Genomic DNA, 55,637 nt, shown 5'->3' with positions numbered 1-55,637 from the left:
ACCGGCATCTCCTGGGACGGGCGCATCGTGGTGGGCCACTCGTTGAAGGGATACATGAACCAGGCGGTCCGCTGGGTGGATGGCGACATCTTCTCGCTGGGCGGCCTTGGGGGAGCGAGCAGTTCCCTGTCCAAGGCCTACGGGATTTCCGGGAACGGCCATGTCATCGTGGGCGAGGTAAGCGGCAACGATAGCCGGACCAACGGTTTCCGCTGGAGCGAAGAAGAGGGAATGCTGACGGTCGAGGACTGGCTGCGGGCCAGCGGCGCGACCATCGAGTCCAATTTTCCGGGCCGCTCCGAAATCACCCTCACCGCCGAGGCCACCAATGAAGATGGTTCGGTGGTCGTCGGTCTGACGCGTGACGACAAGGTCTATATCGCGCGTGGCACCGGGACGGGCCCTTCAGGCAGCGGCACCGGCGGCGGTGATACAGGCGGGGGTGAGACTGGTGGAGGCGAGACCGGCGGAGGCGAGACCGGCGGAGGCGAGACCGGTGGAGGCGAGACTGGTGGAGGCGAGACCGGCGGCGGCGAGACTGGCGGCGGCGAGACCGGCGGCGGCGAGACCGGCGGAGGCAACACCGGTGGGGGCAACACCGGTGGGGGCAACACCGGTGGGGGCAACACCGGTGGGGGCAACACCGGCGGCGGAAATGGCGGCGGTAGCGGTCTCATCACCCTGGAAGATCTCGGAGCGAGCATCGGGACGTCCGGAGCGGCCAAGACCTCGGTCGTCAACAGCCTGGGCATCATCCTCAACGGCGCCGGCTCCCGGCCCCTCGATCATCGCGTGCCGGACGGCAAGTTCACGATGTGGGTCGGCGGCGACTGGGGCCGCGACGACCATGGCGGCCGCGACGGAGTGCTCGGCCTCGGCGAAGTCGGATTGGGGTATAATTTCGGTCCCCTTCAGCTGAACGGCGTCGCGGGCTACACCGGCCTCGACCAGGACACGATCCTGGGCGGGACCACGGAGGTCCGCGCCGGGTATGTCAAGCTCGAGGCGCTCGGCCAGATCACCGGGGATCAGAACAGTGGTCTTTGGGGCGTCGTGACGGCAACCGGCTTGTGGGGGAAGGCCGACATCACCCGCAACTACCTCGTCGGCGGCGGGCTGATCGACAGCTCTTCCGGACGGACGGACGTGGAGGGCTACGGCATCCGTGGACGCCTGCAGTGGGAAAATCTCCTCCCTTACGTCTCGCCCTACGGCGAACTCTCCTACGCCCACACCTGCATGGGAGGCTACACGGAGGCGGGCGGCGCCTTTGCGGCAGGCTTCAACAAGCTGTGCGACAGCAGCACCGAAGTCCGCTACGGCATCGACGCGAAGCTCCCCATCACGGAGCAGCTTCGCCTGATCGGAACTCTGGAAGGCGTCCATCGCTTCGAAAGCAGCGGATCGAACGTCACCGGTCAGGTGATCGGCCTCGGCGGCTTCGATCTCGGCGCCGCGGCTTATCAGCAAGACTGGTTGCGCGCCGGCGCGGGCTTCGAAGTCGACATATCGGGATCGACGCTTTCCGTGATGGGCAACGCCACCACGAAAGGCGAAGCCTCGAACGCATGGGTCGCCGCCAACTGGCGCGTGACGTTCTGACCATGGAACCCGCGGCCGGCATTTCCGCCGGTCCGCTGTTCCAGACCTCGTGGAATGGGGCACGACGAGGTCTTCGGTGCGGCCGGTAGCGGTGACGACCGCTATCGGCCGCACTCCTTTTCGCGTCTTGTGAGGCGCGGACGCTACAGGCGGACCTGCTTCGGCGTGACGCCATAGGCCCTTCGGAAGGCCGTCGTGAAGCTCGAGATGTTGTTGTACCCGGCCAGATGCGCGGCATGCGCGATGGGGATGCCGTCATCCGCCAGCGCCGAGCGCGCGGCCTCGAGGCGCTTCTGCCGGATGAAGTCGAACACGGTCATCCCGAAATGCGTCTTGAAATGCCGCTGCAGGGTGGAGGTGCCCCAGCCCACCTCCCGGGCGATCCGATCGATGGTCAGATCCTTGTCGAGATTTGCGGTGACGAAATCGCGCACCCGTTCGCAGAAGCGCAACGTCATCAGGCTCGGCGCGGGAAGGTGGTCCTTCTTGTCGGCCAGCATCGTCAGCAGCGACTGCCACATCATGTCCATTCCCTGCGCCCTCAGATACAGGGAGTTCAACTCGCCCTCGAGCGCGGGCGGCGGGCTGATGATCTTCTGGGCCGTCTGCACGATGTGCTGGCCCGGCTCGAAGGAATGTTGGGCGAGATGCTGCGAGAAGAACTTCCGCAGTACCGATTTCTGCGCCTCGTCCTGAACGTCGAACAGGCGCTGCAGCCATGGCAGCGGCGCCGATATCATCACCTTGCGCAACGGCGTCTGGCTATCGTTGAGGAAGCGTAACCGGCTGTCCTTCGCGACGTTCAGCATGAAGACGACAGGCGTGCTCTCCTCTTCGGGGCCTGCGTCGATCTCGAAATGCCTGTCGTCGATGACGAAGCGCTGCGTGCCCTGCAGCAGGACCATCAGCATGAATTTCGGCCAGATATGGAGCTCGCGCGTTTCGGGCGTGCAGTTCGGCACCCCCTGGATGGCACCGACGAAAAGCTCTTGTGAGGTGTACTGCATTCGATGACCCTGACGCCGGCCCGGCGGATTGAACGCCGGAAACGGCACGATGCCGTTTGCGCCTAAGAAATTGCGGTTCTGGCCAAACTCTTTCGGCTCGACTCCATCTTAGCGCCAAACATATACATGACCAATCTTCTCAAGATTAAACCGAGCCGCGGCGAGAAGCAAGTCGGCCGCCGCTGGCGGCTTGTGATCGCCTCCGGCGCAGGTCTTGGGACGACAGCAGGCAGGGGGCAGTCACAATGGGACGCGGAACGCGGCACGAAGGCATCGGCCGACGCTCTCCAGGCGTCGCGTTCCATTCCACATCCCCTCTGCAACGACGGACTTATGGCCGGAAAGCCGGGGCCAAGCGCTGGCCGGTCGGGGATTAACAGGAAAAGCACATGTCATTCACGCGGATACTGCCGCTCACCGGCGCCTCCCTGCTCGCAATCGCTTCGGCGTTGCAGGCGCAGGAAACCAGTCAGGGCACCACCGTGCTCGACACGATCACGGTCATCAGCGACGGCAAGGAGAACATCGAGGCGACCGGCGGAACCGTCGTCACGCAGGAGGATCTGGAGATTCTGCAGCCGAGCAATGTCTCCGAGCTGTTCGCCCACGAATCCTCGATCAGCGTCTCGGGCGGCGGCGGCCCCTCGAAGCGCATCCACGTCTTCGGCATGGAGCAGTCGAACCTGGCCGTCAGCGTGGACGGCGTCCCGCAGAACGCGACGAGCTGGCACCACACAGGCTCCAATGTCGTCGATCCCGTGTTCCTGAAGCGCGTCGAGGTCGAAGCCGGCGCGGCGGCGGCCGATTCCGGCTTTGGCGCAGCGGCCGGCGCCATCCGCTATGAAACCGTCGGCGCGCTCGACCTGCTCGAGGACGGCAAGAATCTCGGCGCCCGGTTCGGCCTCTCCTACGGCACGAACGGCCGCGGCTTCTCGGGCAGCGCCGCCGGTTACGGGCGGCATGAGGGCTTCGACTGGTTCGTGATGACCCACGGCGCGACAGGCAAGAACTACGAGAACGGCGACGGGATCGAGATCCGGGGTACGGAGCCTGCGGCACGCAACATCCTCGCCAAGCTCGGCTACGAGTTCGACGGCCATCGCCTCGAGTTCGGCTATGAACGCAGCCGCGACGAGGCCGACCGCCTGATCAAGATGAATCTGGGCCTCGCCAGCGACACCGTGCATCCGCTGGAGGTGGCGCGCGATGCGGTCAACCTGAAATACACCACCACGGCGCCCACCGACATGTGGGACCCGGAGGTGATCGTCTACTACAGCGAGAACGATTACTGGCGCCCCAACTACCAGAGCCGCACCAACGGCAACATGGCCCTCAAGGAGGACCTGTTCGGCGGAAAGGTGCAGAACCGCTTCACCTTCGACAACGGCAACATCACGGCAGGCGTCGATTTCGGCCGGCATGGCTATTTCACCGACAATTACGGGAACAACGACCGCCGCTACCGCGACTTCTCGACCTTCCAGATCGGCGCCTTCGCGCAGGGGCGTTTCGAGTTCGACAACGGCTTCAACCTGTCGACCGGCGTGCGGTATGACGGTCACCGCTTCACCGACTGGGACGACAACACGTTCTCCGACAGCGGCGCCAGCGCGAACGCGACCGTTTCCTACAAGTTCAACGACCATTTCGAGGTCTTCGCGGGCGCCTCGCGCACCTGGCTCGGCTATGTCATCGGGGACTACGGCTACGTCCATGCCCGCGACAACAGCTTCAGCACCGATCCCAATTTCAGCGCCGGCACCGCGCAGAACCTGAAGGTGGGCGCCAATCTCGGCGGCGAGAACTGGAATGCCGGCATCACCTTCTTCGACACGCGGATCGACGGGCTGCCCCTCTACGCCTGGGGTCCGGGCGCCATGCTGCAGAACCATCCGGACGAGTTCCGTTCGCGCGGCGTGACGCTGAATGCCGGCTATCGCTGGGAGAACACGAAGATCGGCGCCACCTTCACCAAGGCGAAGGTCACGGCGGGCGGCATCTCGGTGCTGCCGAACAGCGGAACCTTCATGCCGATCGGCGACATGGCGACGCTCTATATCGACCACGAGCTTCCCGACTACAATCTGAAGCTCGGCGCGTCGCTCGCCTGGGCCGGCAAGATCTCGGACGCGGTCGCGACCGCGGCAACGCACCGCGACCAACCCGCCTACACCGTGGTCAACACCTATGCGGAATGGACCCCGCCCGCATACGAAAACATGTCCATTCGCGTTGGCGTCGAGAACCTCTTCAACGAGACCTATTACGAGCGCACGGGCTTCGCGGCGCGGGGCAACGGCAATATCGAGCCGGTCTACGCCCCGGGGCGGACGTTCACCTTCCACACGGCGGTGAAATTCTGATCGCATCGGACCGCGGACTGACACCGCCATCTCCCCCGCCGCCGGCGGTGGAGGCTGCCGAACCGAGAAAGGCCGACCATGGCGACATGGTCGGCCTTTTTCGTCCGCCTGCTTGAGTCCCGACATTCTGACCGCAGCCGGTCCGATTGGCCACAGCCCTGTAAAAAACCTGTCGCATGCATTCGCTAGGAGTCGCGGACTGTGCCGCACCAGCCCGGCCCAGCCAGCCAAACAGCCAAAGGAATGCCGTCATGAAAAAGCAGGATATGATCCGCCTGTCCTGGGATGAATTCGATGAAATGCGCGATCCCCGTCCCGACGCGAATGCCTTCGACGCCGTCGTCGAACGCGCGATTTCGCGCCGCGGCTTCCTGGGCGGCGCGCTCGCCTTCGGTTCGGCCGCAGCCGTGATGGGAGCCGGGGTGCTCTCCTCGACGCGTCCGGTAAGCGCCGCAGGCGCGGCGTTCACCTTCGAACCGATCGGCATCGCCACCGACCAGGAAATTCACGTGCCGAACGGCTATGGCTGGAAGACGCTCGTGCGCTGGGGCGACCCGCTGTTCAAGGAAGCGGAAGGCGCCTATTCGCCCGAAACGGGCGTCCCCGTCGAGATGTCGGACAAGGTGTTCGGCGAGAACACGGACGGCATGGAGACCTTCACCGACGGCGAAAAGACCATCCTGGCCATCAACTCCGAATATGTGAACCCCGAGATCAACCTGCCGGCGGAAGCCGAGGGCATGCCCCGCGACGCCAGCGAGGTGCTGCTCCTGAAGAACATGCAGGGCGTGACCGTGATGGAGATCGCCGACAATGGCGAGGGCTACGCGGTGGTGCTCGACAGCCCCTATAACCGCCGCATCACGCACGAGACACAGATGACCATGGACGGTCCCGCCGCCGGTTCCGACCTGGTCAGGACGAATGCCGATCCGGAAGGACGCTCGCCGAAGGGCACGATGAACAATTGCGGCTCCGGCAAGACGCTCTGGGGCACCTATCTGACCTGCGAGGAGAACTTCAACGGCTATTTCGGCGCCACCGCCGAACGCGAGGCGACGGAGGGCGAGGTGCGCTACGGCGTCGGCGGCGAAGGCCGCTACGCCTACGAGAAGTTCGACGAGCGCTTCGACCTGGCGAAGGAGCCGAACGAGCCGAACCGCCATGGCTGGGTTACCGAGATCGACCCGCTCGACCCCGCCTCCACGCCGGTCAAGCACACGGCGCTCGGTCGCTTCAAGCATGAGAACGCCGAGATGGTGCAGGCCGCCGACGGGCGCATCGTGGTCTATATGGGCGACGACGAGCGCGGCGAGTTCATCTACCGGTACGTGTCCAAGGGTACCTGGGCCGAGGGCCAGCCGACGGAGGGGCTTCTCTCCGAGGGAACGCTGTATGTGGCCAGGTTCGACGACGACATGACCGGCAAGTGGCTGGCGCTCACGCCGGAAACGACGGGCATGCCGATCGAGGAGATTCTCGTCTTCTCGCGCATCGCCGGCTCGAAGGTCGGTGCCACGACGATGGACCGTCCGGAATGGGTCGCCGCCAATCCGCTGCGGGTCGAGGCCTATTGCGCCCTGACCAACAACAAGGACCGGGGCGTCAAGGCCAATGCCGGCGGCGACGAACAGCCGGTCAACGGCCCCAACCCGCGCGACACCAATAATTTCGGCCAGATCGTGCGCTGGCGTCCCGAGGGCGAGGACCATGGCGCGGAGACCTTCACCTGGGATCTCTATGTCATGGCCGGCAACCCGAAGGTCTACAACAACGTCTATGCCGGGTCGGACAACGTCACGGAAGGCAACATGTTCAACTCGCCGGATGGCATGGCCTTCTCCTCAGACGGCATGCTGTGGATCCAGACCGACGGCGAGGACAGCAATGAAGGCGAGTTCGAGGGACAGGGCAACAACCAGATGCTGGTCGGCAATCCCGAAACCGGCGAGATCGCCCGCTTCCTGACCGCGCCGAAGGGCGCGGAGGTGACCGGTCTTTGCTGGTCGCCGGACATGAAGGTGGCGTTCGTCGGCATCCAGCACCCGGGCGGTGCGTGGCCGGACGGGAACGGCAAGCCGCGCTCTTCGGTCATCGCCGTCTGGCGCGAGGATGGCAAGGCCATCGGCTGAGGCGCCTCCAAAGCCCGTGCAGCGCCCGGCGGGTCCAGAACGTCCCGCCGGGAGCGACCGGATGGTCCGCCGGGGCCGTGAATCACGAGGCAGGACGAACGCCGGGCGGCGTTGCCTGCCTCGATCTGCGACTCCGCATGGGCGCCCCGATCTGTTGCCGGGCGATTGGTCACCCAGCGGAGCCCAGGCGGGTTCGTCGCTTCATCGAAACGCTCCCCCGACCTGTCTCCCTGCATTTCCGCGATGCGGATGTCAGGCATTCCCGCCTGACGGCAGTGTCCGTCAGCGGACGACGAAGCCGAGACCGACCGGGTCGGTCTGGTCGACGAGCCACTTGGCATAGCCGATGACCTTCGCCGTCCCCTTGACCGTGGGGATGACAGCGCGCTGATCGCCGAGCTTCGTCTCGCCCAGCAGGCAGCCCTCGAAACGGCCGCAGCCGAGCAGGCCCTCGGACTTGATGGTCTGGCCGATCTTGATCTTCCCGCGCGCCTCGAACACCGCCATCATCATGCTGGTGCCGGTGCCGCCCGGCGAGCGGTCGAGCTTGCCATCGCTGAACACATGGACGTTGCGGTAAAGGCTGTCTGCGTGGTCCGGCTCCTGCCAGAAGGTGGTGAAGTTCAGGCCACGGATGTGCTTCTCGGTCGGGTGGCGCACATCCATCTTGGCGTTGATCTGGTCCTTCACGAGGACGCCCATGTCGGACAGGAGACGGCCGTTCTCGGGACCGATCGGACGTTCCTGATCCGGCCATTTCACGACCGCGAAGAAGTTGCCGCCGAAGGCGATGTCGGCGGTCAGCGCGCCGTAGCCCGGCAGTTCGATCGGCACGTCCTGCTCGAGCACAAAGGCCGGCACGTTCTGGAACCGGGTCCACTGGACCTGACCGTTCTCGGAGGCAACCTCGGAGATCACCATGCCCGCCGGCGTCTCGAAGCGGATCTTCGTGACCGGCTCGGCGACGTTGTGGACGAGGCCGTGCGACACCATCGCCATCGAAAGCGCGATGGTTCCGTGGCCGCACATCTCCATGAAATCGTCGCCGTCGGCCCACAGCATGCCGGCATCCGCATCGGGGCTGGAAGGCGGCGTCACGAACACGCCGACCATGTCGTTGTGGCCGCGCGGCTCGCGCAGCAGCGCGGTGCGGACATAATCGTAATTGTCGCGAATGAACTGGCGCTTGCCGACGATATCGAGCCCGTGCGGATAGGGAATGCCGCCATGGATGATGCAGGTGGGCTCACCATCGGTGTGCGTGTAGATCACATCGATGTACCTGTTCTTGTTCATCATTTCGATGAGTCCTTTTCTATGCGTAAGACGGTAGGAGGGTCAGAGGCCCAGCGCGCGCGGGACCCAGAGCACGATCAGCTCGGGAAAGAGGATCACCAGGCCCAGCACCGCCACCATGACGGCGATGAAGGGAAGATTGGCGAGCGTCAGGCTGAAGATGTTGACGCGGGCGATCACGCTGGTGATGAACAGCGCCGCGCCGACGGGCGGTGTCTGCTGGCCGATGCCCCAGCACAGGACGACGACCATGCCGAAATGCACCGGGTCGATGCCCAGGAGCTGGACCGCCGGGAAGAAGAGCGGCACCACGATGAAGATCATGGCGATGCCGTCCAGGAAGGTGCCGGCGATGATCAGCACCACGCTGAGCACGATCAGGAAGGTGACCGGCGACATCTCCATCTGCGCGATCGGCCCGAGCAGGCTGTCGGCAAGCTGTTCGAAGGTGAAGGCGTAGCCCATCACATGGGCCGTCGCGGTGACGAACATCACCGCCCCGCTCAGCACCGCCGCCTCGCAGAAGGTCTCGTAGAGGGCGCGGAGGGTGAGCGTGCGATAGTAGCCGACGCCGACCAGGATGCCGTAGACGACCGCCACGGCGGAGGCTTCGGTGGGGGTGAAGATGCCGCCCAGAATGCCACCCAGGATGATGACGGGCATGGTCAGCGCCGGCGTCGCCCGCAGCAGCGCGCGCAGCATTACCCGGAAGCTGAACTTGTCCTCCACCGGGTATCCGCGCCGCACCGAGATGCCCCAGGCGACGGCGATCAGCGCCAGGCCGAGCAGGAGCCCCGAGACGATGCCCGCCGCGAACAGCGCGCCGGTCGAGATGCCGAGATAGGCGCCGAGGATGACCATCGGCACGCTCGGCGGGATGATGATGCCGATGGTGGAGGAGGATGCGGTGACGGCGGCGGTGAAGGCCCGGCTGTAGCCGCGCTTGATCATCGGGTCGATCAGCATGCCGCCGACGGCGGCCGTGTCGGACATGGAGGTGCCGCTCATGCCGGCGAAGAACATGCTGGTGACGATGTTGACCGCCGCGAGGCCGCCGCGCATCTGGCCGACAAGCGTCTTGGCGAACTCCACCAGATGTGCGGAAATGCCGCTGCGGCTCATGATCTGGCCGGCCAGAATGAAAAGCGGGACCGCCAGAAGCGGGAAGCTCTGCACGCCGCGATAGAGGCGCTGCGCGACGATCACCAGATCGACATCGCCGAAGAACAGGACGCCGACGGCGATCACCAGCAGCGCGAAGGCGATCGGCAGGCCGACGCCGATCAACCCCAGCAGGATGCAAAGAACGAAGAGCAGTTCCATGGGAGATCTCAGATTTCGTTTTTGCCGGACAGGGGCGCTTCGTCATGCGGCGCCTCGCCTGCCGCGTAGCGGCGCAGACCGACGACGATCCGGGTGGCCGCGTCGATGCAGATGAGAAGTCCGCACAGCGGAATGGCGGCGTAGAGATAGGCGTTCGATATCTCGAGGACCTGGGTCGTCTGGTCCTGGAACAGCACCGTCTGCCGCCATCCCTGGCGCAGCATCAGAAGCCCGATCAGGCCGATCACCGCCTGATTGCCGAGAAACAGCACGAGCTGTCCCGGCCGCGGCAGGACGTTCGTCAGGAAGTCCACCCGCAGATGGGCGTTCTTGCGCAGCGCCAGATAGGCGCCGATGAAGGTGATGTAGGTCAGGAGGCCGAGCAGCGCCTCGAAGCTCCAGGACAGGGCGTTGTCGAAGACATAGCGGTAGATCACCGCCAGGAAGCCGATGACGACCGTGGCCAGGAGGAGCGCGGCGCAGATCGCTTCAAGAATTCGATTGATCATGGCCGCGCTCCCGTTTTCACTGCGCCGATGCGCGGATCAGATCGACGAGCTTCTGGGCGTCGTCGCCACGCTCGGCGACCCAGTTCGACCAGATTTCCTCGGACGCCGCGGTGAACGCGGGAATGTCGGCGTCGTTCACCTCCATGCCCTGCTCCTTCAGGAAGGTGACGATGTCGCGGTCGGCGGCGATGCCGAGTTCGACGGACTTCTTCACCGCTTCCTCACCGGCCTCCGCGAAGACCGCCTGCACGTTCTCCGGCAGCTTCTGGAAAGCCTTCTCGCTCATCAGAAGGTAGGTCACCGTATAGAGATGGTTGGTCAGCGAGAGGTATTTCTGGACTTCGTAGAACTTCGTGCTCTGCGCCCAGATGACCGGGTTCTCCTGGCCGTCGAACACGCCGGTTTGGAGGGCCGAGTAGAGTTCCTGGAAGGGCAACGGCGAGGCGTTCGCGCCATAATGGTTGAAGATGTCGATGCGCAGCTTGCTGTCGGGCGTGCGCATCTTGACGCCCTTCAGGTCTTCCGGCTTGACGATCGGACGGACATTGTTGGTGATCTGGCGGAAACCGCCCTCGAGGTAGCCGATGACGCGCAGGCCCTTCGCGGCCAGCCGCTCGCGGATCCAGTCGCCGGCCTCGCCGCCGAGTGCCCGCGCGATGTGATCGCGGCCGGTGAAGATGTAGGGCAGCGCCGTCGCGCCGAGAACCGGGTCGACGCCGGTGATCGGCGTTTCGATGGTGGCCATGTCGAGGATGCCCACCTGGAGCGATTCCAGGGAGCTCGGCTGATCGCCCAGCGCGCTGGAATGGAACACCTTGATGGCGACCTCGCCACCCGTCTTTTCCTTGACGATATCGGCGAAGTGCTGGACGGAACGGAAGGCGATGCCCTCCTCGTTGCCGGGCACGTTGGCCTTGAGCTGAACGTCCTGGGCCATCGCGGAGAAACCCGAAAGCGCCAGACCGGCAGCCATCGCAAGCATTGCGGCTTTCTTGAACATATCCTGTTCCCTTTTGTTGTCTCGCACTCTACCGGAGCGATCTACCAGCCATGAGACTACGGCCATAACCTCGGGCTTCGCGAGAAGATTTCAGTCACATTATTGAACATTTTGGCCAAATCTCTATGCTTTCGCGGCATTGCCATGCCTGAAACCGCGTGAAACAGCGCCGAAGCGGGACAAGAGATCGGATGCGTCCGGAGAGAGAACAGGGTCAGCAATTGCGGGTCGGCTTCGTGCTGCTTGAATCCTTCACGCTCAACGCCTTCTCCGGATTCATAGAGGCGATGCGGCTTTCCGCGGACAAGGGCGGGCGCAGCCGGCAGATCGCCTGCGGCTGGGAGATCATGGGCGGGCAGGACGTCACGGCGAGCTGCGGGCTGAAGATCACGCCCACCAGCGACCTGGCCGACCCCACCCAGTTCGACTACATCGCCGTGTGCGGCGGCAACGGCTACATGGAGCGGCGCCAGCCGCGCTGGCTCGACGACTATCTCCACCGCGCCGCGGCCGCCGGCACGCCCCTGATCGGCCTCTGCACGGGCACCTTCAACATCGCCCGCGCCGGCCTGATGGAAGGCTATGTCGCCTGCGTGCACTGGAACGTGTTCGAGGCGTTCAGCGAGCAGTTCCCGCACATCCAGGCAGTGCCCGACCGCATCTTCATCCATGCCGGCGACAGGATCAGCTGCGCGGGATCCGCCGGCGCCTGCGACCTCGCCCTGCATCTCATCACGCAGCATTGCGGCCACGAGAAGGCCCAGCAGAGCATACGCCACATGATGCTGCAGGGCGTGCGCCCGTCGACGCATCCCCAGGCCCATTTCTACGGAGAGATGCAGAATGTGCAGGACAGTGCCGTGCGCCGCGTCGTGCATCTGATGGAGCAGTCCCTGAACGAGCCGCCGCCCGTTCCAGAACTCGCCCGGCAGGCCGGCATCAGCCCGCGGCAACTGGACCGGCGCTTCATCGCCGCGCTCAACCAGACGCCGTCACGCTATTTCCGCGACATGCGCCTGCGCTACGGCGCCTGGCTGCTGACCCACACGACGGACAGGATCGCGCAGATCGCCGCCGACACCGGCTTCGCCGACGCCGCGCATTTCAGCCGCGCCTTCCGCGCGCTCTACGACGCCGCGCCCCAGGCCTACCGGACGGTGATGCAGCCGGAACCCCAGATCCGGGAGGTCCCGGACCAGGCGCTTTCCGCGGCGTAGGTTTCAGGTCCGGGCTTTTCCCTGCTTGACGCGGGCAGGGTTTCGCACCACCTGTGGGCCACGCTGAAACCCGGAAACACCATTGTGCCCAGCCTGAAGACCTTCATCGAATCGCGGCGCTTCGAAGCCGCGATCACCGTCCTGATCATCATCAACGCCATCACGCTCGGCCTTGAAACCTCCGGGCGCGCGATGGCCGCCTTCGGGCCGCTGCTGATGATCGTCGATCAGGCGATCCTCGGCGTGTTCGTCGCCGAACTTCTGGCGCGGCTCGCCGTCTACCGGCAATCGTTCTTCCGCGACCCGTGGCGCATCTTCGACCTGGTGGTGGTCGGCATCGCCCTGGTGCCCGCGACGGCCGGACTGTCCGTGCTGCGGGCGCTGCGCATCCTGCGCGTGCTCCGGCTGGTCAGCATGGTGCCGTCGCTGCGCCGGGTGGTCGGCGGCCTGATCTCGGCGCTGCCGGGCATGGGGTCGATCATGCTGCTTCTGGGGCTCGTCTATTACGTCTTCGCGGTGATGGCGACCAAGCTGTTCGGCGCCTCGTTCCCCGACTGGTTCGGCACGATCGGCCTGTCGGCCTACTCGCTGTTCCAGATCATGACGCTCGAGAGCTGGTCGATGGGCATCGTCCGGCCGGTGATGGAGGTCTATCCGCTGGCGTGGCTGTTCTTCATCCCGTTCATCGTCTCCACCACCTTCACCGTGCTCAACCTGTTCATCGGTATCATCGTCTCGGCCATGCAGGCCGAGCACGATGCGGAAGCCTCCGCGGAGCGGACGGCCCTGCAGGCGGAACAGGAGACGATCCTGAACGAGATCCGCGCGCTGCGCGAGGAAGTGCGGGCGCTCGGCCCGAAAGGAAAGGTCAGCGCGGCCGGAAGTGCTTCGAAAGCTTCAGCGACTGGCCCTGGTAGTTCGACCTGAGGTCGGCGCCGTAGAGCGCGTCCGGCCGCGACAGCATCGCCTCGTAGACGAGCCGACCGACGATCTGTCCGTGCTCGAGGATGAACGGGACTTCATGGCTGCGCACCTCGAGCACCGCCCGGCTGCCCGTGCCACCGGCTGCGGAGTGGCCGAAGCCGGGGTCGAAGAAGCCGGCATAGTGCACGCGAAACTCGCCCACCAGCGGGTCGAACGGCGTCATCTCGGCGGCATGGTGCGGCGGCACATGGACCGCCTCCCGGCTCACCAGGATGTAGAATTCGTCCGGATCGAGGATCAGGCCACCCGCCCCGTCATTCGCCAGCGGCTCCCAGAAATCGAGCGTTTCGAGGACGCCGCGCTTGTCGACGTCGATCAGCGCCGTGTGATGCTTGGCGCGGTAGCCGATCAGCCCGTTCTCGTCGCCGCTCAGATCGACCGACAGGGCGATGCCGCCGCCGGTGATGTTGGGGTCCTCCGAGGCGACCAAAATTTCGCGCGCATGGAGATCGGCGAGTTCCGCCTCCTCCAGCAGCGCCTTGCCGGTGCGGAACCGGATCTGCGACAGGCGCGAGCCGGTGCGCACGACGATCGGGAAGGTGCGCGGGCTGACCTCGAGATAGAGCGGACCGGAGTAGCCGGCCGGGATCTTGTCGAACTCCTGGCCGTAGTCGGTCATCACCCGGGTGAAGATGTCGAGCCGGCCGGTGGAGCTTTTCGGATTGGCCGAAGCGGAAATCCCCTCCGGCAGATCCAGCCCTTCGAGCAGCGGCACGATATAGACGCAACCCGTCTCCAGCACGGCGCCCTGGTCGAGCGGGATCTCGTGCAGCCGCAGCTTCTCCAGCTTCGCGGAGACGGGATGCTGCGGCCCGGGCAGGAAGCTCGCGCGCACGCGGTAGGCGACTGTGCCGAGACGGAGGTCGAGGCTGGCGGGCTGGATCTGGTCTTCGTCGAGCGGCCGCGCCGATGTCAGCGCCTTGCCGTCGAACAGCGCCGCGATGTCCCTGTCCGGCAAGATGCCTGCCTTCGCGCCCGCTTGCACCAACACCCTCTCCTTCCACGCAGAGCCTTATCTCCCGATGGTTTAGCGCCGCCTCGCGTTGACGCAAGGCGCTTGAGGCGCTATTGACCTTTTATCCCGTGGTGATTTGGCCGGTCGGCTTGCAGCCACGTAAAAAAAGTCGCTAAAAAGGCCGCGCTCGATCCCGAACCGGCATGCGTCTTTCGCGGCCGGTTTTTTGTTGGGTGTTGAGAGCGATGACAGACCATTCCGAAGACAGCTGGAACCCACAGACCGCGCTGGTGCATGGCGGTGTGCAGAGATCGCATTTCGGCGAGACGTCCGAGGCGATCTATCTGACGCAGGGCTTCGTCTACGACAGCGCGGAGGCCGCCGAAGCCCGCTTCAAGGGCGAGGAGCCTGGCTTCGTCTACTCGCGCTACGCGAACCCGACGGTCGACATGTTCGAACGCCGCATGTGTGCACTGGAAGGCGCCGAGGAGGCGCGCGCCATGGCATCGGGCATGGCCGCCGTCACGGCCGCCCTGCTCTGCGCGCTGCGGGCCGGCGATCACGTGGTGGCGGGCCGCGCCCTGTTCGGTTCCTGTCGCTGGGTCGTCGAAACCTTGATGCCCCGCTACGGCATCGAAGCCACGCTGATCGACGGCTCGAAGATCGCCGAGTGGAAGGCGGCCATCCGCCCGAACACCAGGCTGCTCTTCCTGGAGAGCCCGACCAATCCGACCCTGGAAGTGGCGGACATCGCGGCGGTCGCAGACCTCGCCAACGAGATCGGCGCGCGCCTCGTGGTCGACAACGTCTTCGCCACGCCGCTGCTGCAGAAGCCGCTGGAACTCGGCGCTCACACAGTCGTCTATTCGGCCACCAAGCACATCGACGGCCAGGGGCGCTGCCTCGGCGGCGTGGTGCTTTCCGACAAGGAATGGGTCGACGAGCACCTGCAGGATTTCTTCCGGCATACCGGGCCGAGCCTGTCGCCCTTCAACGCGTGGACGCTGCTCAAGGGCCTTGAAACCCTGCCGCTGCGCGTGCGCCAGCAGACGGAGAGCGCGGGGCGCATCGCAGACTTCCTCGCCGGACACAGGAAGATCGCCCGGGTCATCTATCCCGGCCGTCCGGACCATCCCCAGGCCGACATCATCGCGCGCCAGATGAAGGGCGGCTCAACCCTGCTCTGCTTCGAGGTGGCGGGCGGCAAGAGCGGCGCCTTCGCCTTCCAGAACGCCCTGAGGACGGTGAAGCTGTCCAACAATCTGGGCGACGCCAAGAGCCTGATCACCCATCCCGCCACGACCACGCACAAGAACCTCTCCGAGGAGGCCCGTGCGGAACTCGGCATCGGCGACGGCACGCTGCGGCTGTCGGTCGGCATCGAGCATGGCGACGACCTCATCGCCGATATCGAGCGGGCGCTGGCGGCGGCCTAGGATATCAAGCGCCGTCGCATCGGCGTGGTGCGTGGTTCGTGGTTCGACAAGCTCACCATGAGGGAGGTGGCATGGTTGCAGGCTCCGTCCGCTACATCTCGGAGCTTAGCCTGTTGCCCGATCCGACGTTCCTCATGGTGAGCTTGTCGAACCACGCACCACGCACGACACTGCTGCAGCACGACCCGAAAAGCAGAGCACCAAGAAGCCTGGCGTGCTCAGCCGAACCGCCTTGCCGCCAGCACGATGCGCGAGACTGTCGTGTAGAACGTCACGGCGGCGAAGAGATAGGCCAGCGCGGCGAACCACTGCGGAAGAAGGCACATCAGCGCGAAGACCGCCAGCGTCTCGGTGGCCTCGGCCAGGCCGGTGGTGAAGAACAGCGACTTCTCGCCCCGCGCCTCAGTCGCCAATCCGCGCTTCTCCGCCATCACCGCATAGGCGAGGAAGCTCGCGCCATTGACGTAGAAGGTGAGCAGCAGGACGGCCCCGGCGATCGCGTTCTGCGTCGGATCGGCGAGGATGAAGCCGAGCGGCACCGCGCCGTAGAAGGCGAAGTCGAGCACGATATCCAGATAGCCGCCATAATCGGTCTTGCCCTGAAGGCGCGCCACCGCCCCGTCGAGGCCATCGCATAACCGGCTGGCGAGGATCAGCGCGAGGCCGATCCAGAAATGGCCGAACGCAATCGCCGCCGCTGCGACAAGCCCCAGTCCCAGTCCGGTCCAGGTGATCGCGTTGGCGCCGATACCGGCGGCGGCCAGCCTTCCGGCCATCGCACCCAGCCCCGGATCGATCTTTTCACGCGCCCAGCCGTCAAGCATCCTTCAGTTCATGTCCCGTTTCATTCAGGCTACGCCTTACAGAAAATCGCAGTCGAACGCCGCTCACAATAGTGTCATGGCCGTTTTCGCCCGCGCACACGGCGGCTTGACCGGGCCGGCCCGGCGGCTCATGCTTGCGCCTTTCCGATGCGTGCAGGCCCCATGTACAGAGCCGTTACCCAGTCCATCGAGGTGTGTGCCGAACCGAGCTATCTGCCGGCCCAGTCCGAGCCGGAGTCGGGACATTTCGTCTGGGCGTACCAGATCACCATCACCAACAATTCCCCCGAGACGGTGCAGCTCGTGTCGCGCTACTGGCACATCACGGATGCTTCCGGCCATGTGCAGGAGGTGCGGGGGGAAGGCGTGGTGGGCGAACAGCCCGTTCTGAAGCCCGGCGACAGCTACAGCTACACCTCCGGCTGCCCCCTCTCCACGCCATCCGGGATCATGGTCGGCCGCTACACGATGCGCGGTCCGCGCGGCGCGTTCTTCGACATCGACATTCCCGCCTTCTCGCTCGACGTGCCGGGCGCAGCCATGCGCCTCAACTGAACGGAGGCAGCGTCCCGGCGGCGCCGTTCAGTCGAATTCGGCGGGATCGAAATCATACTCCGTCGAGCAGAACTCGCAGGTAACGCGGATCACGCCGTCCTCGATGCTCTCGGCCATCTCCTCGGGCGTGAAACCTTCGAGAATGGTCCTGATCTTGTCGCGGGAACAGGAGCAATCGTCGAGCACGGTCGTGCCTTCGTAGACGCGCACGCCGTGCTCGTGGAACAGGCGGTAGAGCAGCCGCTCGGTGCCGACCGTCGGATCGACCAGCTCGGTCATCTCGATGGTCGCCATCAGGGCCAGCGCCTCCTGCCAGGCGTCGTCGTCGGGATGGGCGGCGCCGTCATTCTCCTCGTCGCCGTCGCCGCCATGCAGGTCCGGCATGCGCATGCGCTCGGGGGAACCCGGCAGGAACTGAAGCAGCAGGCCGCCGGCGCGCCAGTGCTCGCGGGTCGCCTCGGCGCCCGGAAGCACCATCTTCGCGACACCGAGGCGCACCTCGGTCGGGATCTGCTCCGACTGGCGGAAATAGGTGCGCGCCACATCCTCGAGCGTCGATCCGTCGAGCTGGACGATGCCCTGGTAGCGCTGCATGTCCGGCCCCTGATCGACCGTCAGCGCGAGAACGCCGGCGCCGAGCAGGGCCTCCGGCGTGTCGTTGCCGGCGGCAACGGCGTCTGCCAGCGCCGCCTCGTCGAAGCGGGCATAGGCACGCACGGCGCTCGGTGTCGAGAAGTCGGCGACCAGCATGTCGACCGGTCCGTCGGTGCGGGTCTGGACGATGAACTTTCCGTCGAACTTCAGGGCGCTGCCCAGGAGTACCGTCAGCACCATCACCTCGGCCAGAAGCCGGGCGACCGGTTCCGGATAGGTGTGGCGGGCGAGAATCTGGTCGAGCATCGGCCCGAGTTGGACGGCGCGGCCGCGCACGTCGAGCGGCTCGACGTCGAACGGGACCACGTGATCGTCGCCGGCGAAACCGAATTCGCCGAGTTTCCTCTCTTCTGCACTCACCGGCCGAGACACCATGCAAGAACCGCCTTCTGCGCGTGGAGACGGTTTTCCGCCTCGTCGAAAACCACCGAATGCGGACCGTCGATCACCTCGTCGGTGACCTCTTCGCCGCGATGGGCGGGCAGGCAGTGCATGAACAGGGCATCGGGCCTGGCGTGCTGCATCAGCGCGCCGTTGACCTGATAGGGCTTGAAGACATTGTCGCCGCGGGCGCGGTGTTCCTGCCCCATCGACACCCAGGTGTCGGTCACGACACAATCTGCATCGGTGACGGCTTCCTCGGCGGTCGCCGCGAAGGCGACCCGTCCGCCATGGGCCTTCGCCCAGTCGACATATTTTGCCTCCGGCTCGCTGCCCCTGGGCACGGCGATGTTGAGGCGGAAGTCGAGGCGCGCGGAAGCCTCGATCAGCGAATGCAGGACGTTGTTGCCGTCGCCGGTCCAGGCGAAGAGCTTGTCCTTCACCGGGCCGCGATGCTCCTCGAAGGTCAGCACATCGGCCATGATCTGGCAGGGATGCGTATCGTCGGTCAGGCCGTTGATGACCGGCACCGTGGCGTTCTCGGCCATCTCGACCAGCCGTTCATGGGCGGTGGTGCGGATCATGATCGCATCGACATAGCGGGACAGGACCTTGGCCGTGTCGGCGATGGTCTCCGAGCGGCCGAGCTGCATTTCCGTGCCGGTCAGCATGATCGTCTCGCCGCCAAGCTGGCGCATGCCCACATCGAAGGAAACGCGGGTGCGGGTCGACGGCTTGTCGAAGATCATCGCCAGGACCTTGCCCTCGAAGGGCCTGTCGCGCTCGCCGGCCTTCAGGCGCTCCTTGCGGGCGCGGGCATCATCCAGCATGAAGCGCAACTCCTGCGGCGCAACCGCCGAAAGGTCGATGAAGTGGCGAAGACCGCCGGCCATGCCCGCCTCCCTGTTTCTCTCAAGCATCGGCTTTTTCGGCTGCCTGGATGGCAGCGGCGGCGTTGTGAATGCGGGCCACCGCCTCGCGGATCTCCTCCTCGCTCACCGTGAGCGGAGGCAGGAGGCGCAAGACGTTGTCGCCGGCCGGGACCGCGAGCAGCTTCTCCGCGCGAAGCGCCTGCTGCACGGCGGCGTTGGGCGCCTTGCACTTCAGGCCGAGCATCAGCCCTTCGCCGCGAATGCCCTCGATGACATCCGGGAACTCGTCGGCGACCGCCGCAAGGCCCTGCTTGAACAGAAGCCCCTTGCGGGCGATCTCCTCGAGGAAGCCGTCTTCCAGCACGACATCCAGCACGGCATTGCCGACGGCCATGGCCAGCGGATTGCCGCCGAACGTGGTGCCATGCGTGCCGGGCGTCATGCCCTTGGCGGCCTCGGCCGTCGCCAGGCAGGCGCCCACCGGGAAGCCGCCGCCGATGCCCTTGGCGACCGCCATCAGGTCCGGCGTGATCTCCGCCCACTCATGGGCGAACAGCTTGCCGGTCCGGCCGACGCCGCTCTGCACCTCGTCGAGGATGAGCAGCAGGCCGTGGCGGTCGCATAATTCGCGCAGGCGGCGCAGCGAGGCGTTCGGCAGGGTGCGGATACCGCCCTCGCCCTGCAGCGGCTCGACCAGTATGCCGGCGGTCTCCGGGCCGATCGCCTTCACGACGGCATCGATGTCGCCGAACGGAACCTGATCGAACCCCTCGACCTTGGGGCCGAAGCCCTCCAGATACTTCGCCTGGCCGCCGGCGGCGATGGTCGCCAGCGTGCGCCCGTGAAAGGCGCCCTCGAAGGTGATGATGCGATATCGCTCCGGCGCGCCGTTGACAAAGTGGTAGCGGCGGGCCGTCTTGATGGCGCATTCCAGCGCCTCGCCGCCCGAATTGGTGAAGAACACCCTGTCGGCGAAGGTATTGGCGACAAGGCGCTCGCCGAGGCGGCTCTGGCCGGGGATCTCGTAGAGGTTCGACACGTGCCACAGCTTGCCGGCCTGCTCGGTCAGCGCGGCGACAAGATGCGGATGCGCGTGTCCCAGCGAATTGACGGCGATGCCCGCGGCGAAGTCCAGATAGCGCTCGCCGTCGGTCGTGATGATCCAGCATCCCTCGCCCCGTTCGAAAGCGAGGGGCTGACGGGCGAAAGTTTCATAAAGCGCAGATTCACGCATCCACACGGTCTCCGCTGAGCCTGAGATTGGTTCCCGCGCCTCCTGGCCATCCAGACACGGGACGATGAAATCAAAATGCCGCCCGAGGGGCGGCAGTGCCATGTTTTATCTGTTTTTTCCGATCGGCTGTCAACGCAAACGGCACGACGGCTGGATGACAGCGAAAACGAGCAAACTGGGGAAAACCAAAAAAAGCGAATCAGCTTACGGTAAGGACTCTTGTCACGGAGTCAGCCGATAAGGTAGTTTCAGCCCAAGCAAAAAACTACATTTTGTGCGGCAACCCATACCAACCATCTTAATGTGGTGCTCACTCGGCTTTGGTCGGGCGAAGGAGGATTCGGATTCCGCGCACTGGACAGGAGCATGTCCCCATGAACTGGACTGACGAGCGGGTCGAGACCTTAAAGAAACTCTGGGCCGAAGGCCTGAGCGCCAGCCAAATTGCCGCACAGCTCGGCGGCGTCAGCCGCAATGCGGTCATCGGCAAGGTCCACCGCCTCAAGCTGTCCAGCCGCGGCCGCGCGACAAGCCAGCGCACGAGGCAGAAGAAGCCCCCCCAGCCGGGGACGACCACCACGCGACGCCCGCGCAACACCCGCCCGATGACGGCGACGGTGGGCGCCACCGCCCTCCAGGCGCAGTTCGAGGAAGAGCCGGTCGCCCGGACCTACCTGCAGCCGGTCGGCAATGTCGTCGTGCCGATCTCCCGCAAGCTGGAGCTGACGCAGCTCACCGAAATGACCTGCAAATGGCCGAATGGCGATCCGCTGTCCGACGATTTCAGCTTCTGCGGCAACGAGGCCGGCGAATCCGGCCCCTATTGCGGCTATCATTCCCGGCTTGCCTATCAGCCCGCGTCCGAGCGCCGCAGGAGCCGGTAGACTATCGGTTCAGCGCCGCACGGGAGCGCGATCCCGCGCGGCCTTCGCGCTTCCACGAGTGTCAGGCATTCCCGTCCGGCGGCGGACGCCCCTGCATCATTTCGCGGGCGTCGCCACGACCCTGTGGCTCTCGTCCTCCTTGGGTCGCTCCAGGGGCAATTGCCGCCCGGTGACGATGTGATGCACCGTTTCGGCGATGTTGGTGGCATGATCGCCGATGCGTTCGATGTTCTTGGCGCAGAAGAGCAGATGGGTGCACGCGGTGATGTTGCGCGGGTCCTCCATCATGTAGGTCAGGAGCTCGCGGAACAGCGACGTGTACATGGCGTCGATTTCCTCGTCGCGGTCGCGCACGAAGCCGATGCGCTCGATCGACCGTGACGCGTAGACGTCCAGCACTTCCTTCAACTGCGTCAGGGCGAGGTCGGCCAGCGCCTCGAGGCCGCGGAACAGGCGCATCGGCTGCCTGCCTTCGGTCACCGCGACAACCCGCTTGGCAATGTTCTTGCCCAGATCGCCGATGCGCTCCAGATCGGAGGAAATGCGGATCGCGCCGACGATCTCGCGCAAATCGTCCGCCACGGGCTGCCGCCTGCCGATGATGATGACCGAGCGCTCCCCGATCTCGCGTTCCTTCTCGTCCAGGAACACGTCGTCGGCGACCACCTTGCGGGCGAGCCCCGCATCCGACTGGATCAGCGCCTCGATGGATTCCGCCACCATGCGCTCGGCGTAGCCGCCCATCGCGGCGATCTGGTCTGCCAGGTATTTCAGCTCGTCATCGAAGGAGCGCATGGTGTGCTGGGTCTGCATGTCTTCATCCGTTCTTGGGCGTCTTTGCGCTCTTGGTAAGCTATTGCGATGGCACGAAAATGAAAGTCCCGAAGAGATTGATTTCCTGCGCCGCCGCAGCCTGAGAAAAGGGGATCACCCCCGTGCCGCGGGCGGCACCGGGGGGAAGTGCACGGTGAACGCCGCCCCCTCGCCCGGTTTCGACCGGACCGAAAGCCGGGCATCGTGGCGCGTCAGGATATGCTTCACGATGGACAGGCCGAGGCCCGTGCCCTTCTGGGCACGGCTGGTTTCCACATCGACGCGGTAGAAGCGCTCGGTGATGCGCGGGATATGCTCTTCGGCGATGCCCGGACCGAAGTCGCGGACGGTGACGCGCACCTCCTCAAGCGGATTCTTCTGCTCCGCCGAAACCTGGATCCTGCCGCCCGCTCCGCCATACTTGCAGGCATTCTCCAGGAGGTTCTCGAAGACCTGCGTCAGTTCGTCGGGATTGCCGGCGATCGGGATCGGCGCGTCGGGGAGCGTGCTTTCGATGACGACGCCGTACTCGCCCGCCAGATGGCGCGTCGCCTCGATGACGCCCTCGACGAGGCGGACGACATCGATCTGCCCGCCCGGCTTCAGATAGGGCTTCATCTCGAGCCGCGACAGCGACAGGAGATCGTCGATGAGCCGCGCCATGCGCTGGGTCTGGTTGTGCATGATCTGGAGAAAGTTCTCGCGCGCCACGGGGTCGTCGCGGGCCGGACCGCGCAGCGTCTCGATGAAGCCGGCGATCGAGGCAAGCGGGGTGCGCAGCTCGTGGCTGGCATTGGCGATGAAATCCGCGCGCATGCGGTCGATGCGACGCGCCTCGCTCTGGTCCTTGAACAGGAGAACGAACAGGCCCGTCTCGTTGCCGATGCGGCTTGCCACGACGCGGTAGGCCCGCTCCACGGGAACCCGCTCCGAATAGTTGATCGCCACCGACGCCTCGTTGCCCGCGACGGCCTTGCCGACCAGTTCGTGCATCTCCGGCGCGCGGAACTTCAGGCGCAGGGACGCACCCCTCGCCACGGGGCCGAAGGCACGGTCCGCCGCCTCATTGGCATGGAGAATTTCGGCATCCGGGCCGAAGATGTAGAGCGGATCGGGAACCGCCGCCGCCAGAAAAACCGCAGGCAGCGCATCGATGCTTCCGGCGGCGACGGCGGCATCCTCGGCGGGCGCAGCGGCGTCGGCGGAGAACAGCCTGGCAAGGCGTTGGGTCAGGGGCAGGACCAGCGCGCTCCCGAGCCGCTGCCGGAAGCCCGGGGCCGTTTCCCGATGTTCTTTTTCCATGGCATTCATTCCCGCCGGCATCCCCGCTGGACCTTGTAGCAAGCTGCAAATAGCATGCACACTCCCATGTTTCAGGATCGATTGTATGAACAAGTCTTTGGAAAAACCCGGCCCCGTGAAAAGCGATCCGGTCACGCTCACCGTTTCCGGCAAGAAGCGGACCTTCGACATCGACGATCCGGACCTGCCCAAATGGGTCAAGGAGCATTCGCTGAGCGCCGGCGGCTATCCGTACGATGACGAGCTGGGCAACAAGGAATACGAGAAGCAGCTCGAGGCGCTGCAGGTCGAGCTGGTCAAGTTGCAGGGCTGGATGCAGTCGAGCGGCGCGCGGATCATGGCCCTGTTCGAGGGGCGGGATGCGGCCGGCAAGGGCGGCACGATCTCGCGCATCCGCGCCTACATGAACCCGCGCACCGCGCGCAACGTCGCCCTGCCCAAGCCGACCGAGACGGAGCGCGGCCAGTGGTACTTCCAGCGCTATGTGGCGCATTTCCCGACCAGCGGCGAGTTCGTCACATTCGACCGTTCCTGGTACAATAGGGGCGGCGTCGAACCCGTCATGGGTTTCTGCACGCCGGCGCAGCACGAGCAGTTTCTCGACGAGGCGCCCGATTTCGAGCGCGCCATCGTCAATGACGGGATTCATCTGTTCAAGTTCTGGCTGAACATCGGCCAGGAGACCCAGCTCGAGCGGTTTCACGACCGTCGCCACAGCAAGCTCAAATACTGGAAGTTCTCGCCGATGGACGTCGCCGGCATCGCGAAATGGGACGACTACACGCGGATGCGCGACCTGATGCTCGAGCGGACGCACAGCCCGCATGCGCCATGGACGGTGGTGCGCGCCAACGACAAGCGCCGGGCCAGGCTCGCCGTCATGCGCCGCATTCTCCTGACGGTCGCCTATGAAGGACGGGATCTGGACGCGATCGGCGCCGAGGACCCCAGGATCATCGGCTCGGGAGGGTCCTTCCTCGGCTGACGGGCCGCCCGCTGGGAGGGGCGGTGCATGGTCTTCTCCCAGTGGTGTGGCCGCCAGTAAAGCTGCCACAAGCAGCGCCATGCGGCGATGGAGATCAGCACCCAATAGACGGGTGTGCAGACAATGCGCTTCCAGAACTCCGGGCGCTCCGTCTTCCCCAGCGTGGACCAGCCGAGCATCAGGAACGACAGGTGGCCGCAGACGATGTTGACCCCGTCGAGGACCAGCAGGCCGAGATGCGATGACCGCAGATCTCCATAGATGGCAAGGCACAGCAGCAGTCCCGCCGCCGTGGCCAGGAAAACGGAATAGGCGAGCGCCGACAGCACCATCCCGGCGAACATCACCTGCATCACGACGAAGGATGTCAGGCCGAGTTCCCGGTGCGTCGCCGCCGGGTCGCGCATGTGGACCAGCCAGGTCTGCGCCCATCCCTTGAACCAGCGGGTCCGCTGCGGCAGCCAGGTGCGCAGGTCGGTCGGCGCGTCCTCGAAGGTGGGGCTGTGGATCACGTCCGTCCTGTAGCCCTGGCGCCGCAGCCGGACCCCGAGGTCGGCGTCCTCGGTCACGTTGTAGGGGTCCCACCCGTTGACCGCAGTCAGCGCGCTGCGGCGAAAATGGTTCGACGTGCCGCCGAGCGGCAACACCAGCCCGTGTCGAGCGAACCAGGGCAGGATGCCGCGAAAGAGCGCCGAATATTCCAGCGCGAACATGGCAGAGATCCAGCTCTCGCGCTTGTTGGAGATGTTGAGCGGGGCCTGGAGGCAGGCCAGGGTGCGGTCGCTCTCCCTGAAGCGCTGCCATGCCTCGACCAGTTGAAACGGATGCGGCCGGTCTTCGGCATCGTAAAGGACGACGAAATCTCCCGACGTCATCGGCAGCGCGTATGAGAGCGCCTTCGGCTTGGTGCGCGGCCCGCCCGGCGGCACTTCGATGATCTCGATGTAGGAGCGCAGTTCCTGGGCGCGGATCGCATTCAGCGTTTCCGTGTCGTCGCCCTCGCAGACGAGCTTGATCTCAAGCTTGGCGCGCGGCCAGACGATGCGCCCCAGCGCCACCAGAAGGTCGGGCACGACCTCCGCCTCCTTGTAGAGCGCCACCAGCACCGTGTAGACCGGCATTTCGCCCGGCCGGATCGTGCTGAGTTTCGGCGTGTGCGGCTTCGACGGCGCGAGGCCGACGCTCACCCGCAGGGCAACGCAGGCGAGGAACACCAGGGACAGCACGCCGTGCACGGCCAGCAGGGTCCCGCCCGGGACCAGCACCGCCGCAAACAGCAGCGATACGCTCAACGCGCCGAAGATCGCCCCCTGCCAGGCGTTGACAACGAAGCGCGCGGACTGGTCGGGCAGCGCGGCAAACAGGGCGCCGGTGGCGATGCGCATCAGGCTCTGGGTGCTGCGCGCGGCGATGGCGCGGCGTAGCGCGGAGGGCGGCACGACCCGGATGCGCGTCGATGCGCGCGGATAGCGGGCGATGAAGTTCCGAAGACCCTGAATGTCGAGCTTCTCGGGAGCGATCAGGACAAGTGACTGGCCGCCGCCACGCAGCGACAGTGCGATGCCGGCGCCACCCCTGCTCGCCAGAGCGGCCAGTCGCTGCCAGTCCTGCATGACCAGTTCGTCCGGGTCGGGCTGGTCGAGAAAAGGCAGCCCGAGACTGTCGGCCAGCTCATGAAACAGTCCACGCTCGGAAACGAGGCCGGAGGCCAGAAGCTCGGCCTGAAACGGAACGCCAGCGAGAACCGCGCGCGCCTCGATGCGGGCCGCCTCCTCAGCGGAGATGCTGAGGCGCTCGAGGATGGGCAGCCAATCGGCGGCGGTCGATGGCGTACCGACCTGGTCGAACGCTGCATCGATGCCCCGCTTCCTGGACATGGCGTCGTGCCCCTCGGCCTGCGCGCCATCACCCGTTTTCCCGAAGGGTTCCATCGGGACTGCTAGAAATCGGTGTCGGGATGTCTGTACTGCACCGGATCGTGGACCTTGAAGCCCCGGCTCCGGCAGGCGTTGATACAATCTGAGAAAGCGATGCTCCCCAACGCCGAAGAACTTCCGGCAGACGCCGGACGTCCCCTCGAAGCCAGAGCTCTCGCCGTGGAAACAGACCTCGAGCCAAGGAGGCCCAATATAACGTTCCGCCCCGTCCGCATCTTTCTACCCCCATGCTGCACAAACCAAAAGAATGCACGCCCCGGTGGCATAATGGTAACATCCTATTCAAGCGTCAATAGATGTTCTGGGAACATCTATTGACGGAAAGCCAGTCAATCGAGAACACCGCACCTTATGGCTTCCGCAACAGCATGGGCACGATTCGTCGCGCCGAGTTTTGTCTTTGCATTCAGAAGATGCTTTTCGGCGGTGTGCTCGGAAATGCCCAGGATCTGGGACACTTCCCATTCCGACTTCCCGAGCGCGGCCCATTGCAGGCATTCCTTCTCGCGCGGCGTGAGCCTGGGCGGCTCGCCCAGCCGGTGCAAGGTGTGTCCGGGACCAAGCTTGCTCTTCGCCCGCGAGACGAGCTGCTGGACCTCCTTCTCGGCCAGCCTTAGGAGATCGGCCACGTCGAGCACAGACTTGCCGCGTGCCGTCCAGTGGAGGCATTCCTTCTCCAGCGGCTCGAGCTCGGCGAACATGTCGGCCCCGCGCAGGCTGAGCGCATGGCCCACCGCATAGGCGGAAATGAAGGAGATGGCGTGCATGTCCTCCGGAGCCATCTCGACCGCGGCGCCGCTGTACGACATCACGACGGAGCCTCCGTCGAGCGTCGAGATCGACAGGGATATGCCGTCGATCATATCGAATTCACGCGCCTCGCCGAAGAGTTGCGATACCTTGCGGGCGTCGCCGCCGCCCATGGACCGGGCCTCGCCCCACAGCATCGCCCGCTGGGTCCGGTGAACATGATGCACCAGCGGATCATGAAAGATGTAGTCGCACGCGATGTAGCGGTCGACCCACTCGGTCGGCCAGGTGTTCAGGATCAGATGCCCGACCTGGTCGCGGCCGGCCGAACCGGTTGGCGGCACCGTGCCGGCGCAAAGAGACCGCACTCCGAAGCGGGACGTGACCGAAAGCAGCGCATCGCATATCGCAGCAGGAGACCGCGCCTTCTGAATCTGGTCGATGAATTCGCGTGTCTGATCGAATTCCCGCATGCAGGATCATCCCCCAATCGGTGACATTCGAACAGAGTACACCCTATGCCGCGCTTGTTTCCAATGCTATCGGCCTATTTGCTCTAAAAGGCTAACAATGCAACGCTGAACAGTCCTTTCCTTCAGGTTTCGTGCAGATCTTCGTCTCTGCTGCACGATACTTTCCGGCAACGCGCGACTGGAGAACCCGACATGCGCTTCCTGATGGCTTTCGCGATCTCCGCCTTCCTGTGCGGTGCGGGGCATGCGGCGCAGTTCTCCGCATCGCCGGCAAATCAGGCGCCCGGCTTCGGAGCGCCGCAGCAGCGCCTTTCGAAGCCCGACCTCGCGACCCTGCCGAGGCTCCGCTTCCTGACGACGGCCGACTTCTTCCCCTTCAACTATCTGGACGCCACCGGCATCCTCAGCGGCTTTCACGTGGACCTCGCCCGCAAGATCTGCGCCGAACTCGACCTGACCGAGCGATGCCAGATCCAGGCGCTGCCCTGGTCCGAGGTCCAGCCGGCCCTGGCCAACAAGCAAGGCGAAGCGATCATCGCCGGCATCGCGGTCACCGCCGAGAACCGCGACCGCTATCTGTTCTCGCAGACCTATATGCGTTTCCCGGCCCGGCTGGTGACGCGCCGATCGGCCATGCTCACCGAGCCGCTTGTCGGGACGCTCGCCGGCAAGCGCGTCGGCGTCATGGCGGGCACGGCCCACGAGACGCTGCTGCGCGCCCTGTTCCCGCAGGCCAGGGCCGTCACCTACACCCGGGCGAACTGGCTGCGCGAGGACCTGAAAGCGGGAAAGATCGACGCCCTGTTCGGCGACGGAATGCGGCTCAGCTTCTGGCTGGCCGGCAAGGACGCCGCCGATTGCTGCGCCTTTGCCGGCGGCCCCTATCTGGCGGCAGGATATCTCGGCCAGGGCCTGTCGATCGCCGTGCCGCAGGGCCAGCCGGCGCTCGCCGAGGCGATCGATTTCGCCCTGACCCAGATCGAGGCCAGCGGCGCATTCGCCGAGCTCTACCTGCGCTATTTCCCGGTCAGCTTCTACTGAGCCGACGCCCCTTTTTTCGTGCCCCGCCGCCGCAGCGCGCGGAAAGGCAGGAGCAGCATCCAGCCGAGCCGCGCCGTCAGCGCGCCGCGATAGTCCGACAGGCCAATCTCCATCGCGCGGTGGCCGAGACGCGGCGCGTCGATATAGGTCCCGAAAAGCCGGTCCCAGAAGGGAAAGTTGAAGCCGTAGTTGGAATCGGTCTCGCGCGGGATGGTGGAATGATGAACGCGATGCATGTCCGGCGTCACCAGCACGTGGCGCAGCACGCGATCGACCTTTCGCGGAAGATCGACATTCGAATGATTGAACATCGAGCTGCCGTTGAGCACGATCTCGAAGATCAGGACGGCCAGCACCGGCGCGCCGAGAAGCACGACGATCCCGGCCTTCCACAGCATGGACAGCAGGATTTCCAGCGGATGGAACCGCAGACCCGTCGTGACGTCGAACCCGTTGTCGGCGTGGTGCATGCGGTGGATGCGCCACAGGACCGGTATCTTGTGGCTCGCCACGTGCTCCAGCCAGACGGCGAAATCCAGAAGCACGAACGAAACGATCCCCGCGATGAGCGGATCGAGACCGAGCGTGTGGAACAGGCCCCATCCCTGCGCCTCGGCCCAGACGGCAGCGCCGACGGCTGCGGCGGGGAACACCACGCGCAGCACAAGCGACGAGATCAGCACCATCGACAGATTGGCGAACCAGCGGCGCGTTTTCAGCGCGCCGCTCATCTCCGGCCGTTCGAGGCGTGGCGACCAGAGCTCGAATGCGGCCATGGCGGCAAAGATGCCGAGGAAGGCGGCGAGCCTCACCGCCGCCTCGGAAAACAGAAAGGCGCTCATGCCGCGACTATCCCGAAGCTGGCCATGACGCGCCAGTCACATGGTCTTGATCGGCAGCCGCCTCAGGCGAGGGCGCGTCGCTTGGCCTGCGCGGCCCGCTCGATGGCGGCCGCCACCAGCGGCTCCAGATGCAGCCGGCTGCGCACGATGTGCAGCATGCGCTTTTCCTCCGGCTCCAGATGCTTGTCGGCGGCAGCGACCTCGACCGCCAGCGCATAAGCCGTGTCGTGGAGCTTTGCCGGCACGGTGTCGCGCACGGCGCCGAGAATGCGTTCCAGACCGCTGTCCTCCTGCAATATCTGCTGGCACTGCCGCGCCACCTCGATGATGCGGTTCTCGTCGAATGTCCGGAACACCGGCCATGTGCGGATCGTGTCGCCGATGATGGCGAGTTCCGCATCGGTCATGTCCCGGTCGGCCGCCGACATAACGACCATCAGGTAGATCAGGGCTTCGTGGGCTGTCGGCTCTGCCATTTCATACTCCGGTTGCAGGGACGCGAAGTCCGAAAGGTAGGGAGGCGGACGCGATGCCGCAACGAAAAACTGTGGCCTCGATTGACGCATGGGCGAGGTCGCCTTACAGGCTTGGCTCTCAAGAACCCATTTGTGTGAAACCAGTTTCTGGAATGCGATATGACGATGCCGAGCACGGACGCGCTTGAACTGACGCCCGAAGTGATGGAAGCCGCCGCGCAGAGCAAGGCGTGGCCCTTCGAGGAAGCGCGCAAGATCGTCAAACGCTACGAGGGCAAGGCGTTCCCGGAAACGGTTCTGTTCGAGACCGGCTATGGCCCTTCCGGCCTGCCGCATATCGGTACGTTCGGCGAGGTCAATCGCACGTCGATGGTCCGACATGCCTTCCGTGTGCTGACCGAAGACCGGGTGAAGACCAAGATTCTGTGCTTCTCCGACGACATGGACGGACTGCGCAAGGTGCCGGACAACGTGCCGAACAAGGAGATGCTGCGCACCCATCTCGGCAAGCCGCTGACCCGGGTTCCCGACCCATTTTCCAACGAGTATCCCTCGTTCGGCGCGGCGAACAACGCACGCCTGCGCGCATTCCTCGACCGGTTCGGCTTCGATTACGAATTCGCCTCCTCGACCGAGTACTATGCGGCCGGCCGCTTCGACGCGACGCTTCTCACCATGCTCGAGCGCTACGACGCCGTCATGGAGATCATGCTGCCATCGCTGCGCGAGGAGCGGGCGCAGACCTATTCGCCGTTCCTGCCCATTCACCCGAAGACCGGCGTCGTGATGCAGGTGCCGCTGGAGGAGCGCAAGCTCGACGCCGGTACCATCGTCTGGCGCGATCCCGACAGTGGCGAGCTGTTCGAGACGCCCGTGACCGGCGGGCATTGCAAGCTGCAGTGGAAGCCCGACTGGGCGATGCGCTGGGCGGCCCTCAAGGTGGACTACGAGATGTCCGGCAAGGACCTGATCGACAGCGTCAAGCTGGCGGCGCAGATCTGCACGGCTCTCGGCGAAACGCCGCCGGAGGGCTTCAACTACGAACTGTTCCTCGACGAGAACGGGCAGAAGATCTCGAAGTCGAAGGGCAACGGCCTGACCATCGACGAATGGCTTTCCTACGCGCCCACCGAGAGCCTGTCGCTGTTCATGTTCCAGAAACCGAAGGCCGCGAAGAAGCTCTATTTCGACGTCATTCCGCGGGCGGTCGACGAGTATTACAGCTTCCTCTCCACCTATCCGCGGCAGGACTGGAAGAACCGGCTCGGCAATCCCGTCTGGCACATGCATGACGGCGCGCCGCCGTCGATCGATCTGCCGGTACCCTTCGCGCTGCTGCTCAACCTCGTCAGCGCCTCGAACGCGCAGAACACGGACGTTCTGTGGGGCTTCATCTCGCGCCACGCGCCGGGCGTGACGGCCGAGACGCATCCCGAACTCGACCGCCTGACCGGCTACGCGCTGCGCTATTTCGAGGATTTCGTCAAACCGGCCAAAGCGTTCCGCGCGCCTGACGCGGTGGAGCGGGAGGCGCTCGCGGCGCTCTCGCAGACCTTCGGCGCGCTGCCGGAGGATGCCGATGCCGAGGCGATCCAGAACGCCATTCTCGACGTGGCGCGCGGCATCGAGCGCTACCAGGATCACGAACGCAAGAGCCCGACAGGCGGCCCCGGCGTTTCGGGGAGCTTCTTCCAGATGCTGTATCAGGTCCTGCTGGGACAGGAGCGCGGTCCGCGCTTCGGCTCCTTCGCGGCGCTCTACGGCGTGCGGGAAACGCGCGCCATGATCGACGCTGCGCTGGACGGCACGCCGTCAAGCTGACCCCGCACTCAGGAGGGGGACGGCCCGCCGCTGAAAATGCCCTTGCGCGTTTCGCGGGCCGTCTCGGCCTCTTCCGCATAGGGGCCGTCGGGGTCGGCCAGCGCCCAGCCGTTCTCCACCAGCCATTTGCCGACGTCATAGCCCGCCAGCGTGCAGCGTAGGGGTGTCTCGGCGTTCTCTTCCGTCACATCCGCGCCTGCGCCGCACTCCACCGCCCGGCCGCGCAGCCAGTAGCGGAACGCGGTGCGCGCCTGCTTGCCGCACGGCCAGACCCCGCCCGCCCGCGCGTCGCAGACCCGGTCGGGCGCAACGATGCGAATCCCGGCGATGGTGATGGTGCGCCCCTCGGATTCGATCAGGCCCGCAGCGATGGCGACGGGGCGGTAATACAGCGTATCCGCGCGCTTTGGCTCCGGTGACGGGCCGGCAAGATCGCTGAGCGGCGCACGCGGGGTCAGGCGGTTGAGCATCGAGGGATCAACGGGCGGCGGCGCGATCAGCTCAGGCGCGATGATGCGCGGCGCGCGGCGCTCCTGCGCCAAGGCGGGCAGCAGGCCGGGACCTGCCAGAAGCAGCGCCGACACAACCAATAGGCAACGCCCCGCCCGCATCGTCTACTGGCTCGCCCAGACGATGCGCGCCATCCATTCCAGTTCGGACTTGCGCAGCACGCGGTTGGCGTGTTCCGGGTTGAGCGACAGAAGCTCGACCGCCTCGCCGGTCTGGCGCTGCAGGATCTTGGCCATCACCTCCCCGCCCGCCGTCTTGACCACGACGCGGTCGCCGCGCCGCAGCCGGGCTGCGGGGTCGACGATCAGCGTGTCGCCGTCACGATAGAGCGGCAACATGGACTCGCCCTGGACCTGCAGCGCATAGGCTCCTTCCCGTGCCGGAGCCGGGAGGTCGATATGATCCCACCCCTGCCCCGCCGGGAAGCCCGCGTCATCGAAGAACCCCCCGGCGCCCGCCTGCGCGAAGCCGATCAGCGGGACGCTGGAGGGCGGCGCTTCATAGGGAGCCGAGGGAGCCCCGCCGCCCTGCAGCAGGGCCAGGAAATCCGACAGGGTGATGCCGGTCGCCTCGATGATCTTGGACAGGGATTCCGTGGAAGGCCAGCGCGGGCGGCCGTCGGCGGAGAGACGCTTGGACTTGTTGAAAGCCGTCGAATCGAGCCCGGCCTTCCGGGCCAGGCCCGAGGCCGACAAGGAATGACGCGCGGCCAGCGCATCTATGGCTGCCCAGACCTTCTCGTGCGAAAGCACGGCGGCTCATCCTTCTGGAACACTGGAACAGGAAAAAATACCTGTCATGCAGTTGTAACGCCGCGCGCAGCACTTGTCCATAAACAGTGATTTGCCGGCGTCACCGCACAGCCGGCAAACCCGCCTTCAGCGCGGAGCGCGCTTTGCCAGAATGCGCTGCAGGGTGCGGCGGTGCATGTTCAGGCGGCGCGCCGTCTCGGATACATTACGGTCGCACATCTCGTAGACGCGCTGGATATGCTCCCAGCGCACGCGGTCGGCCGACATCGGGTTTTCGGGTGGCGCCACCTTCTCGCCGGAGCCACGGGTCAGGGCCGTGAAGATGTCGTCCGCATCGGCGGGCTTGGCGAGATAGTCGACGGCACCCAGTTTCACCGCGGTCACGGCGGTGGCGATGTTGCCGTATCCGGTCAGGATGATCGTCCGCGCGTCCTTGCGCTTCTCGCGGATCGCCGCGACCACATCCAGCCCGTTGCCGTCAGCAAGGCGCATGTCGACCACGGCGAAGGCCGGCGGCGCGGCCTTGGCGCGCGCCACGGCATCCTCGACGCTTTCGGCCGTATCGACGACGAAACCGCGGCTTTCCATCGCCCGGGCAAGCCGCGTGAGGAAGGGTTTGTCGTCATCGACGATCAGGAGAGAGCGGTCTTCGCCCAGTGCGATCTCCGGGTCTTCTGCGGTTTCGCTTGTCATATCCAGCACGTTCAGCACGTTTCTTTTCCTAGAATGTTTCTAGCCTAAATCCGTCAGTTTTCCAATTTAGGGTTCTTTTCATCCGGTTCCAGACCGGCGGGCGGGGCCAGGAACAGGGCGCGAGGCCAGATCACCTCGGCGAAAGCCCCCTTGCCCTTCTCGGCGAGGTTGCCGAAGCGAATGGTCGCACCCGAGCGCTCGAGGAGCGTCTTTGCGATGAACAGGCCAAGCCCCAGGCCGCCGCCGCTGCTGGCGCTGGCCGACCGCTTGGACATGTAAGGCTCGCCGATGCGGTCGAGGATCTCCACCGGGAAGCCATGCCCATCGTCGATGACCAGCAACCCCACGGTTTCTTCGTCCCAATGCCAGCGGATCGTCACGGATTCCCGGGCGAAGTCGACCGCGTTCTCGACCAGGTTTCCGAGGCCGTAGAGGACACCGGGATTGCGCCGGCCGACGGGTTCCGGCCCCTCGGTCGCCCCCGGCTCAAAACGGATGTCGATGCCGAAATCGCGATGCGGCGCGGCCGTCTCCTCGATCAGAGAGGTGAAGGGCAGGCGCGCCATGTGCGCCTCCCCTTCCGAGGACAGGCTGGTGAGTTGTTTCAATATGTCGCGGCACCGCTCGCTCTGCGTGCGCAGCAGCGTGACGTCCTCGCTGAAACGCTCGTCCTTGCCGAGCGCCCGTTCCATCTCGCGGGCCACCAGGGCGATGGTGGCGAGCGGCGTGCCCAGCTCGTGGGCGGCGGCAGCGGCCAGCCCGTCGAGCGCGGAGATGTGCTGCTCGCGCTGCAGGACGAGTTCCGTCGCGGCGAGCGCATTGGCAAGGAGCCGCGCCTCCTCCGCCACGCGGTAGGCGTAGATGCCGGTGAAGGCGATGCTGGAAACGACCGCGATCCACATGCCGATCACGTAGATGAGCGGCATCACCAGCTCGGTGCCGGGGAACCAGGGGAGCGGACGATGGAAGACCGCGAGGGCGGTGGTGAGCGCCACGACGAGGAAGCCGAGCAGCGCCGTCCAGCGCAGCCGCAGCGATGTCGCCGAGATGACCACGGGAACGGTCATCAGCAGCGAAAACGGATTGGTGAGACCGCCCGTCATGGACAGCAGGCCGGCGAGCTGGAACGCGTCGAAGGTCAGGATGCCCAGCGCGGCCAGCGGCGCCAGGCGGTGCGCCGCCGAATAGCGCAGCGCCAGATGGACGTTCAGCCATGCCGACGCGGCGATCAGCGCGAAGCACAGGCCGACCGGCAGCGGAAAATCCAGACCGTAGGCGACGACGATGACCGCGGCGCTCTGGCCGATGATCGCCAGCCAGCGCAGCTTGATCAGCGTGTTCAGCCGCAAGCCGTGGTTCGGATCGTGTGCCCTGATGTCCTCAAGCATCGCCGGTTTATGCGGGAAGTCCGCCGCCGCTCCAAGTCTTATTTGCCGCGCGGCTTGGCGCGATGTGTCGCGGCGGCATTGGCCGGATCCTCGGGCCAGACGTGCTTGGGATAGCGGCCGCGCATGTCGGCGCGCACATCGGCCCAGGAACCCGCCCAGAAGCCGGGCAGGTCCAGCGTCGTCTGGATCGGCCGGTGGGCCGGCGAGAGCAGTTCCAGCTTGAGCGGCACGCCGTCGGCCACGGTCGGGTGCGTTTTCAGGCCGAACAGTTCCTGCACGCGGATCGCCAGCACCGGCCCCTCCTCCTCGTAGCGGATCGGAACGTGGCTGCCCGACGGCGCGTCGTAGTGGGTCGGCGTCAGCGCCGACAGGCGGCGCTGCAGGTCGTGCGGCACCAGCGCCGTCAGGCCCTCGCGCAGGATCGCCGGCCTGATCCGCGACAGGCTGGCATCGCCAGTGAGGAACGGCAGGAGCCAGTCCTCAAGACCGTCGAGCAGCGCCGCGTCGTCCATCTGCGGCCAGGGATCGCCCTTGGCATTGCGGAGCCATGCCAGCCGGCGGCGCAGGGCGACCGCCTCCTTGTCCCATGGCAGGAGCTCCAGCCCGTGCGTGCGCACCGCGGCGACGATCGCGCGGTCCGCGTCTGCTCCCGACGGGGGCGGCAGCGGCTGCGCCGAAAGCACCAGCGCGCCAAGCCGGCGCAACCGGCGCTGGCGCACCGCGCCCTTGTCGCGATCGAATGCGGTTTCGGCGGCCTCGACGATCTCGTCGCCCAGTTCGGCAAGGATCTCGTTCTCGTCGATGGCGGCGGCCGAGGCGATGCGGGCGTTCTCGGCGCGGCCCTGAAGATCGGCGACGACCAGATAGGGCGAACCGGCGAGACGCTCCTCGGCAGCCAGCATGCCGCCGCGCCCGTTGGCCAGCACGAAACGACCGAAGGCGCCGCGCGCCTTGGCGACCCGGTCCGGCCAGGCATGGATCAGCAGCGAACCGGCGGAAGGCTGATCGTCCACCTTGCCACCGCCCGCGGATTTCGCGAGCCGCATGGCGAGCTTGCGCGCGCCCTCGGCGCGGGGTCCGCGTTCGCGCCGAAAGCGCTGCCAGCGCTCGTCCAGATCGACCGAAGTCCCGCCCAGCCCGCGTTCCGACAGGAGAACCGCCAGTTCAGCGGCCGCCAGCGCCTGCCCCTTCCCGGCGGCCATGGCCACCATATGCGCCAGCCGCACGGGCAGCGCCAGCCGCCGCATGGCCTCGCCGGTCTGCGTCAGCCGGCCGTCGGCATCGAGCGCGCCGAGGCGCTGAAGCAGGCCGCGCGCTTCGGCCAGGGCGGGCTGGGGTGGCGGATCGAGAAAAGCGAGAGCGGCGGGGTCGGCGACGCCGAAGGCCGCGCAGTCGAGCAGCAGGCCGGACAGGTCGGCCTCGAGGATTTCCGGCGGCGCGAAGGCCGGCAGGGCCGCCGTCTGCTCGGCGCGCCAAAGCCTGAGCGCGATGCCGGGCGCCGTGCGGCCGGCGCGGCCGGCGCGCTGGTCGGCGGAGGCGCGCGAGACGCGCACCGTCTCGAGCCGCGTCAGGCCGGTGGACGGTTCGTATTTCGGCAGGCGGGAGAGACCGCTGTCGATCACCACGCGCACGCCGTCGATGGTGACGGAGGTCTCGGCGATGGCGGTCGCCAGAACGACCTTGCGCCGCCCCGCCGACGCCGGCCGGATCGCCGCATCCTGCGCCTTCCCGTCGAGGCCGCCATAGAGCGGCGTGATGTCGACATCGGCCGGCAGCCTGTCCGCCAGCCGCTCGGCGGTGCGCTCGATCTCGCGCTGGCCGGGCAGGAAGGCGAGCACACTGCCCTCCTCGTCCGACAGGACCGCGCGGATCGTCCGCGCCATCGTGTCCTCGACCGGCTCGCCGGCCGGACGCTCCGCATGGCGCAGATCGACGGGAAAGCTGCGGCCCTCACTCTCGATCACCGGAGCATCGCCCAGAAGTGCTGCCACACGCGCGCCGTCGAGCGTCGCCGACATGACCAGAAGCCGCAGGTCCGGCCTGAGCGCGCCCTGCGCGTCGAGCGCCAGCGCCAGCGCGAAATCGCCGTCCAGGGAGCGCTCGTGGAACTCGTCGAACAGCACGGCGGAGACACCGGACAGTTCCGGATCCTCGACGATCATGCGCGCCAGAACGCCTTCCGTGACGACGAGGATGCGGGTCCTGCCGGACACCTTCCGCTCCATGCGCATGGCGTAGCCGACCGTTTCTCCCGGCTCCTCGCCGAGAAGTGCCGCCATGCGGCGCGCCGCGGCGCGGGCGGCCAGACGGCGCGGCTCCAGGAGCACGATCCGGCCCGAGGCGGCCCAGCCGGCGTCGAGCAGCGCCAGCGGCGCCAGCGTGGTCTTCCCCGCTCCAGGCGGCGCCACCAGCACGGCCCGGCCATCCCGGTCGAGCGCCTCGCGTAAGGCCGGCAGGACGGCCGTTACCGGCAGGTCGGGCAGTTTGGGCATCTATCCGCCGATCTCGACGATGTCGCCGCCGGCGGCCTGTGCGTCGGCCACATCATGGGTGACCAGCAGGACCGGCAGGCCGCTCTCGCGTGCCTTGGCGAAAACCAGTTCGCGCATCTGCGCGCGAAGCGCGGCGTCGAGCTTGGAGAACGGCTCGTCGAGCAGCAGGGCGCGCGGCGCGGAAGCGAGAACCCGGGCCAGCGCGACACGCGCCTTCTGCCCGCCCGACAGGGTCGCCGGATCGCGCTCCTCGAGCCCCGCCAGGCCGACGCCCTCCAGCGCGCGGCACATGCGTTCGCGCCGCGCCCGGCGCCCGCGCACCTCCTGCGGCAGCGCGAACATCAGGTTGCCGCCGACGCTCATATGAGGAAACAGCAGCGGATCCTGGAACAGGATGCCCATATGGCGGGCCTCCGGCTTCAGCGCCGTGATCTCCACATCGTCCACATAGGCGCGGCCGCTCGCGGTGAAGGCCGGATCGAGGAAGCCGCCGACATAGGCAAGCAGAGTCGATTTTCCGGCGCCCGAAGGTCCCATAACGGTCAGCACCGCGCCCGGCGCCACGCGCCGCGTCAGCGTGACGATCTCGCGCCCGTCGAGCGCGATGGTCACCCGGTCGAGAAAAAGGCCGGCCTCGGTCAAGCGGGAGTTCATCCGGTTTCAAACCTGCATGTCGCGATGACGCCGGAATATCAGCGCCGGCACAAGAGTGGCAACGGCAAAGCCGATGGCGGGAAGCATCATCTGCAGAAAGGCATAGATGCCGATGACGCGACGGTTGCCGCCCGAGGCCAGCGCGACCGCCTCGGTGGTGACGGTGGTGAGCCGCCCCGCCCCGATCAGCAGGGTGGGGAGGTAGAGGCCGATCGAGACGGAGAAGCCGATCGCCGCGACGGTCAGGACCGGCCGCGTCATCATCGGCAGGCGGATCAGGAGGAAGCGCCGCCAGGCCGCCTTGCCGAGCCCGGCCGCAAGCTGATCGTAGCGCCTATCGAAGGCGCGCCACGGGTCCTTCAGGCACAGATAGGCATAGGGCAGGACGAAGACGAGATGGGCGAGGATGAGCGCCGTCATCGTCGCCACGGAGCCGATCAGGATGAACAGCAGTTGCAGGCCGAACAGGAAGGCGACCTGCGGCACGATCAGCGGCAGGTAGATCAGACGCAGTGCGCCGCGCCCTGGTGGCCGGCCCATCTCGTCCTCGCGCGCCAGGCAGAGGATCGCGATGGCCGTCGCGACGGCCGTCGAGACAAGCCCGACGATCAGGGTCGTCAGGAGGGGATCGAGCAGATGCGGCAGGACGCGCGCCCAGTTGCGCAGTTCGAAGGACGCAGGCAACGCATCGGGAAACTGCCAGAGGCCGGCGAAGGACCACAGCGCCAGCGTCGCGAGGCCGGCGAAGATCGTCAGGGCGGAAAGGAGCATCAGACCGAACGCCGTCCACCGCACCGGCGCATCACCGCGCAGGCGCAGCCCGGCACAGGCGCAGCGCTCGCGCAGACGGGCAGTAAGCTTTTCAAGGACAATCCAGATGCCGATCGCCGCGGCGGTCACGGCAAGCTGCAGCAGCGCACCGGCGGAAGCGAGGAAGCGCATCGACAGGTCGGGGTCGTTCATCCAGCCCACCAGCCGGACGGCCAGCGGCGGCGGGGTCGTCGGCCCCAGGATCGCCGCGACGTCGACCACGGAGGTGGCGAAGGCGATGACGGCGAAGACCGGCAGGCGTATCTGCGGATAGATCTGCGGCCAGAGGCCGAACACGAAGCCGCCGATCCGCCCGTAGCCCATCGCCGCGATGAGCGCGCGCGTGCGGGCCGGATGCACCTGCGGAAGGGCGGCGAGCGTCACCAGCAGCAGGAACGGGATTTCCTTGACGACGAGGCCCGCCATCATGGCGAGGCCCATCGGATCGTGCACGACAAGCAGGTCCGGCGGCCGGTGCCAGCCGGTCAGTTCCGGCGAGATCATCCGGGCGAGCAGCCCCGAGGGGGCAATTAGGAAAGCGAGCGCGAAGGCCGCGGCCGCGTGCGGCACGGACAGCAGCGGCGAGATCAGGTGCTGGACCCTTGCGAAGGCCCGCGTGCCGCTCCAGGCGGCGGTGAAGAGCATCACCACGCCGAGCGAGACCAGCGTCGTCACCAGCCCCGTGACGAGGCTCATCAGCGCCGAGTAGACGATGGCCGGCTCGCCGGCGAGCGCCATCAGAGGCGCAAGGCTGAACCCGGTACCGCCCAGCGCGGGCAGGAAACCGAAGGCAGGCAGGATGGTGCCCGCCAGCCCGAAGGCGACGGGCGCGGTGAGCAGGCCGATGGCAAGGACAGGGCCGAGACGGGTCAGCATGACAATGGCTTCCCGGCGTTGCTGCCCCCTCCGGCAAGCCCAGGAGGCCAGAGGGGAGTGGGGAACACCGCCAAGCTCAACAAGAACGCTGTCCTAGACTCGTTCAAGCTTTCATCGAAACGCACAACGGGCCCATCTCTTTGTTTTTCCGCGTTTATGCGGGCGTCAGGTGTTATCACCTGACTGCAAAACGCTCTAGTTCGCCACGCCGTAGCGCCGCTTCCACTCGGTTTCGATGCGCTCCATCCAGCTTGGATGCGGTTCGTCCAGCGCGGGTCCGAGTTCGTCGGGGCGCAGCGTCGCGACGCCGAGGTCGATGGCGTCGAAGCGCGCGCGGTCGTCCGCATCGAGCTTGCCGAGGGCCAGAACGGTGGGATCGCCCCAGATGGCGGGATCCTGCTTGCGCGCCTGCGCCTCCGGCGAAAGGAGGAAGTTCGCCGCCACCAGCGCCCCCGCCTTCGCGGCGGCGTTGTAGGGGATCGTCAGGAAATGCGTGTTGGCCAGCGTGCCGCCCGGGAAGGTGAACGAGCGCACCGTGTCCGGCAGTTCGCCATTGGCGACGGCGCTCGACGCTTCCGCCGGGTTGAAGGCGAAGATGATGTCCAGCTCGGCATCGGCCAGAAGCTGCTTCATGGCCGGATAGTTCTGCGGATAGGCCCGGCCCGAGCGCCACATCAGCGGGTTGAGCGCATCCAGATAGTCGAACAGCGGCTTCGTCACCGCGTCGAAGCTTGCCTCGTCGACGGGCTGTTGCAGCAGTGTCCTGTCGGCGATCTTCTCGGCGAGCACCTGCTTCAGGAAGGACGAACCGATGAAGTCCGGCGGCTGCGGATAGGAGAAGCGGCCCGGATTGGCCTTCGCCCATTCGAGCAGCCCGTCGGCATCCTGCGGCAGCGCGTCCGCGTCGGTGCGCGCGGAATCGTAGAAGAAGACGAGCTTGGCCATGCCCCAGGGGCTTTCCAGCCCATCGACGGGAATGGTGAAGTCGGTGCGGATCGTCGGCTTGTTCTCGACATCCACATAGGACCAGTTCGGCAGTTCCTCGGCCCAGCCCGGCGCCATGATGAGGCCCTGGCGCTTCATGGCGGCGAAATTCTCGCCATTGATCCAGATCAGGTCGACCGTGCCTGCCGTATCCCGGCCGGCCGCTTTCTCGGCGACCACGGTGGTGACTGCGGTGGCCGTGTCCTCCAGCTTGACGTGCTTCAGCGTCACGCCGTAGCGCTGCATCAGTTCGCCGCCGGCCCAGTCGATATAGGCGTTGATGTTCTGCGACCCGCCCCAGGCGTTGAAATAGACGGTTTCGCCCCGCGCGCCGGCCAGCACCTCATCCCATTTCCGGGGATCGGGGTTCATCGCGTCGGCCAGCGCCGGCACGGCGCCGAGCGCCATCAGCGCCAAGGATAAAACGGTTCTGCGCACTTCGATCTCCCAGATCGCGGGTTGAAAGCAAAGGTAGCCGATAGAGCATGCCGACCCTGTGCAAATCAATGCGATGCGGCGCCTGACCGGGTCACTTCCCAGTGAGCATCAAGTGAGTAGCCCGGGAAGCGCTAGTCCCGCGCCTTGCCGGCGCTCCCGGCGACATGCAGCTCGATCCGGTCGGCGGCGAAGCGGGTTTCCGAATACTGCACAGGCCGCCCATCCGCATCGACATTGACGGCGATGGTAACGATCACGATGGCGCCCGGCGACAGCCGCAGATCGCGCAGGTCGGCGGCGTCGGCATGGCGGGCCGTAACCACCGTCGAGAGCCGCAGATAGTCGGCAAGCCCGAGCGCCCTGAAGGACGCGGTCACGGAACGCGTGCGGGCAAAGGCTTCGGCCATGCCGCCGAAGCGCTCCGCGTCGAACCAGCTGCGGGCGCGTGAGACGGGCCTGCCGTCGGCTTCGGATATGGTTTCGAGCCTTATGGCGGGTGTTCCCGGCGCAATGCCCAGCGCCGCCGCCGCCTCATCCGGGGCGGGTTCGACGGCATGGTCGAGCAATGTGGCCTTCAGATCGCGCGACTGGCCGGCAAGGCCGTCGGAGAAGCGGGTGCGCTCGCTGATCGGGTAGGCCAGGCGCCGGCGTTTCTCGACAAAGGTGCCGCGTCCCTGCTCGGCGCGCAGCACCCCTTCCTGAACCAGCGCCGCGATGGCCGAGCGGACCGTGTGCCGGTTGACGCCGAAGCGCTGCGCAAGCGCCACCTCGGGCGGCATGCGTCCCGCCTCGTCGGCCAGCCCCGCGCCGATCTCGCGCCGCATGCGGTCGGCGATCTGCCGCCACAGGGCGACCCCGCTGCGGCGCTCCACCACCGTTTCCCACCGATCCCCCATAATCGTCCCGCTCCTCAGCCGGCTGTCATCAACACGTCATCGACAGCGTTTAGAGAAAGTCTATAATATGTTTAGTTGTCTAGAGCAATAGACAAATTATCGATGCAGGCTGAGGAAAGGCCCGATGGTCTCACGCCAGGAAAGACAGACAGTGATGCAACAGCGCCGCGAGGCAATGGCCGTGCTGGCGGCAGCGCCCGGACAGGACCTTCTGGGTCTGTGGAACGCAGCGGCGCTGCCCGACGAAGCCGCCCTGCTGCGCGGTCCCGAAACGGGCCTTGTGACCCTGCGCGGCCGCATGGGCGGCGGGGGCGCGGCCTTCAATTTCGGCGAAGCGACGGTGACGCGCGCGACGGTCAAGCTGCCATCCGGCGTGGTCGGCCACGCCTATGCGCTCGGCCGGGAGAAGGAGAAGGTGCGCGTCGCGGCGGTCATCGACGCCCTGCGGCAGCAGCCGGAGTTCGAGACGGCGATCGAGGAGAAGATCCTCGCCCCGCTGCGCCGCCGGCAGGCCGAGACGGACGAGACCCGCCGCACCGAGACGGCGGCGACGCGGGTGGATTTCTTCACCATGGTTCGGGGAGAGGATTGATGACGCTCGATTCCATCGCCATCGAGGGCGGCTTCAAGGACCCTGTCTTCGATGCGCAGACAATGTTCCGCGCCATCATGCAGGCCATGGCCGAACCGGGCACCGTGCACCACGGCATCGCGCTGACGAAGCCGCCGGCACCGCTGACGCCCGAGGCCGCCGGCGTCGCCCTGACGCTCTGCGACCAGGACACGCCGGTCTGGCTCGATCCGGCGCTGCAGGCGGACGAAGCGGTCGGCGCCTGGCTCGCCTTCCACACCGGCGCGCCGATCGCCAATACCCCTGCCGACGCGCATTTCGCCCTGGTCGCGGACCCGGAGAACCTGATCGGCCTTGAGAACTTCGCGCAGGGCTCGCAGGAATATCCTGACCGCTCTGCGACGCTCGTCCTGCAGGTCGCGAGCCTGACCGGCGGCGCCGAACTGCTGCTCGAAGGCCCGGGCATCCAACACCAGGCCCGGCTCTCGCCGCGGCCGATGCCGCGTCATTTCGCGCGCCAATGGGCGCAGAACCGGGCGCGCTTCCCGCGCGGCATCGACATCGTCCTCGTCAGCCGGGAGGGCCTCGCGGCCCTGCCGCGCACCACCCGCATCGCCGATCAGGAGGATTGAGCCATGTATGTTGCCGTCAAGGGCGGTGAGGCCGCCATCCGCAACGCCCACACGCTCCTGGCCGACCGCCGTCGCGGCGCGCGCGACGTGCCGGCGCTGACGCTGGAGCAGATCGCCGAGCAATTGGCGCTCGCCGTCGACCGGGTCATGGCGGAAGGTTCGCTCTACGACACGGGACTTGCCGCCCTGGCCGTCAAGCAGGCGCGCGGCGACATGATCGAGGCGATCTTCCTGCTGCGCGCCTACCGCACGACGTTGCCCCGCTTCGGCTACACGCGCACCATCGACACGGCGGCCATGCTGGTCGAGCGGCGCATTTCGGCCACCTACAAGGACCTGCCCGGCGGGCAGTTGCTTGGTCCCACCTTCGACTACACGCACCGCCTGCTCGACCCGGAGCTGGCCGAGGACCAGGAACCCGCCGCGCCGGAGGCCCGCGCCGCCGACCATGAGGCCATGCCCCGCGTTTCGGAGATCCTGGCGCAGGAAGGGCTGATCGAGGAAGACGGTTCCCTGCCGGAAGAACGCGAGCCGGGCGACATCACCCGCGAGCCGCCGGAATTTCCGATGCAGCGCGACCTGCGCCTGCAGGCCCTGTCGCGCGGCGACGAAGGCTTCCTGCTGGCGCTTGGCTATTCGACGCAGCGCGGCTTCGGCCGCAACCACCCCTTCGCCGGCGAGATCCGCATCGGCGAGGTGGAGGTGGAGATCGACGTTCCCGAACTCGGCTTCCCGGTCCCGCTGGGGCGCATCCGCGTCACCGAATGCCAGATGGTCAACCAGTTCAAGGGATCGATGAAGGTGCCGCCGCAATTCACCCGCGGCTACGGCCTCGTCTTCGGCCAGTCCGAACGCAAGGCCATGGCCATGGCGCTCTGCGACCGTGCGCTTCGCGCCGGCGAACTGGGCGAAGACATCACGGCACCGGCGCAGGACGAGGAATTCGTGATCTCGCATTCCGACAATGTCCAGGCGACCGGCTTCGTCGAGCACCTGAAGCTGCCGCACTATGTCGATTTCCAGGCCGAGCTCGGCCTGGTGCGTCAGATGCGCCGCGAATATGAGGAACGCCGCGCAGGTGCAGCCACCGAGCGCCGGGAGGCCGCGGAATGACCCTAGCTGTCGCTCTCGTCAAAAGCCGACCCGTCGCCGAACTCCTCGATCCAGTCATCGTTCGCTCCCGCGACACGGGACGGCTTCTCGTTCCGCTTCTGGCGCAGCGCGCGCCGGAGCATGGCCACGATCAGAACCAGCATGACGACAATCGCAACGCCCTCAAGAATTTTCCAGTCGAGCATGGCATCCTCAAATTTCTATCTAGAGTTGAATCAATAGATAGAGCAAAACCATTAATGGAATATTGGAGCCGGTGATGACCGAGATTGCCCAGTACAATTTCGCCTATCTGGACGAGCAGACCAAGCGCATGATCCGCCGCGCGATCCTCAAGGCGATCGCCATTCCCGGCTATCAGGTACCGTTCGCCAGCCGCGAGATGCCGATGCCCTATGGCTGGGGCACGGGGGGCGTGCAGGTCACCGCATCGGTTATCGGTCCGGACGACGTGCTCAAGGTCATCGACCAGGGCGCCGACGACACCACCAATGCCGTCTCCATCCGCGCCTTCTTCCAGAAGGTGGCCAATGTGGCCGTCACCACCCACACCGGCGACGCGACCATCATCCAGACGCGCCACCGCATTCCCGAGGAGCGACTGAAGGCCGGTCAGGTCCTCGTCTACCAAGTGCCGATCCCCGAGCCGCTGCGCTTCCTCGAACCGCGCGAGACCGAGACGCGCAAGATGCATGCGCTCGAGGAATACGGCCTGATGCACGTCAAGCTCTACGAGGACATCGCCCAGCACGGCCACATCGCCACCACCTTCGCCTATCCGGTCAAGGTCGAGGGACGCTATGTCATGGACCCCTCGCCGACGCCGAAATTCGACAATCCGAAGATGCACATGTCGGCGGCGCTGCAGCTCTTCGGGGCGGGCCGCGAGAAGCGCATCTACGCCATCCCGCCCCATACGCGCGTCGAAAGCCTCGACTTCGAGGATCATCCCTTCGAGGTGCAGCGCTTCGCGGATCCCTGCGCGCTGTGCGGCGGCACCGACGTCTATCTCGACGAGGTCATCCTCGACGACCGGGGCGGGCGGATGTTCGTCTGCTCCGACACCGACCATTGCGAGGGACGCCGCGCGGAGGGCCACAGGGGACACCTGGCGGGAGAGGCGGTGGGAGCATGAGAACCGACAGCGCATCGATGACAGCGCCGCGGAACGCCCCTCACCCTTACCCTCTCCCCGCTTGCGGGGAGAGGGGGACACCAACGTTGAGGCCATTCTCCTTCTCCCCGCTGGCGGGGAGAAGGTGCCGGCAGGCGGATGAGGGGCTGTTCGAACGTCCAGAAACTCGTGGAGAAACCCAATGACCGACGAACCACTCCTGCGCGTTCGTTCCATCTCGAAATTCTACGGCAACCGCATCGGATGCAGCGACATCTCCTTCGATCTCTGGCCGGGCGAAGTGCTCGCCGTCGTGGGCGAATCCGGCTCCGGCAAGACGACGCTGCTCAACTGCCTTTCGACGCGCCTCCTGCCGACCTCGGGCACAGTATCCTACCGCATGCGCGACGGGGCCTTTCACGACCTCTACCGCATGAGCGAGGCGGAACGGCGCTTCCTGATGCGCACGGACTGGGGTTTCGTGCACCAGAACCCGGCGGACGGGCTGCGCATGACCGTCTCCGCCGGCGCCAATGTGGGCGAGCGGCTGATGGCCGTCGGCGACCGGCATTACGGCCAGATCCGCGCCGCCGCCACCGACTGGCTGGGCCGCGTCGAGATTGCCGAGGACCGCATCGACGACCAGCCGCGCGCCTTCTCCGGCGGCATGCGCCAGCGCCTGCAGATCGCCCGCAACCTGGTCACCGGCCCGCGCCTCGTCTTCATGGACGAGCCGACCGGCGGCCTCGACGTCTCAGTGCAGGCGCGCCTGCTCGACCTCCTGCGCGGACTTGTCCACGAGCTCGGCCTCTCGGCCATCGTCGTCACGCACGACCTCGCCGTTGCCCGTCTCCTTTCGCACCGCATGATCGTGATGAAGGACGGCCATGTGGTCGAGAGCGGCCTGACCGACCGGGTGCTCGACGATCCGCAGGCGCCCTACACGCAGCTTCTCGTTTCCTCCATCCTGCAGGTCTGACCATGGCAACGCCCCTCGTCGTCTCCGAAGTCGCCAAGAGCTTCACCATGCATCTCCAGGGCGGCATCCGTCTCCCCGTGGTATCGGGCGCCTCCTTCTCGCTCGCCGCCGGCGCGTGTGCCGTGCTCGGAGGCCCGTCGGGCGCCGGCAAGAGCTCGATCCTGAAGATGATCTATGGCAGCTATGCCGTCGACTTCGGCCAGATCATCGTCACGCATAACGACAATCTGGTGGATCTCGCCGCCGCCGACCCGCGCACCGTCATCGCCATCCGCCGCGACACGATCGGCTATGTGAGCCAGTTCCTGCGGGCGGTGCCGCGCGTGCCGGCGCGCGATGTGGTGGCGGAACCGCTGGTCGCCCGCGGCGAAGCGGCTGCCACGGCGCGCGGGCGGGCGGAGGCCCTGCTCGCCCGCCTCAACCTGCCGGAACGCCTGTGGGACCTGCCGCCCGCCACCTTCTCCGGCGGAGAGCAGCAGCGCGTCAACATCGCGCGCGGCTTCATCACGGACCATCCGATCCTGCTTCTCGACGAGCCGACAGCGTCGCTCGACAAGGCGAACCGTGAGATCGTGACCGCGATGATCGCCGAGAAGAAGGAGGCCGGCGTGGCCCTGCTCGGCATTTTCCACGACCAGGAGGTGCGGGACGCGGTGGCCGACCGCATCATCGACGTGACCGACTTCGCACCCGACCGGCACGCCGCATGAAACGGCTCTCCGAAACGCCCTACGTTCACCCGACAGCGGACGTGTCCGGCTCGACGCTCGGCCGCTACACGGAAGTGGCGGAGCGCTGCCGTATCCACGAGGCGGTACTGGGCGATTACTCCTACATCATGCAGGACGGCGGCGTCTGGTGCGCCGAGATCGGCAAGTTCTCCAACATCGCCGCCGCGGTGCGCATCAACGCCACCAACCACCCAACCTGGCGGCCGACCCTGCATCACTTCACCTACCGCTCGTCCGACTACTGGCCGGACGCCGAGCATGACGATGCCTTCTTCGACTGGCGGCGCGGCAACAAGGTAAGCATCGGGCACGACACCTGGCTTGGGCACGGCGCGACCATATTGCCGGGTGTCACGGTCGGCGACGGAGCCGTGGTCGGCGCGGGCGCCGTGGTCTCGAAGGACGTCGCGCCCTACATGATCGTCGGCGGCGTTCCGGCGCGGCCGATCCGCGAACGCTTCGACCGCAGGACGGCCGACCGCTTCCAGGCCCTCGCCTGGTGGGACTGGGATCACCTGCGCCTGCGCGACGCGCTCGACGATTTCCGCGCTCTCGCGGCGGAAGCCTTCCTGGAGAAGTACGAGGGCTGAGCGCCCGCGCCAACGCGTCGCGGCTTTCCCTGAACATTGTTGTCAGGTTTTTGTTGACAGGAGCACGCGCTCGCGTGTTCTATGAGCCCGCATCCGCGCGATGCGTCCATGATGTCGGGGCCTTTAACCCTTTCGATCGCAGGACGTCTGTCGTCGCCCGCCTGACCTGCATGCCGTCGAACCTGCCGGCATGAGGTGTCAGCGATCAGGGCACTCCCTCCGACAAACTCCCGCACGAAGGTTGAGGCCTCGCCTATGGGCTTGACCTTGCAAAGCCACGGAGTTTCCGACGTCGCCATGCTCGTCTGTCAGTGCAATCTGATTACCCAGAAAGAGGTTGAGGATACGATCGTCTCGATGCTGGACGAGGATCCCTGGCAACTCATCGTGCCGGCCAAGGTCTATCACACGCTTTCGAAACGTGGCCGCTGTTGCGGCTGCTTCCCAAATGTGGTGGAAACGATTATCCGTGTAACGGAGCAATACCACCAGCGTCACGATGAATGCGAGGGAGCTGAAGTCGTGACATATCTAGACCAGGTTCGCGCCCTGCGCGAGCGCTATGGGAGCAGGTTCAATGAAAGGCGACAAAAAGGTTATCGAGCGGCTTAACGAGGCGCTGACTCACGAGCTCGGAGCGGTCAACCAGTACTGGCTGCACTATCGCCTTCTTGAAGATTGGGGTTACACCAAGCTTGCCAAGAAGGAGCGCGAGGAATCCATCGAGGAGATGCATCACGCCGACAAGCTGGTGGAACGCATCATCTTCCTCGAGGGTCATCCCAACCTCCAGGTCGTCGGACCGCTGCGCATCGGCCAGAACATCAAGGAAGTCCTGGAAGCCGACCTCGCCGGCGAACATGATGCCCGCAAGCTGTACAAGGCCTCCCGCGACGACTGCCACGCAGCGGGCGATTACGTCTCCATGAAGCTCTTCGAGGAACTGCTGGCCGACGAGGAAGGCCATATTGACTACCTCGAAACGCAGCTCGAACTGCTGGAGAAGATCGGCGAGGCTAAATATGGCCAGCTCAACGCCGGGTCGGCCGACGAGGCGGAGTAAGGCATTCCCTGAACAGGGGTTCCACGGCAGACAAGGGCGGCGTTCGGGCCGCCCTTTCCATAGACCCGTTCAACGTTTCATAGAAACGCTGCAAGGGTCTATCTATCCTATTGCTTCCCGCGTTTATGCGGGCGTCAGGTGAGTCCACCTGACTGCAAAACGCTCCGGGCTCATACCGAATCGCTGACGGCGCTCCACGCAACCGCCCGGCGCAGCACGTCCTGAAACCGTTCTCCCGCCTCTTCGAGCGGGCCGGAATTGTCGATCACCAGCGCATCGGCGACCACCAGTTCGCGGGCATGCGCCCGTTGCAGCCGGTCGAGCACCTCTTCCCTGGTCTCCCGCCCGCGCCGCGACAGCCGCTCGGCCAGCACGGCTCGCTCGGCGGTGACGATGACCGCGATCACGTTGCCGTAGCGCTCGCGCAAGGCGGGAATGACCGCGCGCGACACGTTGGCGACGGCGACATGGCCGGCGCGCACCACATCGTCGACACGCGCAGGCAGCGCATATTTCAGCCCATTGGCTTCCCAGCTGACAGCGAACGCGCCACGCGCCCGCGCCGCCTCGAACTCGGCATCCGTCGGGCAGTCGTGCACCTCGCCCGCCCCGTCCATCGGCCGCGTGATGGCGCGCCGGACGAAAACCACGTCGCTGTCCTGCGGGCCGAGCCGCTGGCGCGCATAGTCCATCACCGAATCCTTGCCGGCGCCCGAGGGGCCGGCAACAGCGACGAACACGCCATGGCGGATCGGAAAATCCTGCTCGTCGATGACGCGCTCGAGCGAGGCGGAAGCCCTCATGCCACCCGCGCTCCCTCGCGCCAGACCGAACGGACGATCGGCACATGCTCGTCAACGCGCACGCGCACCAGATCGGCGCGGCGGCCGATGGCGATGATGCCGCGGTCATCGAGGCCGACGGCCTCGGCGGGGTTCTTCGACACCATGGCGACGGCCTGCGGCAGCGAGATGTGCTCGACGGTCTCGCCGAGCGAGAAGGCGGCCTGGATCAGGCTGAAGGGGATGTAGTCCGACGACAGGATGTCGAGCGTGCGCCCCTCGGCCAGGCTGCGGGCCGAGACATTGCCGGAGTGGGATCCGCCGCGCACCACGTTCGGCGCGCCCATCAGGATCGCCATGCCGGCCTCGTGCGAAGCGCGCGCAGCCTCCTGGGTGGTCGGGAACTCCGCCACGCGCACGCCCTGCGCGACCGCCTCGCCCACATGGTCGAGCGTTGCGTCGTCATGGCTCGCCAGCACGATGCCGCGCTCCCGGCACATGTCGGCGATGGCGCTGCGGTTGACGCCGGAATGCCGGCGCGACTGCTCCATGCGCTTCTCGCAGAAACTGCGGAACTGCTCGTCGCTCATCCCCGTCTTGCCGCGATAATAGACCTCGTAGGTGTCCATCCGGGTGAACTGGCGCTGGCCCGGCGAATGGTCCATCAGCGAGGCGAGCTTCACCCGGCTGTCGCCCTCGAACAGGCCGAAGCCTTCGAGGCAGTCGGGCGCGGAGACCTCGCAGCGCAGATGCAGGAAGTGATCGGCGCGCAGGCGGCCTGCCTCGACGCTGCTCTCGATGGCGTTGCCCAGGTCGCGCATCTCGCGCGCTTCCAGATCGCTGTCCTCGTCGAGACCGATGCGCAGGGCGTCGAACACCGTGGTGATGCCCGAGGCGGCGATCTGCGCGTCATGCGCCAGCACGGCGGCGATCGGATTCCAGCGCACTTTCGGGCGCGGCGCGTAATGGCGCTCCAGATGATCGGTGTGCAGCTCGACGAGGCCGGGGATCAGGTAGTCGCCCTGCATGTCCTCGCCGGTGGTCGTCGCTCCCGTGGAGACATCGGCGATCTGCCCGTCGCGGATCGCGATGCTGCCCTCGACGATCTCGTCGGCAAGCACGATGCGGGCGTTGTTCAATACCAACTCATGCGTCATTTTCAGGCGGTCTTTCTTTCTTTTTTCCAGCCGAGCTCATGGAAGGACTTCACCAGGAAGGGTGCCCCAGGCTCGGGCTCGACGAACAGGGCCAGCGAGGAGATTTCCAATGGCTCGGCCAGAAGAGGGCCGAAGAATGTGTCGATTGCGCGTTCCATGCGCACGGCCTCGCCCTGCGGCACGCGGCCGGTGAGGGTCATGTGGAAGCGGAATTCCTCGAAGACGTAGGGATAGCCCCATTTCTGGAGGTTCTTCAGCTGCGCCGGGGTGAGGCTCTCGGGGTTGCGCCTTTCGACCTCCTCGCCGCTCAGCGGCGCGCGGAAGCGCTCGAACTCGGTCACGACACCCGCGGCAAAGGCATCGAGCGCGGCAAACGGCTCCTCGGGAACCAGCGCGTAAAACCCGTCGAGACGGCGCACCACGGCGCGCGGAACGCAGACAGGCGCGCTGTGCCGGGAGAAATCGTCAAGCGCGGCGATCAGGTCCCGCTCCGTCTCGCCCTCGGCCAGCCGGAACGGCGCCTTCAGCGTCGCGTGGAAGCCGTAACGGCGGGCGGCCGCGGTGTGAAACGCGATCTCCGCCGCCGAGAAGGGCGCGACCGCCACGGGCGGCGTCTGCTCGCCATCAAAGGGATCGCGGCCGAGCCAGCGCGCGGCGGCGCGCGTCAGCGGGTCGTCCTGATGTGGGGTAAAGTAGATCGCGTAACGCATCGTGTTTTCCTCGCCAATCGCGATGCAATAGGCGATTTGCATGACAGAATAACGAATCCCCTGAACGGGATGATGAAACTAGCAGCAGACGGCAACCGCGTCACTTCTCCCCGCGTCAGCCCGCCTGCCTGCCGATCAGCCGCTGGCGGAGCATGGTCGATATGTTGTCGAAGACGAACACGACGATCAGGATCAGGATCACCATATAGGCGACGTTCTCCCAGTCCTGGTTGGTGCGCATGGCTTCCCAGAGTTTCAGGCCGATGCCGCCGGCGCCAACCGCGCCGATGATGGTGGCGGAGCGCGTGTTCGATTCCCAGAAATAGAGCGACTGGCTGAGGAACACGGGCAGGACCTGCGGCACGACACCGAAGCGCTGCACCGACGCCGGCGAAGCGCCGACCGACCGCACGCCCTCGCGCTGCTTGTCGTCGATGTTCTCCAGCGCCTCGGAATAGAGCTTTCCGAAAGTGCCGGTATCGGTGAAGAAGATCGCCGATATGCCCGCCAGAGGACCGGGTCCGAAGGCGCGGGTGAAGAACAGCGCCCAGATCAGCATGTCGACCGACCGCAGGAAATCGAAGAAGCGCTTCAGCGCCTGGTTGGCGAACCGGTTGGGCGTGATGTTCCGCGCGGCCGCAAAGGCCAGCGGGAAGGCGAGGAGCGAAGCAAGCACCGTGCCAGCGAAGGCCATGACGATGGTCTGCAGCAGCTTCAGCCAGACATCGCCATGCTGCCAGTCGGCATTGTTGACGATGTTGTCCCAGGCGAGCGCCAGGTTCGAGCGCGCCGGCTCGATCCGCTCGCCGAAGGCGACAAGACCCAGAACCTCGGAGGCCGGTTTCCCCCAATAGGACGAGCGGGTGTCGAAGACGAAGTTCTCCCAGCCGAGGAACCGGCGACGTACCTTGACCTCGTCATCCTCGATCTCGGCGCGGCCGGCGAAGCCGAAGCGCACGATCACCTTGGCGCCGGGGGCGCGCTGGCTCGCCCATTCGGGCAGATCACCCTGTGGAGTGACGCTGACATTGCGCTCGACATCGAGCACCAGCGTCTCGTCTCCACGCGTGACGGCGACGCGGCCGGGTTCGATCAGAATGCGGTTCTCGCCGCCCAGCGAGACATCGGCGCGCACCACCACCTCGCGGGTCGCGGCCGCCGGCTGAATGGCGGGTTGCCCGGGAGCCGATTCGGACGCCGGCGCCTGGCCGCCAACCGGTCCGAGGAAACTCTCTTGCGGCCTCTCTGCGGGCGAACTGTCGGCGGGTTTGCCGCCCAACGCACCGAGGAAGCCCTCGCCGCTGGTGGCGCCGCCACCCTGTCCCGCCGCCTCGCCTGCCGCCGAGCTGCGGCTTTCGACCAGCGCGGTTTCCGTGACGAGCCATTCCGGCCTGGGGTCGTCGCCGAGCGGCGAGAAGCGCGGAAAGCTGATCGCCAGCGCATTGTCCTCGAAATCGATGTTCGGCCGCACCTCGTAGGACACCCAGTCGGCCAGATAGGTGCCGGCGATGTCCCAGTTTCCGCCCGAGACGACCTGACCGATGGCAAACAGCCACCATGCGAACACCAGGTAAAGACCGATGCCGGCGGCCACCAGGAACCCGCGCAGGCGTTCCATCAGGGGGCGATTGAAGACTGCGGGGTGACGCGCCATCAATGCGCTCGAATCTGCTTCTGTCATCGTCATGCTCCCCTGCCGAATTCGAAGGCCTGCCTGCCGACGATGCGGCTGCGCAGCCAGGCCGAAAGCTGGTCCACCGCCACGATGGTGCAGAACAGGAGCAGGATGATCGCCAGCGTCTTGGCTTCATGGTTGCGGCTGATCGACAGGCGCAGCGCCTCGCCGATGCCGCCGCCGCCCACCGCGCCGATGATGGTCGAGGCGCGCACGTTGATCTCGAGCCGGAGCAGCCCGTAGCTCAGGAAGTTCGGCATGACCTGCGGCACGATGGAGAACCAGACGCGCTCGACCCAGTTCGCTCCGGCCGCCCGCAGTCCCTCCTCCGCCTTCATGTCGGCGTTCTCGACCACCTCGAAGAACATCTTGCCCAGCGCGCCGACCGTATGGATCGAGACGGCGATGATGGCCGGAACGGCGCCGATGCTCAGCACGGCCAGGAAAAAGCCGGCGATGACGATTTCGGGAAAGGCGCGCAGCACTTCCATGAAGCGGCGCACGAAGAAGCGAAGCCAGCGCCGCGTCGTCAGGTTCGAAGCGGCCAGGAAACAGAGCAGGAAGCCGAGGCCGAAGCCAACCAGCGTGGAGGCCAGTGCGATGTTGATCGTCTCCAGCATCTTGTAGAAATATTCGGGCAGGTAGAGCGTTTCGGTGAAATAGACCCGCCCGTCGGGATAGTTGTATTTCAGGCTGCCATCGTCATAGGGGGACGACAGATCGAACAGGGCGCGCCAGATCTCCCATCCGTCACGCGGCACCATCTGGCCGGCGAAGTCGAAGAGATAAGGCAGGCGGTCGAAGAACTTTCCCGCATTGGAATCATTGGCGAACCAGAGCGACCCGCTCATGGCGAGCACCAGGAACAGGATGCCGCCGACCGTGTAGAGCCGCCGGCGTCCGGCCAGCTCGCGCCAGTGGCGCTCGACGGCGAGGCCCGCTTCGGAAAGCGGCCGGGGATGAGGGATTGTCGTCATGAATGGCACGCCGATGCGACGGCGCCGCCGGCGCAGGCCGGCGACGCGTCAGGGTTGGAACTGGATCAGGAACCGATCTTGGCGCGGCGCGCCTCGATGATCGGCTCGTAGAAGGCCGGCGTCACCTCGGTGTAGCCCGTGTAGTCACCGCCCTGGATGGCCGAGAAGCAGGCCGGATCCTTCTTCGGCAGTTCCATCATGAAGGCCTTGAACGCCTGGCGCATGCTGTCGTCCATCGACGTGCGCACCACGACCGGGCCGTTCGGGATCAGCGGCGACTTCCACAGCTCGACCAGATCGTCCATGTCGACGAGGCCCTTCTCGACCATCTTGTGCAGATTGCCGGAGGAATAGCCGTCGGAGAACTCGCCAACGCCCGAGGCCCAGGTGGTGCCGGCGTCGAACGTGCCCTTCAGCACTTCGAGGACCAGGTTTTCATGGCCGCCGCCGAAGCCGGTCTCGGAGAAGAAATCCTCGACCTTGGCGTTGATCGCCTTCGGCAGGGTGACGGAGGGGATCAGGAAGCCGGAGGTGGAGTCCGGGTCGGCATAGCCGAGCTTCTTGCCCTTCATGTCTTCCAGCGTCGCGATGCCGGAATCCTTGCGCGCCACCATGACCGAGTGATAGCCGGTCGAACCGTCGGTCTGCACCGTCGTCAGGATCGGATCGACGGCCTTCGGGTCTTCCAGATAGATCTTCGCATAGCCCGATGCACCGAGCTCGGCATAGTCGAGCGTGCCGCCGAGCAGGCCCTGGATGACGCCGTCATAGTCGGCGGCGGGGAACAGCGAGACCTTCTCGACGCCCAGCACTTCCGGAAGCTGGTCGACCATGCACTGGAAGTTGCGCAGGCGGTCGGCTTCATTCTCGCCGCCGAGAATGCCGATGCGGAATTCCTTCAGGTCCTCGGCCTGCGCGGCGCCGACGGCTAAGGCGGTGAGCGCGACAGCACCCATAAGAGCTTTCTTGAACATGACATCTCTCCTGTTTGCAGCCGGCCCCGCCGACTGGTTTCTCGAGTGAAAGGCCCGTTACGCGGGCAAGACGATCCCGGCGTCAGACGGCGGCAAGCGCCGGCACGGCCTGGCCGGAAGATTCCCTGACGGGCTTTAGCGGCACGGAAATGCTGGTCGAGGTGATCGCCTCGGACAGCTCCGCGCCTTCCTCGCCGCCATAGATCATGCGCACCGCCTCGCCGGTCAGCGCCTCCGGCGGGCCATCGAAGACGACCGCGCCGTTCGCCATGCCGACGATGCGGCTGCAATAGGCGCGGGCCGTGTCCAGCGTGTGCAGATTGGTGATCACGGTAATGCCCTCACGGGCGTTGATGTCGGCCAGCGAATCCATCACCACCTTGGCGTTGAGCGGGTCGAGCGAAG

The 55,637-nt window shown here is 66.1% G+C and carries 53 protein-coding genes and 1 riboswitch (2 of these 54 only partly in view); of the genes, 20 read left to right on the top strand and 33 right to left on the bottom strand.

The genetic code is table 11. From position 1 onward, the window contains the following. On the top strand, nt 1-1,602 hold the 3' portion of the coding sequence (locus NA2_RS21230; protein ID WP_157188134.1) for an autotransporter domain-containing protein. The gene continues 762 nt to the left of window position 1, outside the view; the window shows 1,602 of its 2,364 coding nt (coding positions 763-2,364); its start codon lies beyond the left edge, outside the window; its stop codon occupies nt 1,600-1,602. Nucleotides 1,603-1,745: 143 nt separating this feature from the next. On the opposite strand, the gene NA2_RS05285 is transcribed toward NA2_RS21230, so the two are convergent. After that, nucleotides 1,746-2,513 carry a helix-turn-helix domain-containing protein gene (locus tag NA2_RS05285; RefSeq protein ID WP_040676839.1) on the bottom strand — a complete coding sequence of 256 codons (768 nt, stop codon included), beginning with the start codon at nt 2,511-2,513 and terminating at the stop codon, nt 1,746-1,748. A gap of 485 nt (nt 2,514-2,998) precedes the next feature. Here NA2_RS05285 and NA2_RS05280 point away from each other — a divergent pair, with 485 nt between their 5' ends. Then, a complete protein-coding gene (locus NA2_RS05280) occupies nt 2,999-4,975 on the top strand; it encodes a TonB-dependent receptor domain-containing protein (protein ID WP_008594989.1) in 1,977 nt (658 codons plus the stop codon). Nucleotides 4,976-5,226: 251 nt separating this feature from the next. Next, nucleotides 5,227-7,107, top strand: coding sequence for a PhoX family protein (locus NA2_RS05275; protein WP_008594987.1), 1,881 nt, complete (start codon nt 5,227-5,229; stop codon nt 7,105-7,107). 282 nt (nt 7,108-7,389) lie between these two features. Here the strand turns inward: NA2_RS05275 and NA2_RS05270 are convergent, their stop codons facing one another. The 4 genes from NA2_RS05270 to NA2_RS05255 are packed head-to-tail and all read right to left on the bottom strand — an operon-like array spanning nt 7,390 to nt 11,235. Beyond that, nucleotides 7,390-8,403 carry a proline racemase family protein gene (locus NA2_RS05270; protein ID WP_040676838.1) on the bottom strand — a complete coding sequence of 338 codons (1,014 nt, stop codon included), beginning with the start codon at nt 8,401-8,403 and terminating at the stop codon, nt 7,390-7,392. A gap of 42 nt (nt 8,404-8,445) precedes the next feature. Further along, complete coding sequence (locus NA2_RS05265) at nt 8,446-9,726, bottom strand: TRAP transporter large permease (protein ID WP_008594983.1); 1,281 nt, start codon at nt 9,724-9,726, stop codon at nt 8,446-8,448. 8 nt (nt 9,727-9,734) lie between these two features. Beyond that, nucleotides 9,735-10,235, bottom strand: a complete 501-nt coding sequence (locus NA2_RS05260; protein WP_008594981.1) for a TRAP transporter small permease — start codon at nt 10,233-10,235, stop codon at nt 9,735-9,737. A 16-nt stretch (nt 10,236-10,251) separates the two neighbouring features. Continuing rightward, entirely contained in the window at nt 10,252-11,235 is a 984-nt protein-coding gene (locus NA2_RS05255) for a TRAP transporter substrate-binding protein (protein ID WP_008594979.1), read from the bottom strand. A 191-nt stretch (nt 11,236-11,426) separates the two neighbouring features. Here NA2_RS05255 and NA2_RS05250 point away from each other — a divergent pair, with 191 nt between their 5' ends. Together NA2_RS05250 and NA2_RS05245 are read left to right on the top strand one after the other, a co-directional pair. Continuing rightward, nucleotides 11,427-12,452, top strand: coding sequence for a GlxA family transcriptional regulator (locus NA2_RS05250; protein WP_040676786.1), 1,026 nt, complete (start codon nt 11,427-11,429; stop codon nt 12,450-12,452). Between the two features lie 84 nt (nt 12,453-12,536). Then, on the top strand, nt 12,537-13,379 hold the full coding sequence (locus tag NA2_RS05245; protein ID WP_008594975.1) for an ion transporter: 843 nt from the start codon (nt 12,537-12,539) through the stop codon (nt 13,377-13,379). Here NA2_RS05245 and NA2_RS05240 read toward each other — a convergent pair. Beyond that, nucleotides 13,321-14,424, bottom strand: a complete 1,104-nt coding sequence (locus NA2_RS05240) for a 2'-deoxycytidine 5'-triphosphate deaminase (RefSeq protein WP_008594973.1) — start codon at nt 14,422-14,424, stop codon at nt 13,321-13,323. The genes NA2_RS05245 and NA2_RS05240 overlap by 59 nt on opposite strands. An 85-nt stretch (nt 14,425-14,509) precedes the next feature. After that, a riboswitch (SAM riboswitch) is annotated at nt 14,510-14,588 on the top strand. A 48-nt stretch (nt 14,589-14,636) separates the two neighbouring features. Here NA2_RS05240 and NA2_RS05235 point away from each other — a divergent pair. Further along, nucleotides 14,637-15,827: an O-succinylhomoserine sulfhydrylase gene (locus tag NA2_RS05235; protein WP_008594970.1), complete on the top strand. Its 1,191-nt coding sequence runs from the start codon at nt 14,637-14,639 to the stop codon at nt 15,825-15,827. Nucleotides 15,828-16,045: 218 nt separating this feature from the next. Here NA2_RS05235 and NA2_RS05230 read toward each other — a convergent pair whose 3' ends face one another. Next, complete coding sequence (locus NA2_RS05230; RefSeq protein WP_008594968.1) at nt 16,046-16,651, bottom strand: CDP-alcohol phosphatidyltransferase family protein; 606 nt, start codon at nt 16,649-16,651, stop codon at nt 16,046-16,048. A 162-nt stretch (nt 16,652-16,813) separates the two neighbouring features. Between NA2_RS05230 and apaG the strand changes: the two genes are divergently transcribed. Further along, a complete protein-coding gene (gene apaG, locus NA2_RS05225) occupies nt 16,814-17,206 on the top strand; it encodes a Co2+/Mg2+ efflux protein ApaG (RefSeq protein WP_008594966.1) in 393 nt (130 codons plus the stop codon). A 27-nt stretch (nt 17,207-17,233) separates the two neighbouring features. On the opposite strand, the gene NA2_RS05220 is transcribed toward apaG, so the two are convergent. The 3 genes from NA2_RS05220 to NA2_RS05210 are packed head-to-tail and all read right to left on the bottom strand — an operon-like array spanning nt 17,234 to nt 20,347. Beyond that, the gene (locus NA2_RS05220; protein ID WP_008594964.1) at nt 17,234-18,235 is read right to left on the bottom strand and encodes an Hsp33 family molecular chaperone; all 1,002 of its coding nucleotides are present in this window, start codon (nt 18,233-18,235) and stop codon (nt 17,234-17,236) included. After that, complete coding sequence (gene argF / locus NA2_RS05215) at nt 18,217-19,134, bottom strand: ornithine carbamoyltransferase (RefSeq protein ID WP_008594962.1); 918 nt, start codon at nt 19,132-19,134, stop codon at nt 18,217-18,219. The genes NA2_RS05220 and argF overlap by 19 nt, the downstream gene beginning before the upstream one ends. A 19-nt stretch (nt 19,135-19,153) precedes the next feature. Then, on the bottom strand, nt 19,154-20,347 hold the full coding sequence (locus NA2_RS05210; protein ID WP_008594960.1) for an aspartate aminotransferase family protein: 1,194 nt from the start codon (nt 20,345-20,347) through the stop codon (nt 19,154-19,156). Nucleotides 20,348-20,721: 374 nt separating this feature from the next. Here NA2_RS05210 and NA2_RS05205 point away from each other — a divergent pair, with 374 nt between their 5' ends. After that, nucleotides 20,722-21,231 carry a GcrA family cell cycle regulator gene (locus NA2_RS05205; protein ID WP_008594959.1) on the top strand — a complete coding sequence of 170 codons (510 nt, stop codon included), beginning with the start codon at nt 20,722-20,724 and terminating at the stop codon, nt 21,229-21,231. 96 nt (nt 21,232-21,327) lie between these two features. On the opposite strand, the gene phoU is transcribed toward NA2_RS05205, so the two are convergent. Then, the gene (phoU, locus tag NA2_RS05200; protein WP_008594956.1) at nt 21,328-22,044 is read right to left on the bottom strand and encodes a phosphate signaling complex protein PhoU; all 717 of its coding nucleotides are present in this window, start codon (nt 22,042-22,044) and stop codon (nt 21,328-21,330) included. A gap of 114 nt (nt 22,045-22,158) precedes the next feature. Beyond that, nucleotides 22,159-23,355: an ATP-binding protein gene (locus NA2_RS05195; protein WP_008594954.1), complete on the bottom strand. Its 1,197-nt coding sequence runs from the start codon at nt 23,353-23,355 to the stop codon at nt 22,159-22,161. Between the two features lie 76 nt (nt 23,356-23,431). Here NA2_RS05195 and ppk2 point away from each other — a divergent pair, with 76 nt between their 5' ends. Beyond that, a complete protein-coding gene (gene ppk2 / locus NA2_RS05190) occupies nt 23,432-24,331 on the top strand; it encodes a polyphosphate kinase 2 (protein WP_008594952.1) in 900 nt (299 codons plus the stop codon). Here the strand turns inward: ppk2 and NA2_RS05185 are convergent. After that, the gene (locus tag NA2_RS05185) at nt 24,253-26,262 is read right to left on the bottom strand and encodes a glycosyltransferase (protein WP_008594950.1); all 2,010 of its coding nucleotides are present in this window, start codon (nt 26,260-26,262) and stop codon (nt 24,253-24,255) included. The two genes, ppk2 and NA2_RS05185, sit on opposite strands and share 79 nt — an antisense overlap. Before the next feature lie 335 nt (nt 26,263-26,597). Continuing rightward, entirely contained in the window at nt 26,598-27,491 is an 894-nt protein-coding gene (locus NA2_RS22380) for a LuxR C-terminal-related transcriptional regulator (RefSeq protein WP_008594948.1), read from the bottom strand. Between the two features lie 192 nt (nt 27,492-27,683). Here NA2_RS22380 and NA2_RS05175 point away from each other — a divergent pair, with 192 nt between their 5' ends. After that, the gene (locus NA2_RS05175) at nt 27,684-28,532 is read left to right on the top strand and encodes a transporter substrate-binding domain-containing protein (protein WP_008594946.1); all 849 of its coding nucleotides are present in this window, start codon (nt 27,684-27,686) and stop codon (nt 28,530-28,532) included. Here the strand turns inward: NA2_RS05175 and NA2_RS05170 are convergent. Together NA2_RS05170 and NA2_RS05165 are read right to left on the bottom strand one after the other, a co-directional pair. Further along, complete coding sequence (locus NA2_RS05170) at nt 28,526-29,374, bottom strand: sterol desaturase family protein (protein WP_008594944.1); 849 nt, start codon at nt 29,372-29,374, stop codon at nt 28,526-28,528. The two genes, NA2_RS05175 and NA2_RS05170, sit on opposite strands and share 7 nt — an antisense overlap. A 62-nt stretch (nt 29,375-29,436) precedes the next feature. Further along, nucleotides 29,437-29,850, bottom strand: a complete 414-nt coding sequence (locus NA2_RS05165; RefSeq protein ID WP_008594941.1) for a tellurite resistance TerB family protein — start codon at nt 29,848-29,850, stop codon at nt 29,437-29,439. Between the two features lie 159 nt (nt 29,851-30,009). On the opposite strand from NA2_RS05165, the gene NA2_RS05160 reads away from it, so the two are divergent. Continuing rightward, complete coding sequence (locus NA2_RS05160) at nt 30,010-31,671, top strand: lysine--tRNA ligase (protein ID WP_008594939.1); 1,662 nt, start codon at nt 30,010-30,012, stop codon at nt 31,669-31,671. Nucleotides 31,672-31,679: 8 nt separating this feature from the next. On the opposite strand, the gene NA2_RS05155 is transcribed toward NA2_RS05160, so the two are convergent. From NA2_RS05155 to phnF, 9 genes are all read right to left on the bottom strand, one after another. After that, nucleotides 31,680-32,255 carry a thermonuclease family protein gene (locus tag NA2_RS05155; protein WP_244423588.1) on the bottom strand — a complete coding sequence of 192 codons (576 nt, stop codon included), beginning with the start codon at nt 32,253-32,255 and terminating at the stop codon, nt 31,680-31,682. 30 nt (nt 32,256-32,285) lie between these two features. Then, on the bottom strand, nt 32,286-32,933 hold the full coding sequence (locus NA2_RS05150) for a S24 family peptidase (protein WP_008594935.1): 648 nt from the start codon (nt 32,931-32,933) through the stop codon (nt 32,286-32,288). 126 nt (nt 32,934-33,059) lie between these two features. Then, complete coding sequence (locus NA2_RS05145; RefSeq protein ID WP_008594932.1) at nt 33,060-33,626, bottom strand: ActR/PrrA/RegA family redox response regulator transcription factor; 567 nt, start codon at nt 33,624-33,626, stop codon at nt 33,060-33,062. A 53-nt stretch (nt 33,627-33,679) separates the two neighbouring features. After that, on the bottom strand, nt 33,680-35,014 hold the full coding sequence (locus NA2_RS05140) for an ActS/PrrB/RegB family redox-sensitive histidine kinase (protein ID WP_008594930.1): 1,335 nt from the start codon (nt 35,012-35,014) through the stop codon (nt 33,680-33,682). 38 nt (nt 35,015-35,052) lie between these two features. After that, nucleotides 35,053-37,506 (bottom strand): ATP-dependent helicase HrpB, encoded by a 2,454-nt coding sequence (hrpB, locus tag NA2_RS05135; RefSeq protein WP_008594929.1) that lies wholly within the window; start codon nt 37,504-37,506, stop codon nt 35,053-35,055. Continuing rightward, nucleotides 37,507-38,160: an ATP-binding cassette domain-containing protein gene (locus tag NA2_RS05130; RefSeq protein WP_008594927.1), complete on the bottom strand. Its 654-nt coding sequence runs from the start codon at nt 38,158-38,160 to the stop codon at nt 37,507-37,509. Nucleotides 38,161-38,166: 6 nt separating this feature from the next. Then, the gene (locus NA2_RS05125) at nt 38,167-39,846 is read right to left on the bottom strand and encodes an ABC transporter permease (RefSeq protein ID WP_008594926.1); all 1,680 of its coding nucleotides are present in this window, start codon (nt 39,844-39,846) and stop codon (nt 38,167-38,169) included. Between the two features lie 195 nt (nt 39,847-40,041). Continuing rightward, nucleotides 40,042-41,238: an ABC transporter substrate-binding protein gene (locus NA2_RS05120; RefSeq protein ID WP_008594924.1), complete on the bottom strand. Its 1,197-nt coding sequence runs from the start codon at nt 41,236-41,238 to the stop codon at nt 40,042-40,044. A gap of 161 nt (nt 41,239-41,399) precedes the next feature. Further along, nucleotides 41,400-42,164, bottom strand: coding sequence for a phosphonate metabolism transcriptional regulator PhnF (gene phnF, locus NA2_RS05115; protein ID WP_008594922.1), 765 nt, complete (start codon nt 42,162-42,164; stop codon nt 41,400-41,402). A gap of 154 nt (nt 42,165-42,318) precedes the next feature. Here phnF and phnG point away from each other — a divergent pair, with 154 nt between their 5' ends. Genes phnG through NA2_RS05100 form a run of 3 tightly spaced genes read left to right on the top strand, consistent with a single transcriptional unit; the run spans nt 42,319 to nt 44,480 of the window. Then, nucleotides 42,319-42,756, top strand: a complete 438-nt coding sequence (phnG, locus tag NA2_RS05110) for a phosphonate C-P lyase system protein PhnG (protein ID WP_008594919.1) — start codon at nt 42,319-42,321, stop codon at nt 42,754-42,756. Continuing rightward, nucleotides 42,756-43,367 (top strand): phosphonate C-P lyase system protein PhnH, encoded by a 612-nt coding sequence (phnH, locus tag NA2_RS05105; protein ID WP_008594918.1) that lies wholly within the window; start codon nt 42,756-42,758, stop codon nt 43,365-43,367. The genes phnG and phnH overlap by 1 nt, the downstream gene beginning before the upstream one ends. 3 nt (nt 43,368-43,370) lie before the next feature. Further along, complete coding sequence (locus tag NA2_RS05100; RefSeq protein ID WP_008594916.1) at nt 43,371-44,480, top strand: carbon-phosphorus lyase complex subunit; 1,110 nt, start codon at nt 43,371-43,373, stop codon at nt 44,478-44,480. Nucleotides 44,481-44,482: 2 nt separating this feature from the next. Here the strand turns inward: NA2_RS05100 and NA2_RS05095 are convergent, their stop codons facing one another. Then, the gene (locus NA2_RS05095; protein WP_008594914.1) at nt 44,483-44,665 is read right to left on the bottom strand and encodes a hypothetical protein; all 183 of its coding nucleotides are present in this window, start codon (nt 44,663-44,665) and stop codon (nt 44,483-44,485) included. Between the two features lie 74 nt (nt 44,666-44,739). On the opposite strand from NA2_RS05095, the gene NA2_RS05090 reads away from it, so the two are divergent. From NA2_RS05090 to bfr, 6 genes are all read left to right on the top strand, one after another. Next, nucleotides 44,740-45,615, top strand: coding sequence for an alpha-D-ribose 1-methylphosphonate 5-phosphate C-P-lyase PhnJ (locus tag NA2_RS05090; protein WP_008594912.1), 876 nt, complete (start codon nt 44,740-44,742; stop codon nt 45,613-45,615). A gap of 181 nt (nt 45,616-45,796) precedes the next feature. After that, nucleotides 45,797-46,573 carry a phosphonate C-P lyase system protein PhnK gene (phnK, locus tag NA2_RS05085; protein ID WP_008594910.1) on the top strand — a complete coding sequence of 259 codons (777 nt, stop codon included), beginning with the start codon at nt 45,797-45,799 and terminating at the stop codon, nt 46,571-46,573. A 2-nt stretch (nt 46,574-46,575) separates the two neighbouring features. After that, the gene (phnL, locus tag NA2_RS05080; protein ID WP_008594908.1) at nt 46,576-47,283 is read left to right on the top strand and encodes a phosphonate C-P lyase system protein PhnL; all 708 of its coding nucleotides are present in this window, start codon (nt 46,576-46,578) and stop codon (nt 47,281-47,283) included. After that, nucleotides 47,280-47,894 carry a DapH/DapD/GlmU-related protein gene (locus NA2_RS05075; protein WP_008594906.1) on the top strand — a complete coding sequence of 205 codons (615 nt, stop codon included), beginning with the start codon at nt 47,280-47,282 and terminating at the stop codon, nt 47,892-47,894. Before phnL ends, NA2_RS05075 begins: the two co-directional genes overlap by 4 nt. A 297-nt stretch (nt 47,895-48,191) precedes the next feature. Continuing rightward, on the top strand, nt 48,192-48,506 hold the full coding sequence (locus tag NA2_RS21445) for a (2Fe-2S)-binding protein (protein ID WP_081582614.1): 315 nt from the start codon (nt 48,192-48,194) through the stop codon (nt 48,504-48,506). Beyond that, on the top strand, nt 48,472-48,957 hold the full coding sequence (bfr, locus tag NA2_RS05070) for a bacterioferritin (RefSeq protein ID WP_008594904.1): 486 nt from the start codon (nt 48,472-48,474) through the stop codon (nt 48,955-48,957). Before NA2_RS21445 ends, bfr begins: the two co-directional genes overlap by 35 nt. A 170-nt stretch (nt 48,958-49,127) precedes the next feature. Here the strand turns inward: bfr and phnN are convergent, their stop codons facing one another. The 7 genes from phnN to phnC form a co-directional block, all read right to left on the bottom strand. Further along, nucleotides 49,128-49,760, bottom strand: a complete 633-nt coding sequence (gene phnN / locus NA2_RS05065) for a phosphonate metabolism protein/1,5-bisphosphokinase (PRPP-forming) PhnN (protein ID WP_008594903.1) — start codon at nt 49,758-49,760, stop codon at nt 49,128-49,130. Beyond that, nucleotides 49,757-50,896 (bottom strand): alpha-D-ribose 1-methylphosphonate 5-triphosphate diphosphatase, encoded by a 1,140-nt coding sequence (locus NA2_RS05060; protein ID WP_008594901.1) that lies wholly within the window; start codon nt 50,894-50,896, stop codon nt 49,757-49,759. The genes phnN and NA2_RS05060 overlap by 4 nt, the downstream gene beginning before the upstream one ends. Nucleotides 50,897-50,898: 2 nt before the next feature. After that, on the bottom strand, nt 50,899-51,606 hold the full coding sequence (locus tag NA2_RS05055; protein WP_040676826.1) for a DUF1045 domain-containing protein: 708 nt from the start codon (nt 51,604-51,606) through the stop codon (nt 50,899-50,901). A 115-nt stretch (nt 51,607-51,721) separates the two neighbouring features. Next, the gene (phnE, locus tag NA2_RS05050) at nt 51,722-53,287 is read right to left on the bottom strand and encodes a phosphonate ABC transporter, permease protein PhnE (protein WP_040676823.1); all 1,566 of its coding nucleotides are present in this window, start codon (nt 53,285-53,287) and stop codon (nt 51,722-51,724) included. Between the two features lie 2 nt (nt 53,288-53,289). Beyond that, nucleotides 53,290-54,258, bottom strand: coding sequence for a phosphonate ABC transporter, permease protein PhnE (gene phnE / locus NA2_RS05045; protein WP_008594896.1), 969 nt, complete (start codon nt 54,256-54,258; stop codon nt 53,290-53,292). 65 nt (nt 54,259-54,323) lie between these two features. After that, nucleotides 54,324-55,232, bottom strand: coding sequence for a phosphonate ABC transporter substrate-binding protein (phnD, locus tag NA2_RS05040; RefSeq protein ID WP_008594894.1), 909 nt, complete (start codon nt 55,230-55,232; stop codon nt 54,324-54,326). An 82-nt stretch (nt 55,233-55,314) separates the two neighbouring features. Continuing rightward, on the bottom strand, nt 55,315-55,637 hold the 3' end of the coding sequence (gene phnC, locus NA2_RS05035) for a phosphonate ABC transporter ATP-binding protein (RefSeq protein ID WP_008594892.1). 517 nt of this gene lie beyond the right edge of the window; only the last 323 of its 840 coding nucleotides appear in the window; its start codon lies off the right edge, out of view — the gene reads right to left on this strand; the stop codon is at nt 55,315-55,317.

This window comes from Nitratireductor pacificus pht-3B (assembly GCF_000300335.1).
Taxonomy (GTDB): domain Bacteria; phylum Pseudomonadota; class Alphaproteobacteria; order Rhizobiales; family Rhizobiaceae; genus Nitratireductor; species Nitratireductor pacificus.
This window is presented reverse-complemented; position numbering and strand designations above follow the sequence as displayed.

What these genes read in the sequence shown, in the direction of transcription:
- NA2_RS05280 (WP_008594989.1), top strand. Translation starts at nt 2,999, where the DNA reads ATGTCATTCACGCGGATACTGCCGCTCACCGGCGCCTCCCTGCTCGCA.
- NA2_RS05270 (WP_040676838.1), bottom strand. Translation starts at nt 8,403, where the DNA reads ATGAACAAGAACAGGTACATCGATGTGATCTACACGCACACCGATGGT.
- NA2_RS05090 (WP_008594912.1), top strand. Translation starts at nt 44,740, where the DNA reads ATGACCGAGATTGCCCAGTACAATTTCGCCTATCTGGACGAGCAGACC.
- NA2_RS05145 (WP_008594932.1), bottom strand. Translation starts at nt 33,626, where the DNA reads ATGACAAGCGAAACCGCAGAAGACCCGGAGATCGCACTGGGCGAAGAC.
- argF (WP_008594962.1), bottom strand. Translation starts at nt 19,134, where the DNA reads ATGGCCGGCGGTCTTCGCCACTTCATCGACCTTTCGGCGGTTGCGCCG.
- NA2_RS05195 (WP_008594954.1), bottom strand. Translation starts at nt 23,355, where the DNA reads ATGAATGCCATGGAAAAAGAACATCGGGAAACGGCCCCGGGCTTCCGG.
- NA2_RS05255 (WP_008594979.1), bottom strand. Translation starts at nt 11,235, where the DNA reads ATGTTCAAGAAAGCCGCAATGCTTGCGATGGCTGCCGGTCTGGCGCTT.
- phnH (WP_008594918.1), top strand. Translation starts at nt 42,756, where the DNA reads ATGACGCTCGATTCCATCGCCATCGAGGGCGGCTTCAAGGACCCTGTC.
- NA2_RS21445 (WP_081582614.1), top strand. Translation starts at nt 48,192, where the DNA reads ATGCTCGTCTGTCAGTGCAATCTGATTACCCAGAAAGAGGTTGAGGAT.
- phnF (WP_008594922.1), bottom strand. Translation starts at nt 42,164, where the DNA reads ATGGGGGATCGGTGGGAAACGGTGGTGGAGCGCCGCAGCGGGGTCGCC.
- NA2_RS05125 (WP_008594926.1), bottom strand. Translation starts at nt 39,846, where the DNA reads ATGCTGACCCGTCTCGGCCCTGTCCTTGCCATCGGCCTGCTCACCGCG.
- NA2_RS05170 (WP_008594944.1), bottom strand. Translation starts at nt 29,374, where the DNA reads ATGAGCGCCTTTCTGTTTTCCGAGGCGGCGGTGAGGCTCGCCGCCTTC.
- NA2_RS05230 (WP_008594968.1), bottom strand. Translation starts at nt 16,651, where the DNA reads ATGCTTGACGGCTGGGCGCGTGAAAAGATCGATCCGGGGCTGGGTGCG.
- NA2_RS05095 (WP_008594914.1), bottom strand. Translation starts at nt 44,665, where the DNA reads ATGCTCGACTGGAAAATTCTTGAGGGCGTTGCGATTGTCGTCATGCTG.
- NA2_RS05100 (WP_008594916.1), top strand. Translation starts at nt 43,371, where the DNA reads ATGTATGTTGCCGTCAAGGGCGGTGAGGCCGCCATCCGCAACGCCCAC.
- phnL (WP_008594908.1), top strand. Translation starts at nt 46,576, where the DNA reads ATGGCAACGCCCCTCGTCGTCTCCGAAGTCGCCAAGAGCTTCACCATG.
- NA2_RS05205 (WP_008594959.1), top strand. Translation starts at nt 20,722, where the DNA reads ATGAACTGGACTGACGAGCGGGTCGAGACCTTAAAGAAACTCTGGGCC.
- NA2_RS05160 (WP_008594939.1), top strand. Translation starts at nt 30,010, where the DNA reads ATGACGATGCCGAGCACGGACGCGCTTGAACTGACGCCCGAAGTGATG.
- bfr (WP_008594904.1), top strand. Translation starts at nt 48,472, where the DNA reads ATGAAAGGCGACAAAAAGGTTATCGAGCGGCTTAACGAGGCGCTGACT.
- apaG (WP_008594966.1), top strand. Translation starts at nt 16,814, where the DNA reads ATGTACAGAGCCGTTACCCAGTCCATCGAGGTGTGTGCCGAACCGAGC.
- NA2_RS05260 (WP_008594981.1), bottom strand. Translation starts at nt 10,235, where the DNA reads ATGATCAATCGAATTCTTGAAGCGATCTGCGCCGCGCTCCTCCTGGCC.
- NA2_RS05060 (WP_008594901.1), bottom strand. Translation starts at nt 50,896, where the DNA reads ATGACGCATGAGTTGGTATTGAACAACGCCCGCATCGTGCTTGCCGAC.
- phnE (WP_008594896.1), bottom strand. Translation starts at nt 54,258, where the DNA reads ATGACGACAATCCCTCATCCCCGGCCGCTTTCCGAAGCGGGCCTCGCC.
- NA2_RS05265 (WP_008594983.1), bottom strand. Translation starts at nt 9,726, where the DNA reads ATGGAACTGCTCTTCGTTCTTTGCATCCTGCTGGGGTTGATCGGCGTC.
- NA2_RS05250 (WP_040676786.1), top strand. Translation starts at nt 11,427, where the DNA reads ATGCGTCCGGAGAGAGAACAGGGTCAGCAATTGCGGGTCGGCTTCGTG.
- NA2_RS05140 (WP_008594930.1), bottom strand. Translation starts at nt 35,014, where the DNA reads ATGCTTGAGGACATCAGGGCACACGATCCGAACCACGGCTTGCGGCTG.
- NA2_RS22380 (WP_008594948.1), bottom strand. Translation starts at nt 27,491, where the DNA reads ATGCGGGAATTCGATCAGACACGCGAATTCATCGACCAGATTCAGAAG.
- NA2_RS05055 (WP_040676826.1), bottom strand. Translation starts at nt 51,606, where the DNA reads ATGCGTTACGCGATCTACTTTACCCCACATCAGGACGACCCGCTGACG.
- NA2_RS05210 (WP_008594960.1), bottom strand. Translation starts at nt 20,347, where the DNA reads ATGCGTGAATCTGCGCTTTATGAAACTTTCGCCCGTCAGCCCCTCGCT.
- NA2_RS05165 (WP_008594941.1), bottom strand. Translation starts at nt 29,850, where the DNA reads ATGGCAGAGCCGACAGCCCACGAAGCCCTGATCTACCTGATGGTCGTT.
- phoU (WP_008594956.1), bottom strand. Translation starts at nt 22,044, where the DNA reads ATGCAGACCCAGCACACCATGCGCTCCTTCGATGACGAGCTGAAATAC.
- NA2_RS05185 (WP_008594950.1), bottom strand. Translation starts at nt 26,262, where the DNA reads ATGGAACCCTTCGGGAAAACGGGTGATGGCGCGCAGGCCGAGGGGCAC.
- NA2_RS05235 (WP_008594970.1), top strand. Translation starts at nt 14,637, where the DNA reads ATGACAGACCATTCCGAAGACAGCTGGAACCCACAGACCGCGCTGGTG.
- NA2_RS05220 (WP_008594964.1), bottom strand. Translation starts at nt 18,235, where the DNA reads ATGGTGTCTCGGCCGGTGAGTGCAGAAGAGAGGAAACTCGGCGAATTC.
- NA2_RS05285 (WP_040676839.1), bottom strand. Translation starts at nt 2,513, where the DNA reads ATGCTGATGGTCCTGCTGCAGGGCACGCAGCGCTTCGTCATCGACGAC.
- ppk2 (WP_008594952.1), top strand. Translation starts at nt 23,432, where the DNA reads ATGAACAAGTCTTTGGAAAAACCCGGCCCCGTGAAAAGCGATCCGGTC.
- phnK (WP_008594910.1), top strand. Translation starts at nt 45,797, where the DNA reads ATGACCGACGAACCACTCCTGCGCGTTCGTTCCATCTCGAAATTCTAC.
- hrpB (WP_008594929.1), bottom strand. Translation starts at nt 37,506, where the DNA reads ATGCCCAAACTGCCCGACCTGCCGGTAACGGCCGTCCTGCCGGCCTTA.
- NA2_RS05075 (WP_008594906.1), top strand. Translation starts at nt 47,280, where the DNA reads ATGAAACGGCTCTCCGAAACGCCCTACGTTCACCCGACAGCGGACGTG.
- phnE (WP_040676823.1), bottom strand. Translation starts at nt 53,287, where the DNA reads ATGACAGAAGCAGATTCGAGCGCATTGATGGCGCGTCACCCCGCAGTC.
- NA2_RS05130 (WP_008594927.1), bottom strand. Translation starts at nt 38,160, where the DNA reads ATGAACTCCCGCTTGACCGAGGCCGGCCTTTTTCTCGACCGGGTGACC.
- phnG (WP_008594919.1), top strand. Translation starts at nt 42,319, where the DNA reads ATGCAACAGCGCCGCGAGGCAATGGCCGTGCTGGCGGCAGCGCCCGGA.
- NA2_RS05275 (WP_008594987.1), top strand. Translation starts at nt 5,227, where the DNA reads ATGAAAAAGCAGGATATGATCCGCCTGTCCTGGGATGAATTCGATGAA.
- NA2_RS05120 (WP_008594924.1), bottom strand. Translation starts at nt 41,238, where the DNA reads ATGGCGCTCGGCGCCGTGCCGGCGCTGGCCGACGCGATGAACCCCGAT.
- phnN (WP_008594903.1), bottom strand. Translation starts at nt 49,760, where the DNA reads ATGAGGGCTTCCGCCTCGCTCGAGCGCGTCATCGACGAGCAGGATTTT.
- NA2_RS05175 (WP_008594946.1), top strand. Translation starts at nt 27,684, where the DNA reads ATGCGCTTCCTGATGGCTTTCGCGATCTCCGCCTTCCTGTGCGGTGCG.
- phnD (WP_008594894.1), bottom strand. Translation starts at nt 55,232, where the DNA reads ATGTTCAAGAAAGCTCTTATGGGTGCTGTCGCGCTCACCGCCTTAGCC.